The sequence below is a fragment of the Streptomyces sp. Ru72 genome, assembly GCF_002920635.1.
Taxonomy (GTDB): domain Bacteria; phylum Actinomycetota; class Actinomycetes; order Streptomycetales; family Streptomycetaceae; genus Streptomyces.
The window spans coordinates 1-57,037 of the sequence record NZ_PQSR01000031.1; the positions used below are offsets into that span (position 1 = coordinate 1).

Below are 57,037 nucleotides of genomic sequence, written 5' to 3' on the forward strand. Positions count from 1 at the left end.
ACTGCCCGACTGCCCGACTGCCCGACTGCCCGACTGCCCGACTGCCCGACTGCCCGGGCGCGGCGGCGACCGGCCGCCCTGCGGCGCCGCGTGTCCGTCGTGCCGGGCTCGGAGCCGCCGCACGGCGCCACGTGCGCGCAGGACCCGGTCGTCGCCGCGAAGGGGGAGAATGCGCTTGCCCCACACGCACTTTGACGTCCTGTTACCCGCACCCTGGCTGGTCGGCGCCCGATCGCGTCGCCCCGGGGTGCCTCGTGTCACCCGTCACGGCAACAGGTGCTGCGACCTCCCTCCACCGGGGCACGGGGACGGCTAGGCTCGATGTCCGTACGTCGTTTGGGCGACCTGGGGAGGTACCGGGATGACGGAGGCACGGCCCGGCGCGGCCGCCTCGGCTTCCCTGTGGGAACGCGACGCGGAGCTCACCGTCATCACCGAGGCGGTCGACGCGCTCAGCGACGACGCGTCGCCCTCGGAGTCGGGGAGTCTGCTGGTGTTCAGCGGGGAGGCCGGCATCGGCAAGACCGCACTCCTCGCCGAGACACGCCGCATCGCGGAGGAGCGCGGCTGCGCGGTCTGGTGGGCGCGCGGCGGCGAGGCCGTCACCTCCGTGCCCTTCAACGTCGTAAGGCAACTGCTCCAGCCCGTACTCCTGTCCCTGATGCCCGAGGAGGCGCGGGAGTACCTGGGCGACTGGTACGAGGTCACGGGCCCCGCCCTCGGTATAGCGGACCCCGGAGAGCGGCAGGCCGACCCGCAGGGTGTGTGCGACGGCCTGGTCGAGGTCGTCTCCCGGCTCGCCCGGCGGGAGTGGCCGCTGGTCCTCATCGTCGACGACGCCCACTGGGCCGACCAGGAGACCCTGCACTGGCTGGCCGCCTGCTGCGAACGCCTCGCCGAACTGCGTGTGCTCCTCGTCGTGGCCCTCCGCCCCGGCGAGGTCTCCGGCGAGGGCGCCCGCCATCTCGACGCGATCACCGCGGCCGCCCGCCGCCCGGTCAGCACCCTGAGCGCGCTCACCCCCGAGGCGACCGCCGGACTCACCCGGGCAACGGTCGGCGCGCACGCCGACGCCCCGTTCTGCCGCGAGGTGTGGGCCGTGACCGGCGGCAACCCGTACGAGACCGTCGAGCTGCTCGCCAAGGTGCAGGACAGCCAGCTCGACCCGGTCGAGGCATCGTGCGCCGAGCTGCGCGACCTGAACCGCTCGGCCCGCGGCAACGGCCTCGTCGCCCGACTGGAGGGCCTCGGTATCGACGCGACCCGGTTCGCCTGGGCCGCGGCCATCCTCGGCACCGGTATCACCCTGGACCTGGTGGCCGAGCTCGCCACCATGAGCCCCGAGGAGGCCGCCCGCTGCGCCGAACTGCTCAGCGCGGCACGCATCCTGGCCGCACCGGATGCGGCGGGCCGCCGGACGGACGGCGCGGAGCTCGAGTTCGTCCACCCGCTGATCGCCAGCGCCGTCTACCGCTCGATCCCCGACGGCCTGCGCACCGCCATGCACGGCATCGCCGCGCGGGTCGTCACCGACTCCGGGCTCGGAGCGGCGGCCGCCTCCCGCCACCTCCTCGAAGTCCACCCGGACGACGACGAGGAACTGGTCGAGCAGATGCGTCAGGCCGCGCGCGAACACCTCGCCGTCGGCGCTCCCGAAGCGGCCCGCCGCTGCCTGGAGCGCGCCCTGGCCGAACCACCGACGCCCGCGGTCCACCCGTACGTGCTCTACGAACTGGGCTGCGCCACGCTGCTGACCTCACCGGCCACCACCATCGGCTACCTCCAGGCCGCCCTGGCCCTGCCGGGCCTGGAAGGCGACGACCGGGTGGACGCCGTCCACCGTCTGTCCCAGGCCCTGCTGCACAACGACCAGCTCGACGACGCCATCCGCACCGTCGACCAGGAGGCAGCCCGTCTCGAACCGGGCCCGTCCCGGATGCGCCTGCAGGCCGTCCACTACATGTGGGAGAGCATCCACGCGGCCGAGGAGGACTCCCCGGCACGCTCCCGTGAGCTGGCCGAGCTCGCCCGCACCTGCGCCGGCAGGGACAACGCCGAGCGCGCCCTGCTCATCCTGCGCGGCTTCGACGCGATGACCCACGGGGAGAACGCCGAAGAGGTCGTGGACGTGTGCGACCGCGCCCTCGTCAACGGCCGCCTCGCCCCGGGACTCGGCTGGACCGACACCGAGTGGGGCATCGAGCTTCTGCTCATGCTGGGCAGCGCCTACGCCTACAGCGACCGGCTCGACCGGGCCGAGAGCCTGTTCACGGAGGGCCTGCGCGCGTACGAGTCCGCCGGCTGGAGCGGTGGTCACCTCGCCCTGGCCCACGCCTACGTGGGACTCGCGCACCGCAGGCGCGGCCGACTGCGGGACGCGGAGACCTCCCTGCGCGAGTCGCTGCGCCTCGCCGAGCGCGTCGGGCGCGGGCTGCCCCTGTACTGGTCCGCGACCTGCGGCCTCGTCGACACGCTGCTCGCCCGCGGGCACGTCGAGGAGGCCTGGTCCCTCGCCGAGCGGTACGGCTTCGCACCCCCGTACCCGTCCACGATCGTGCTGCCCGACACCCGTTCCGTGCGCGGCCGGCTGCTTCTCGCCGTCGGGCGGACCGAGGAGGCCGTGGGCGAGCTGGAGGCCGCGGAGAAGGCGTGCGCGGGGCGCGGCCACAACCCTGTGCTGGCCCCCTGGGCCGGGGACCTCGCGCGGGCACTGGCCGCCGACGATCCGCGGCGTGCGGCGGATCTGGCCGCCCTTGCCCGCCGGCAGGCCGAGCTCCTGGGCACCGACACGGCCATCGGCGAGGCCCTTCGGGTGGCTGCGGCGCTGGAGACCGGGCAGCGTGCGGTGCGCCTGGCCGCGCAGGCCGTGGCGTACCTCGAGGCCTCCCCCTGCCAGTACGAACACGCCGCCGCGCTGGTCGAGTACGGGATCGCGACGAGGTCCGTGCCCGAACTCGAACGGGGGCTTTCGCTGGCGGAGTCCTGTGGGGCGGACGGGTTGGCCGTCCGGGCCCGGGACGCGCTGCAGGCTGTCGGAGCGCCGTGACCGAGCGCCCTTGCGGGGCGCGCGCCTACAGGGCCAGCAGTTGATCCGTGACCGATTCCAGGCGTTTGCGCACCTCCCGGTCGTACGCCCTCTCATGCGCCCGTGAAGGGCTGGTCCCGTCGAAGTAGCCGCCGCTGCCCACTTCCTGCGTCGCCGGCCCCAGCACCGCCGCCGCACCGTCCGCCACGGTGTTCCAGGGAGTGACCCCGGCCTCGCGGACCATCGCCGTGTCCATGTAGGTCGCGGGGTGCAGGACGTTCACCGACACACCCGTGCCCTGGAGCTCCTCCGCCAACGTGAACGTGTGCGCGGCCAGGGCGAACTTGCTGCGGCAGTACGCCGAGACGCCGCTGTAGCCGCGGGTCAGCTCCGGGTCGTCGAAGTCCACGGGCTCCTGGCCGGCCGAGCCCACGTTGACGATCCGGGCGGGGGTGTTCTGGCGCAGCACTGGCAGCAGGGCGCGGGTGAGGGCGACCGGCGCGAGGTAGTTGACGGCGAGCCGCAGTTCGTGTCCGTCGGCGCTGACCTCGCGCCCGGAGCCGCGCGCGCCGCTGCCCACCCCCGCGTTGTTGATCAGGACGTCCAGCCCGGGGTGCGCCGCGGCGACCTCGTCGCCGAGCCGTCGTACCTCGGCGAGCGAGGCGAGGTCGGCGACGAAGCCGTGCGCCTCGCCCTCGGTGCGCAACTCCGCGACGAGCCGGTCGGTGCGGCCCGCGTCGCGTCCGTGGGCGAGGACCACGTGTCCGGAGCGGACCAGTTCGAAGGCGACGTACCGGCCGAGTCCGGAGGTGGCACCGGTGATGAGAACAGTCGACATGCTTCCACCCTAGGCACGCGCGGGCGGGCCGTGAGGGGTGCTCCTGACGCTACGACCAGCAGGGTCACCCTCCGGCGGCCTCCTGCTCCGCGAGCACCCGCTGCGCCACCGCGAACGCCGAGTTCGCCGCCGGCACGCCGCAGTAGACGGCCGTCTGCAGCAGCACCGCGCCGATCTCCTCCGGCGTCAGACCGTTGCGCCGGGCCGCCCGGACATGCATGGCCAACTCCTCGTGGTGGCCGTGCGCGACCAGTGCCGTCAGCGTGATCATGCTGCGTTCGCGGCGGGAGAGCGTCGGGTCGGTCCAGACCTCGCCCCAGGCGTAGCGGGAGATGAAGTCCTGGAAGCGGGCGGTGAAGGGCGTCTGGCGCGCCTGCGCCCGGTCCACGTGGGCGTCGCCCAGGACCTGGCGTCGCACCTCCATGCCGCGCTCCGGCGCTCCGGTCAGGTGCGTGCGCAGCGCCGCGAGGACGGCCTTCGGGCACTGCGCGGGCGCAAGATGCGAGGCGCCCGGGATCTCGACCAGCGCGGAGCCCGCCACCGCGTCGGCGATCTCCCGCAGATGCGCGGGCGGTGTCGCCGGGTCCTGGCGGCCCGCGATCAGCAGCGTCCGTGCGGTGATGGACGCCAGCCCGTCACGGATGTCGAACGCGGCGAGCGCGTCGCAGCACGCGGCGTACGCGTCCGGGTCGGCCTCATGGTGGTCCTGGACGAGCCGCGGCACGGTGAACCCGGCCGTGAACCAGCGGGAGTCGGCCGTCGCGGCGACCGGCGCCAGCCCCTCGCGGCGCACCAGCGCGGCCCGCTCCTCCCACGGCTTGGAGCCGTTGAAGTGGGCGGAGGAGCAGATGACGGCCAGTGACGGGATCCGCTCGGGATGGTGCACGGCGAGGTGCAGCCCCACCGCGCCGCCGAGTGACACGCCGGCGTACGCGAACCGGTCGACGCCCAGCGAGTCCGCGAGCGCCAGGACCAGTTCGGCGAGATCGGCGACCGTCGCGCCCTGCCCGATGAGATCCGGGGCGGAACCTCCGTGGCCGGGCAGGTCCCAGCGGATCACCCGGTGCGTGACGGACAACTCAGGTGCCACCGGGTCCCACAGGGCGTACGAGGTGCCGAGCGAGGGGCCGAGGATCAGCGGGGGAGCGGTGGCGGGACCCTCGATGCGGTGGTGCAGCAGCTTGTCGGTCACGAGCGCTCCAGGGCACGGTCGGTGAGGGCTCCCGCGGAGCCGGTGTACTGGACCGGGTCGGTGAGGGAGTCGAGGTCGACGTCCTTCAACTCGGCGTGGTCGGCGAGGATTTCGGCGAGCGTGCGGCCCTCGGCGCGGGTGCGCCGGGCGGCCTCGGTGAGCAGTTCCTTGGCGCGGGCGCGGCCCAGCACGGGCGCCAACCGGGCCGCCAGCCGCTCGGAGACGATCAACCCGTGGGTGAGGCCGAGGTGTTCCCGCATGGCGTCGGCGTCCACCCGGAGGCATTCGGCGAGTTGTACCGCGTCGTGCGCGGCGCCGCCCACCAGCCGCAGCAGATCGCGAAGCGGCTCCCACTCGGCGTGCCAGGCTCCGGCCGGGCGTTCGTCCTCGGCGGCCAGTGACCCGTAGAGGGTGGCCGCGAGCTGCGGTGCGCGCTGGGCGGCCGCCGCGATCAGCGTCGCCCGTACCGGGTTCGCCTTGTGCGGCATCGCGGAGGAGCCGCCGCCCGCGCCCTCGGCGACCTCGGCGATCTCGGTGCGGGAGAGGGTGAGGACGTCCGTGGCCGTCTTGCCCAGCGCCCCGGCCGCGAAGGCGAGCGCCCCCGCGAGGTCGGCGATGGGGGTGCGCAGCGTGTGCCAGGGCAACTCGGGTGCACGGAGGCCGAGTTCCCGGGCGTACGCGGCCACGAGAGCCGTCGGATCCTCGGCACCGTACGCGGTGAACGCGGCCAGCGTGCCCACCGCACCGCCCAGTTGAGCGGGCAGTCCGTGGCGCACGGCCCTTAGCCGGTCCCGGGCGTCCAGCACCAGTGACCGCCAGCCGGCTGCTTTGAGCCCGAACGTCGTCGGCACGGCGTGCTGGGTGAGCGTCCGCCCGGGCAGGACGGTGTCCCGGTGGCGGGCGGCGAGCCGGGCCAGCGCCTCCTGCGTACGCTCCAGATCGGCCAGGAGCAGGTCCAGCGTGCGCGCGGCCACCAGCATCGTCGCGGTGTCCAGGATGTCCTGGCTGGTGGCGCCCCGGTGGACGTACGGCCCGTACTCCTGACCGGCAGCCTTCGTCAGGTCGGCGACGAGCGGGATCACGGGATTGCCGCCGTCCCGGGCCCGCAGTGCGATGTCCCGGACGTCGAAGCGACCGGACCGGGCCGCCGCGGTCACCGCTGTAGCCGCCTCCTCGGGGACCAGCCCCAGCCCGGCCTGCGCACGGGTCAGTGCGGCCTCCGCGTCGAGCAGCGCCCGCAGATAGGCGCTGTCGCTCGTCGCGGACGCGGCGGGGGAGCCGGCCCACCCGGGGGCGAGCAGGCCGGCGCCGGACTCTGCAGAGGTCACCGGAACTCCAGGAAGACCGTCTCGCCTTCGCCCTGAAGGCGGATGTCGAAACGGTACGTGCCGTTGCCCCCGTCCACCGCGATCAGCGTGTCGCGGCGCTCCGGCTCCACCTGGGTGAGCAGCGGGTCCGCGGCGAGCGCCACCTCGTCTCCGGGGAGGTAGATCCGAGTGAACAGGTGCATCAGCAGACCGCGCGCGAACACGCAGGCGCTGATGTAGGGGGCGCTGCGCCCTCGGGGGCCCGGCCGCAGCGTACGGGCGTACCAGTGGCCGTTGGCATCGGTCTGGACGCGGCCCCAGCCGGTGAACTCCACCCCGTTGCGGCCCAGGTAGCCGCCGGTCGCCGGATCGCGCCGGATGGAGCCGTCGGTCGTCGGGATGCCGCCCTGCGGGTCCGGTCCCCACAGCTCCACGAAGGCGTCCGGCAGCGGGTTTCCCTCGCCGTCGAGGACGTACCCCTGGAGGGTGATGGTGTCCGGGTGGCCGATCGGCGCGATGTCACCGCCGCCCGGGAACGGCAGCGCGTACCCGTAGAAGGGGCCGACCGTGTGCGACGGGGTGGGCAGCACGCTCTCCGGCCTGCTCGTGTCGATCCTCGTCATGGCAGGTCAGCGTCCTTCCTCGATCCAGGTGGCGTGCGGGCCGTCGAGCACGATGTCCCAGTGGTAGCCGAGCGAGAACTCCGGCACCGACAGGCTGTGGTCGTACGTCGCGACCAGTCGCTGCCGGGCGGCGTCGTCCGTCACGGACTGCAGGATCGGGTCGTAGGGGAACAGCGGGTCGTTCGGGAAGTACATCTGCGTCACGAGCCGCTGCGTGAACGCTGTACCGAAGAGCGAGAAGTGGATGTGGGCCGGGCGCCAGGCGTTGACGTGATTGCGCCACGGGTAGGGGCCCGGCTGGATGGTGGTGAACCGGTAGAAACCGTCGTCGTCCGTGAGGGTGCGGCCGACGCCCGTGAAGTTCGGGTCGAGCGGCGCGTCGTGCTGCTCGCGCTGGTGCGCGTAACGGCCGGCCGCGTTCGCCTGCCAGATCTCGACGAGCTGGCCGCGGATCGGACGTCCGTCGCGGTCGAGGAGGCGGCCCGAGACGGTGATCCGTTCCCCGACGGGCTCGCCCCGATGGTGCCGGGTGAGGTCGTTGTCGATCTCCGTGATGTCCCGTTCGCCGAAGGCCGGGGAGGACAGCTCCACCAGCTCCGGGTCCTTGCGCACGTCGATGGTGACCGGCGGCTGCTTGGGGTGCCGCAGCACCGAGGAGCGGTAGGGCGCGTAGTCGCGGCGCGGATGGTGCTCCACGGGGCCGCCGTCGGCGACCCGCTTCTCGTAGGCGGCGTGCTCGGCCGCGATCTCGAGGTCGATGTCCTGCTGAGTGAGAGCCATGGGGGTTCCTAACGCTTCCTTAGCGTTCGAGGACGAGGGCGAGGCCCTGGCCGACGCCGATGCAGAGGGTGGCGACGCCGGTGCCGGAGCCGCGGCGGGCGAGCTGGTGGGCGACGGTGCCGGCGAGGCGGGCGCCGGAGGCGCCGAGGGGGTGGCCGAGGGCGATGGCGCCGCCCTGGGGGTTGAGGATCGCCGGGTCGAGCTCGGGCCATTCGGCGACGCAGCCGAGGACCTGGGCGGCGAAGGCCTCGTTCAGTTCCAGCACGTCTAGATCGGCGAACGTCTTGCCTGCCTTGGCCAGGGCGCGGCGCACCGCCTCGACGGGGGCGAGGCCGAAGTACTGCGGGTCGATGGCCGACACGCCGGTCGCCGAGACCCGGGCGAGCGGCTCGCGACCGGTGGCCCGCAGGCCCTCCTCGTCGACCAGCAGCAGGGCTGCCGCGCCGTCGTTGAGCGGGGAGGCGTTGCCCGCGGTCACGGTGCCTCCCCCAGCCTCCGGCCGGGGGGACCCCCATCTCGCTTCGCTCGCGGTGCGGAAGGACGGCTTGAGCCTGGCCATCGCGGTCAGGGAGGCGTCCGGGCGGACGCACTCGTCGGTGGCGAAGAGAACCGGGTCGCCCTTGCGCTGCGGAATGGTGACGGGGGCGAGTTCGGCGTCGAACAGGCCGTCGGCCTGTGCCTTGGTTGCTTTTTGGTGGCTGTGCAGGGCGAACTCGTCCTGCTGCTCCCGGCTGATCTTGTGTTTGTCGGCGATCAGCTCCGCGCTCTCGCCGAGGGGGATGGTCCACTGCGGGTCCATCTTCGGGTTCACCATGCGCCAGCCCAGCGTGGTGGAGTACAGCTCCGTGTGGGCGGCCGGGAACGGCTTGTCGCTCTTGGGCAGCACGTAGGGGGCGCGGGTCATGGACTCGACGCCGCCCGCCAGCGCGATCGAGGCGTCCCCGACGGCGACGGCGCGGGCGGCCTGGATCACTGCCTCCAGGCCTGAGGCGCACAGCCGGTTGACGGTGACGCCGGGCACGGAGGTGGGCAGACCGGCCAGCAGGGCGGCCATGCGGCCGACGTTGCGGTTCTCCTCGCCCGCCCCGTTGGCGTTGCCGAAGTAGACGTCCTCGATCCGGGAGGGATCCAAGTCGGGCGTACGGGCCAGCAGTTCTCGGACGGTGTGGGCGGCCAGGTCGTCCGGGCGGACACCCGCGAGTCCACCGTTGTAGCGGCCGAACGGGGTGCGGACCGCGTCGACGATGTAGACGGTCTTCACTTGCGTTCCTCCGCGACGGTCAGCGCGGCGTCGGTCTTGGCGGTGATCTCCTCGACGCTCACGCCGGGTGCGGTCTCGACGAGGACCAGCCCCTCGTCGGTGACGTCGAGGACGCCGAGGTCGGTGATGATCCGGTCGACGCAGGCCTTGCCGGTCAGCGGCAGCGCGCACTCCTTGAGGATCTTCGGGCTCCCGTCCTTGGCGGTGTGGGTCATCACGACGATGACGGTGCGGGCGCCGTGCACCAGGTCCATCGCCCCGCCGATCCCCGTGATCAGCTTTCCGGGGATCGCCCAGTTCGCCAGGTCGCCCCGCTCGGAGACCTGCATGGCGCCGAGCACGGCGACGTCGATGTGGCCGCCGCGGATCATGGAGAAGGAGAGCGCCGAGTCGAAGAACGCGGCGCCGGGCAGGACCGTGACGGTCTCCTTGCCCGCGTTGATCAGGTCCGGGTCGACCTCGTCCTCGGTGGGGTAGGGGCCGGTGCCCAGGATGCCGTTCTCCGACTCCAGGATCACCTCCACACCCTCGGGGAGGTGGTTGGGAATCAGGGTGGGCAGCCCTATGCCGAGGTTGACGTACTGACCGTCCCTCAGCTCGCGCGCCGCGCGGGCCGCCATCTCCTCACGGGTCCACGCCATCACGCACTCACCGTTCCTCGTGCCTCGGGCGCGGAGATCGTGCGCCGCTCGATCTTCTTGTCCGCGGCCTGCTCGGGGGTGAGCGCGACGACCCGCTGCACGAAGATTCCCGGCAGATGCACGGCGTCCGGTTCGATCTCCCCCGGCTCCACCAACTCCTCCACCTCGGCGATCGTGACGTTGCCGGCCATGGCCGCCAGGGGGTTGAAGTTGCGGGAGGACTTGTTGAAGACGAGGTTCCCGTGCCGGTCGCCCTTGGCCGCCCGCACCAGCGCGAAGTCGGTGCGGATGCCGCGCTCCAGCACGTACTCGGTGCCGTCGAACTCCCGCACCTCCTTGGGCGGGGAGGCCAGAGCGACCCCGCCCTGCCCGTCGTAGCGCCACGGCAGCCCGCCCTCGGCGACCTGGGTCCCCACACCCGCCGGGGTGTAGAAGGCGGGGATGCCGGCTCCGCCCGCCCGCAGCCGCTCGGCCAGCGTGCCCTGCGGGATCATCTCGACCTCGATCTCACCGGCCAGGTACTGGCGGGCGAACTCCTTGTTCCCCCCGATGTAGGAGCCGGTCACCCGGGCGATCCGCCCGGCGGCCAGCAGGACCGCGAGACCGGATTCCATCGCCCCGCAGTTGTTGGAGACGACGCTCAGGCCGTTGACCCCGCGCTCGTGGAGCGCCTGGATCAACGCGTTCGGCACGCCGCTCAACCCGAACCCGCCCACCGCCAGCGACGCGCCGTCCGGCACGTCGGCCACCGCCTCCAGGGCCGTGGCGACCACCTTGTCCATCCGTCAAGCCCCATCCGTCTGCAAAACCACGAGGACCTCGAAAACCACGAGGACCATCGAATTACTCAGCGCACTGACTATTTCTTCGAGGTTTCACTCACGCTGCCACCCGGCGCTTGAATCGTCAAGAGCCCAGTCGAATCAGTGGATGAGCCCCATGGGGTGAGGTGGGGTGCAGGCGGTATTGTTCAGTGCACCAATGGAATGACCCAAGCATGACGCACAGACGCTGAGGAGCGCTCATGGCCGCGGTGGATCTCTCCGCCCACCCCGGGCACCTGGCCCGGCGGCTGCAGCAGGCGCACTACCTGCTGTGGAACACGATGGTCTCGGAGGAGATCACCTCGCCGCAGTTCGCGGTCCTGAACGCGCTCGTCGCGGAGCCGGGCCTGGACCAGCGCACGGTGGGGGAGCGGGTGGGCCTCGACCGGTCCACGATCGCCGAGGTGATCAGCCGGCTCAGCCGGCGCGGGCTCCTCGACAAGGTCCGCGACCCGCAGGACGGCCGCCGCTTCCTGCTGCGCCTGACGGAGGACGGTGTGCGGACGCACCGCAAGCTGACCGTGCGCACGGCCCGGATGAACCAGGTCTTCCTGGCCCCGCTCGCCCCGGAGGAGCAGACCCTCTTCCTGGACCTCATCCGGCGTGTCGCGGACGCCGCCGAGGGCCTGCGCAACCCGGCGGAACCCCTCGCGGCCAAGACCTGACCCCACGGTCCGGGAGCCGGAGGTCCGCGGAGAAACGTGACCGTCCGCCGCTCGAACGGGGGTCCGGAGGCGGCCCGGTGGTCCGTTCAGCGGACGGTGACCACCGGATTCCGGATCGGCGGACCTAGACTGGGGTGCCCCGCGGCACCCCAGACGCGTACACCGCGAAGGAAGGCGGCACCCCGTGGACCGGACCCTCGCCACCCGTTCCCCGCGCACCTCCGCGGACTGGTGGGTCACCGCCGACCAGGCACGGCACGCGGCCCAGAGCGGTCTCGCGGACGCCGCGACGGCACCCGACCTGCTGCGCACCCTCACCGAGCTGGACCGGGCCCGCCATGAGGCGCGCGTCGCCGTCGGTGCCGCGGTGGAGGCACTGCTCGCGGGCGGCGTCGCCTGGGAGGCGATCGCGGCCGCTTTGGGATTCGGCTCGCCCGACGAGGCCCGTCAGGCGCTCGCCCCCGACCGCCGGGACGCGGGAGCGGCGCTCGAACGCCGACTGGGGCGCAGGGCGTAGCCCCGGACAGCCACCACACCCGGGCGGGCGTGATCCGCGCCCGCCCCCGCTGGGCGGGCGTCACCCGGAATCGCCCCGCCGGGCGAGCGCCATCCGCAGCCGCCCCCGCCTGGCGAGCCATCCGCAGCCGCCTTCGTCGGAGGGCGTCGCCCGCGCATGCCCCCGGCCGGCGAGTGTCGTCCGCGCCCGCCGCCGGGCAGGTCCGCCGCCGTCCGCCGGAGGGCCCGACGTCCGCCGGAGTCAGTCCGTCCGCCGGAGTCAGTCCGGGACGCCGAGGATCTCCGCGAGGTCGTAGCGCACCGGCTCCTGCAGCTGCGCGTACGTACAGCTCTCGGGGGTGCGGTCCGGGCGCCAGCGGCGGAAGCGCGCGGTGTGCCGGAAGCGCTCGCCGTTCTCCATGTGGTCGTACGCCACCTCCGCCACCCGCTCCGGCCGCAGCGGCACCCACGACAGGTCCTTCTTCCCCGACCAGCGGCTCGGCGCCCCCGGCAGCCGGGCCGTCTCGTGCGCCTCCTCGTCCGACCAGGCCGCCCAGGGGTGCCCGGCGACATGGTCCATCCGCAGCGGCTCCAGCTCCTCCACCAGCCGCTCCCGCTGCTTCATCGGGAACGCGGCCGACACCCCCACGTGCTGGAGCGCGCCCCGGTCGTCGTACAGCCCGAGCAGCAGTGACCCCACGACCGGGCCGCTCTTGTGGAAGCGGTAGCCCGCCACCACGACGTCCGCCGTGCGCTCGTGCTTGACCTTGAACATCACGCGTTCGTCCGGACGGTAGGGGAGGGAGAGCGGCTTGGCGATCACCCCGTCCAGGCCCGCGCCCTCGTACTGCTCGAACCACTGCTCGGCCACCGCGCGGTCCGTCGTCGCCGGAGCCAGGTGGACGGGCGGCCGCACTCCGGACAGCGCCCGCTCCAACAGGGAGCGCCGCTGGCCCAGCGGAACGTCGAGCAGCGAGTCGTCGTCCAGCGCCAGCAGATCGAACGCCACGAACGACGCCGGGGTCTTCCGCGCCAGCATCCGCACCCGCGAGTCCGCCGGATGGATCCGCTCCGTCAGCGCGTCGAAGTCCAGGCGGCCCTCCCGTGCGATCACGATCTCCCCGTCCACCACGCACCGCTCGGGCAGCCGCTCCCGCAGCGCCTCCACCAGCTCGGGGAAATACCTGGTCAGTGGCTTCCCCGTACGGCTGCCCAGCTCGACCTCCGCGCCGTCGCGGAAGACGATGGCCCTGAAACCGTCCCACTTCGCCTCGTACTGCATGTCCGGTGGGATCGCCGCCACGGGCTTGGCGAGCATCGGCTTCACTGGGGGCATCACCGGCAGGTCCATGCCTTCGATTCTGCTGCCCGGCGAGGCGGTTCGCCCGGTGTGCGAGGAGGGGGGCGGGCGCCTACCGTGGCTCGCATGGGCGATGCGGTGGAGCTGGAGGTGGCGGGCAGGACGGTACGGCTGTCCAGCCCCGACAAGGTCTTCTTCCCGGAGCGTGGCTTCACCAAGCTCGACGTCGCGCAGTACTACATGGCCGTCGGGCCCGGCATCCTGCGCGCCCTGCGCGACCGGCCCACCACCCTGGAGCGCTACCCGGACGGGGTGACCGGCGAGTGGTTCTTCCAGAAGCGGGCGCCCAAGAGCATGCCGGACTGGATCCCCACCGCGCACATCACCTTCCCCAGCGGCCGCAGCGCCGACGAGATGTGCCCGACCGAGGCCGGCGCCGTCGTCTGGGCCGCGCAGTACGGCACACTCACCTTCCACCCGTGGCCGGTGCGCCGCACCGACGTCGACCGCCCCGACGAACTGCGCATCGACCTCGACCCCCAGCCCGGTACCGACTACGCCGACGCGGTGCGTGCCGCCCATGAACTGCGCGCCGTCCTCGACGAGTACGGCGGGCTGCGCGGCTGGCCCAAGACGTCCGGCGGCCGGGGCCTGCACGTCTTCGTGCCCGTCGAGCCCCGCTGGACCTTCACCCAGGTGCGCCGCGCCGCGATCGCCGTCGGGCGCGAGCTGGAGCGGCGGATGCCCGAGCACGTGACCATCGCCTGGTGGAAGGAGGAGCGGGGCGAGAAGATCTTCCTGGACTACAACCAGACCGCCCGCGACCGCACCGTCGCCTCCGCCTACTCGGTACGCCCGAGGCCCCACGCCCCCGTGTCGGCGCCGCTGCGCTGGGAGGAGCTCGACGACGCGGAACCCCGCGACTTCGACCTCGCGACCATGCCGCGCCGGTTCGCCGAACTGGGTGACGTCCACGCGGACATGGACGACCACGCCTTCTCCCTCGAGGAGCTCCTCGACCTCGCCCGCCGCGACGAACACGACCACGGGCTCGGCGACCTGCCCTATCCGCCCGAGTACCCGAAGATGCCGGGCGAGCCGAAGCGCGTGCAGCCGAGCCGGGCGCGGCGGGAGCGCAAGTCGGAGACCCCCGAGGGTCCGGCCGCCTCCTGACGTGTTCTGACGTCCCCCTGATCCGCGCGGACGTCGCCCGCCCCACGACACGTATATATCGGTATGTCGTCAATACGAAGAATGTCTCTTTTGTGCGGATAAGCTCGCGCTGTGCCGCTACCGGTCCGTTGTTCGCCCAGCGGCTCTTCTCCATGAATTGCGTACGAGGATGGGGAGTTCCGCATGGACAGACGCAGCTTCCACCGGAGGATGCTGATCGGCGGCGCCGCCGTGGCGACATCGTTGTCACTCGCTCCTGAGGCTTTCGCGGACGGTGGTGGGCCGCGGACGGCGCCCGCCGGCGGCAAGGAGAGGCACATCAAACTCTTCGCCGCGGAGCTCGGTAAAGGACGGATGGGCTACGGCATCGCAGGCAAGAAGGCGACCATCCCGGGGCCGGTGATCGAGCTGGTCGAGGGCGACACGCTGTACATCGAGTTCGAGAACCGGCTGGACGTCTCGACGGGCCTGCATGTGCACGGGGTGGACTACACGATCAGCAACGACGGAACGAAGCTCACCGAAAGCCTCGTCAAGCCTGGCCGCAAACGCACCTACGTGTGGAAGACACACGCCCCCGGCCGCCGCAAGGACGGCAGCTATCGGGAGGGCAGCGCGGGCTACTGGCACTACCACGACCATGCCATCGGCACCTCGCACGGCACCGGTGGCGTACGCGCGGGCCTGTTCGGCGGCTTGATCGTGCGCCGTCAGGGCGACATCCTCCCCGACACCACGCACACCCTCGTGTTCAACGAGACGTCGATCAACAACGGCAAGGGGCACTCCGGACCCACCTTCGAGGCCGTCGTGGGAGAGCGCGTCGAGTTCGTGATGATCACGCACGGGGACGACTTCCACACGTTCCACCTGCACGGTCACCGGTGGGCGGACAACCGCACGGGACTGCTCGCCGGTCCTGAGGACTCGAGCCCGCTCATCGACACCCGGGTCGTCGGTCCCGGTGTCTCCTTCGGCTTCCAGGTCATCGCGGGCGAGTCGGGCGGCGCGGGCGCGTGGATGTACCACTGCCACGTCCAAAGGCACTCCGACAAGGGGATGGCCGGGCTGTTCCTCGTGCGGGGAGAGGATGGAAAGATCCCTGAATACGACGATTCGTCGCACAAGCACTAGATCTGGGAGCGCTCTCAGCGGTGGCGCGGCCGGGGCTATCCTGATCGGCAACCGCCGAGGAGGAGCCCCACGTGACCGAGACCGCGCCGCGCCCCACGCTGGAGGCCGTGGCTGCCCGGGCCGGGGTCTCCCGGGCGACGGTGTCCCGCGTCGTCAACGGCGGAGACGGAGTGCGCGAGCCCCTCGTCGAGCGGGTGCGCCGCGCCGTGGAGGAACTCGGGTACGTGCCGAACCAGGCCGCGCGCAGCCTGGTCACCAAGCGGCACGACGCGGTCGCCGTCGTGATCGCCGAGCCGGAGACCCGGGTCTTCGCCGACCCCTTCTTCGCCCTGCAACTGCGCGGCATCAGCAGGGAACTGACGGCCCACGACTCCCAGCTCGTCCTGCTGCTGACGGAGGGCCGCGCCGACCACGCCCGGGTCGGCCGCTATCTGGCCGGCGGGCACGTCGACGGCGCGCTCGTCTTCTCGCTGCACCTCGAGGACCCGCTGCCCGAGCTGGTGCAGCGGGCCGGGGTGCCCACCGTGTTCGGCGGGCGGCCGGGCTGGGGCGACGGCACCCGCAGCGCCGTCTACGTCGACAGCGACAACCGCGGCGGTGCCCGAGAGGCCGTGCGCCATCTCGTGGGGCTCGGCCGTCGCCGCATCGCGCACATCACCGGCGCCCTCGACCAGACGTCCGCCGTGGACCGACTCGACGGGTTCCGCGACGTCATGGTCGACGCCGACCCGGGGCTCGTCGTGGCGGGGGACTTCACACCGGCGGGCGGCGAACGGGCGATGCGGGAGCTGCTGGGCCGCTGCCCGGACCTGGACGCCGTGTTCGCCGCCAACGACCTCAGCGCCTCGGGCGCCCTGCGGGTGCTGCGCGCAGAGGGCCGCCGGGTGCCCGACGACGTCGCCGTCGTCGGCTTCGACGACATGCTGCCGGTCGCCGAACAGACCGACCCGCCGCTGACGACGGTCCGCCAGGACATCGAGGAGATGGGCCGTTTGATGGCCCGGATGCTGCTGCGCGGCCTCGACCGGCGGGGTGGCGAGCCGGGAGCGGGCGGCGCGCCGTCGAGCGTGGTGCTGCCGACGACGCTGGTCCGGCGGGCGTCGGCGTGACGCCACGGTCATGGACCGACCGTCACGTCAACCGGCGCTGTCCCGTCGGCGTTCAAAGAGGTGACAGGCCGGGGACCGCTTTCGGGCGGATCTAAGGCAGGACGCGGCGCGTGCGGCCAGGAGCCCGGCACCGCGCCCGGAACCGACCCGGTGTCAGCTCTGCTGCGGCTGCGGCGGCGCGCTCTTGATCACCGCGAAGCGGGCTCCGTAAGGGTCGGCGAGCCGGGCGATACGGCCCACTCCTTCGATGTCCGTCGCGGGCATCCGGACGCTGCCGCCCAGCTCCTGCGCCTTGCTCACCATGGCGTCCGCGTCCGTGACCTCGAAGTACGGCAGGAAGTGCGCACCGGACTCCGCGTCCGTGGGGTCGTCGGCCAGCGGGACGAGGCCGCCGAACATGTCGTCCCGGCCGCCGCCCTCCGGGTTGATGCACGTGTACGTGCCGCCGGGGAAGGGGACGCCCTCGGTTTCCCAGCCGAGTACCTGGCGGTAGAACGCAGCTGCGCGGGCGATGTCCGGCGTGTACAGCTCGACCCAGCACAGCGAGCCCGGGTCGCCGGCCACCTCGATGCCCTTGGTGCGCCCCGGTTGCCAGATGCCGAACGGCACGTCGGCCGCATCGGCGAGGACGGCCATGTGGCCCTCACCCATCACGTCCATGGGCCGCATGAGCACACTGCCACCGGACTGCTCGGCCGCCTTGGCGGTGGCCTCCGCGTCGGCACTCTGGAAGTAGACGGTCCAGGACGGCGGCCCCTGCTCCTGGGTGGTCTGCATGCCGCCGGCCGCGATCCTGCCGGACAGTTGGAAGAAGCCGTAGCCGCCGGCGTCGGGGCCCGCCGACTGGAACTGCCAGCCGAAGAGACCGCCGTAGAAGGAGCCGGCGCCGTCGATGTCCGGGGTGCCGATGTCGAGCCAGTTCGGAGCGCCGTTGACGAAACGGGTGGTGAGCATCTCTGCCCTCCTTCGAGGGTTCCCGGTGCCTGCTCTGCCGAGTCTTCCATCCCCCAATGACAAGCGCCGCCGGAATGACGCGGCGGGTTGCTGTCACGCTGTGGGATCGGCAGCGTGCGCTCTCGTCACGGATTTCTCGGCGCGCCGCCGTGCGCGGCGCCATGAGGCGAGGACATCATCGTGAGCCCTACGACGTCGTGAGCCCTGTGACCTAGTGCCGCACCACGTCGAGCCTGAGAGGTCGTGGGGCGTCGTCCCCGGTCGCGGCGGGCCCGGGGACGGCCGGCCCGTCGTTGATCACGTGTTGATCGAACGTTTTTCGCCGCGCGGCACGATCTCGGCCATGCACATCGAAGCGATCATCGCGTCCGACATCCCCTGGCAGGACCAGGCGCTCTGTGCGCAGACGGGGGGCGATTTCTTCTTCCCCGAGCCGGGCAGTTCGGTGCGGGAGGCGAAGCGTATCTGCGGGCTCTGCCAGAGCCGTGCCGCGTGCCTCGAATACGCGCTCACCCACGACGAACGGTTCGGCGTCTGGGGCGGGCTGTCCGAGAAGGAGCGGCTGCAGCTGAGGCGGACGCCGGACAGCAGGTGAGGGGTCTCACCCGTCCGGATGCGCGGCCGGACGCCCGGGACGATGCTGGAGACATGTCCGGACGGGCTCCTGTCATCGTTCATCCGCCGTCGGGCACCGGTGGCCGACGGGTGACCGCGCGCGGGGAGAGCCTGGGGGTGGCGTTCTCCGACGAGGACGTGATCGAGTTCCTCGGCCGGGCCGGGCTGCCCGACGCCGAGGACCTGCTGGACGACCCGGCGTGGGTGAAGTGGCGCGGCGCGGACGCCCACCACTACGAGGCCGCCTAGGACGAGGCCGCCCAGGACCTGTGGGAGCCCTGCGACGGAGGGGGGCGGCCCGGGGTCAGTCCTCGCTGACGGTTGCCAGTACGGCGAGCGTCTCGCCCGCCTCGCGCAGCGCCCGCCGCAGGACGACCGGGGAATGCAGCAGCCCGCTCCCGTCGGGCGGGACGATCCACTCCAGGGAACCGGCGGGCCGGTACGGCGGAGGCACGGCGACCCAGGTACCCCTGCTCGCATGGCGGACCCCGGCGCCGGCCCAGTGACCGGGCGGATCCGGCGGCAGGAAGAAACCCACCCTGAGCGCCGCGGAGTCCACCAGCGTCGGTCCGGGTGTCCGCAGCGGGTCGTCCCACAGAATGTCCAGGGCGAGCAGCCCCAGCCGACGCGGAACGCTCACCACGTCCCAGTGGCGTCCGGCCTCCAGCAGCACCGTGCCCTCACCCCGCTCCCACTGCTGTGCGCAGGCGAGCGGGTCCGGGGCGGCGGCCAGCCACTGGACGCCTCGCATCCACATCGCATTCGTCATGACCCGCTCCAGGGGCGTCACCCGGCCCGACCGGCCCGACCAGGCGTACGACAGGGACAGACCGGGCGGGTCGGCCCGCGCGGACGTCCACCCGGCATATGCATGCTGAGGGATGCTTCGGTGCGGCGAACAGGGTGGCGCGAGGTGGCGTTTGCTGCGGATCCGGAGGCGGATACGAACTCGGATACGGGTACCCGACGCGGTTACGCCTAGGCCCGGGCCGCCATGCGCGCCTTGCGGGCGGCCAGCTTCTCGTCGAACCGCGTGGCCTCGCTGTTGAGGCCGTCCATGAACAGGCCGAGTTCCTCCTGAGCCCGGAGGCCTTCGGGGCCGAGGCCGTCGATCTGCAGGACCTTCAGGAAGCGGAGCACCGGCTGGAGTACGTCGTCGTGGTGGATGCGCAGGTTGTAGACCTCGCCGATCGCCATCTGCGCGGCGGCTCGCTCGAAGCCGGGGATGCCGTGGCCGGGCATGCGAAAGCCCACCACGACGTCCCGCACCGCCTGCATGGTCGGGTCGGGCGCGATCTCGAACGCGGCCTTCAGCAGGTTCCGGTAGAACACCATGTGCAGGTTCTCGTCGGTCGCGATGCGGGCCAGCATCCGGTCGCAGACCGGGTCGCCGGACTGGTGGCCGGTGTTGCGGTGCGAGATGCGGGTGGCCAGCTCCTGGAAGGCGACGTAGGCGACGGAGTGCAGCATCGAGTGCCGGTTGTCCGACTCGAAGCCCTCGCTCATGTGCGCCATGCGGAAACGTTCCAGCTGGTCGGGGTCGACCGCGCGGGAGGCGAGCAGGTAGTCCCGCATCACGATGCCGTGCCTGCCCTCTTCCGCCGTCCAGCGGTGCACCCAGGTGCCCCAGGCGCCGTCGCGGCCGAACAGCGTGGCGATCTCGTGGTGGTAGCTGGGGAGGTTGTCCTCCGTCAGGAGATTGACGACCAGCGCGATCCGGCCGATGTCGGTGACCTTCGACTGCTCCTTCTCCCAGGCCACGCCGTCCTCGAAGAAGCCCGGGAAGTTGCGGCCGTCGCCCCAGGGGACGTACTCGTGCGGCATCCAGTCCTTGGCGACCTGCAGATGGCGGTTCAGCTCGTTCTCGACCACTTCCTCCAGGGCGTACAGCAGCCGTGCGTCGGTCCAGACGGAGGGGCTGCCGAGGTGGGGAGAGGTGATCGTCACAGGAACTCCAGAAAGGCGGGGAGGGACAGCGGTGCGGCCGGCGAGCGGTGCCGGAACTTACGGGATCGTAGGCTACGAATCCGTAGGTTACGAATCCGTAGGTTAAGCACGCTGTAAAAGCCCAGCCCATATGCCTGAAAGACCCCAAGGGGGAGACTCCGTCCGGGTATACGGAAGTCACCGCCGACGTGAGGTCGACGGGGACGAACGGGTGGCCGCCTCACCTGGTCAGTCGTACAACTCCCGCAGCCGCACCGACAGGCACGTCACACATCCCTCGAGCTTCTCGAACTCGCTGATGTCGACGAGGACCGGTTCATGACCGAGGTCGGCCAGCAGGTCCGCAGTGTTCGGCGCGCTGGCCGCCATGAGCAGCCTGTCGCCGCCGAGCAGCACGACGTGCGCTCCGGACTCCTCCGGAACCGGCAGGAAGCGCGGGAACAGCGACGGCTTGTCCACCAGCGGCACATGGCCGATGACCGTGCCGTCGGGCAGCGCGGTGACCGCCGACTTCAGGTGCAGCACCTTGGTGACGGGCACCGGGACCACCCGGGCGCCCAGTGGTTCGAACACCGCGCGCATCTGCTGGACGGCGGCCGCGTTGGTGCGTCCGCTGCGGCCGACGTAGATCGTGTCGTCGATCTTCAGGACATCGCCCCCGTCGAGAGTGCCCGGCTCCCAGATCCAGTTCACCGAACAGCCCAGCCGGGCCACGGCCTCCTCGACTCCCGCCGTCTCCTCGCGCCGTGACTCGGCGCCCGGTCGTGTGATCAGTGCGACGTTCTTGTACATCACGACCGCGTCCTCGACGAACACCGAGTCCGGGCAGTCGTCGGCCGGTTCCACCTCGATCGTCTCCCAGCCGTGCTCGCGCAGCGTCCCCGCGTACGCCTCCCACTGCTCGAGCGCGCGATCGACGTCGACCTTCTCCCGCTCGATGTGGGTCACCAGCCCCTCGGCAAGGCGCGGGCTGGGTCGGCGGATGAGGGCCTTGTTGCTGGGCACGTGCGGAACTCCGTCTCGGCTGATGATGTCGCCCGCCATCATGCAGGGCCGGAACCCGGGGACAAAGCCCCGGGTTCCGCGACCGTGCGAACCGGCGCCGCCCCGTTCAGGGCCGGTCGGCCTCCCCGACGGCCTCCGGCGTGGTCTCCTTCAGCTCTCCGTCGAGCAGCAGCCAGCGTGTGATGCCGATCGACTCCAGGAACGGCAGGTCGTGGCTCGCCACGACCAACGCGCCCTCGTACGACTCCAGGGCCGTGGTGAGCTGCCGCACGCTCGCCATGTCGAGGTTGTTGGTCGGCTCGTCCAGCATCAGCAGCTGCGGCGCCGGCTCGGCGAGCATCAGCGCGGCCAGGGCGGCGCGGAAGCGCTCGCCGCCCGACAGGGTCCCGGCCGGCTGGTCGGCCCGGCTGCCGCGGAACAGGAAGCGGGCCAGGCGGGCCCGGATCCGGTTGTTGGTGGCGGTGGGTGCGAACCGGGCCACGTTCTGCGCGACCGTCAGCCCGTCGTCGAGGACGTCGAGCCGCTGCGGCAGGAAACGCAGCGGCACGTGCGCCGTCGCCTCGCCCGCCACCGGGTCCAACTCGCCCGCGATGGTGCGCAGCAGCGTGGTCTTGCCCGCGCCGTTGCGCCCGATCAGCGCGACCCGCTCGGGGCCGCGCAGTTCCAGGCCGCCGTGCACACGGGCGCCGTACGCCGGCTCCAGGTCCCGCAGCGTCAGGACGGCCCGCCCGGGCGGTACCGCCGTGTGCGGCAGGTCGACGCGGATCTCGTCGTCGTCCCGGACCGCCTCCACCGCCTCGTCCAGTCTTTCCCTGGCCTCGGCGAGCCGCTCCTCGTGCAGGAGACGGTGCTTGCCGGCAGACTCCTGTGCGGCCCGCTTGCGCGCTCCCATGACGATCTTCGGTTCGCGCTTGTTGTCCCACATCTTCTGCCCGTACCGCTTGCGGCGTGCCAACTTCACCTGCGCGTCGACCAGTTCACGCTTCTGCTTGCGCAGGTCGGCCTCGGCGACGCGCACCATCCGTTCGGCCGCCTCCTGTTCGACGGCCAGTGCCTCCTCGTACGCGGAGAAGGTGCCGCCGAACCAGGTGATCTCCCCGCCGTGCAGATCGGCGATCTGGTCGACACGGTCGAGGAGTTCCCGGTCGTGGCTGACCACGATCATGACCCCCGGCCACGCCTCGACCGCCGAGTACAGCCGTCTGCGCGCGTACAGGTCGAGGTTGTTGGTGGGTTCGTCGAGCAGCAGCACGTCCGGGCGGCGCAGCAGCAGCGCGGCCAGCCGCAGCAGGACGGACTCGCCGCCGGAGACCTCGCCGATGGTGCGGTCCAACCCGATGTGACCGAGGCCGAGTTCGCCGAGCGTCACCTGGGCGCGCTCCTCCACGTCCCAGTCGTCGCCGACGGTCGCGAAGTGCTCCTCCGCCACGTCGCCCGCCTCGATGGCGTGCAGCGCGGCGCGCTGGGCGGCGATGCCGAGGGCCTCGTCGACCCGCAGGGCGGTGTCGAGCGTCACGTTCTGCGGCAGATGACCGACCGCTCCCGCGACGCGCACGGTGCCCGAAGCCGGGGTGAGTTCACCGGCGATCAGCTTCAACAGGGTGGACTTCCCGGATCCGTTGGTTCCGACGAGTCCGGTCCTGCCGGCGCCGAAGGCGACCTGGAGGTCGTCGAAGACGGAGGTGCCGTCGGGCCAGCAGAAGGACAGGGACGTACAGGTGATGGAAGGTGCCATACGGGCCTCGCGGTTGCTCAAGGGGGCGGGTGTCGGGCAACGCGTGTGAGACACCGCTTGAGGCGACGGTCCGCGAACGGAGGGAAGAGGAAGCTCCGCACCGAAAGGACGGCTCGCACACCGAGGTCGCACGCGACGCACACAGACACGGGCAGTGCCGTGTGACGCGGTGTCTCAAGACCTCAGACGAGCAACGTCCTTCTCCTCCCGGCGGCAACAGAAGCGTTGAACACCGTACGAGGGGCTCGTGGGAGCGTCAACGCGTTTATCGGCGCCGAGTACAAGCCCGGTCCCTCGCCCTTGTCGCCCCTACCCGCATGTCGGATTTCCGCCAGCCACCGGCCGCCGCCCGCTGGTTGACTCGTCCGCATGACGAACAACACCTCGCCGCGTGAGCAGGCCCTCGCCTTCCGTTCCCTGCATGTGCCCGGTCGTCCGCTCGTGCTGCCCAACGTCTGGGACGTCGCCAGCGCGAGGCTCGTCGAGGACTCGGGGGCCGCGGCCGTCGCCACCACGAGCGCCGGACTCGCCTGGGAGCTGGGCGCCGCCGACGGGGACCGGCTCTCCGGCGGCGACGCCGTCGCGGCCCTGACCCGGATCGCGGATGCGGTGACCGTCCCGGTGAGCGCGGACATCGAGACCGGGTACGCCGATGACGCCGCGGGCGTCGGTGACACGATCAGGGCGGTGCTGGCGGCGGGCGCCGTCGGCGTCAACATCGAGGACGGCCTGTACGGCGGCGGCGACGCGCTGCGCCCGGTCGCCGAGCAGGCCGCGCGCATCGCAGCCGCGCGCGAGGCCGCCGAGGCGGCCGGGGTGCCGCTGTTCGTCAACGCGCGCGTGGACACGTATCTGCGCGGTGCCGGAGGCCTGGAGGAGACCCTGGAGCGGGCCGCCGCGTTCCTCGCCGCCGGGGCGGACGGCGTCTTCGTCCCCGGGGCCGTCGAACCGGTGACCGTGAAGGCGCTCGCCGAGGGCATCGAGGGCCCGCTGAACGTGATGGCCGGCCCAGGCGCGCCCACGGTCGCCGAACTGGCCGCCCTCGGCGTCGCCCGGGTCAGTGTCGGCTCGGGCATCGCCCAGGCCGCCCACGCCCTGGTCCACCGCGCCGCACGGGAGCTGCTCGACGCGGGAACGTACGACGCACTGGCCGTCGGCCTCGACTACGCGGAGCTCAACGGGCTGCTGGGCGGGGACCGTCAGTAGTGCCGAAGGGTGCGGGGTCGTGACGGTGTCCGGGCTCCGCCGAGCGGGTGCGACCGGCCACGGACGGCCCGCACGCGCCGTCGAATCCGCCGACCGGGAGCGGGCGCACCGGGGAGCTCAGCACGCGTCCCGCATCAGCTCCGCGAGGTCGTGGTCCAGGTCCACCTGAAGATGCTCCAGACCCACCGGCACCAGCTCGGTGGTCCGCTGCAGGAAGCGCTCGATCTCGTCCGAGTGGACGTGCACCACGGCGGTGCCCTCCGGGGCGTGGAACTCCAGGACGGTGCGTTCGTAGCCGTACGGCCGCACCCGGACGTCGCCGTGGCCCTCCGGGCCCTCCAGACCGGCGCTGAGGAGTTCGCGGGCGAAGGTCCAGCACACCTCCACACCCTCCAGGGTGGCCGGGGCGGGGAAGGTCATGCGGACGGCGAACGGGTCGCTCCGGTCGTAGCGGAGCACGGCCGGAATGCTCTGCATACGCGGCGCGGCAGCGACGAGGCGGGCCTCCACGGGCTGCTCGATGACGGTGGACAACGCCTTGCTCCCTTGTGACGGCTGGACGGGCTTCTGTGACGGCTGGGCGGACTTCGGGCGGATGAGGCCAGGCACTTGAAGAGACGATGGAATCGGCCGATCCGTGCACATGAAATACGAGTGACCTCTGTCACCGAGTCCATGCCACCGGACGGTGCACGGTGAGGGCGATCACTCCGGTGTCCCGCGCTCTGCGAGACACCGGAGAGGACACCGCGCACACGCGTAGGGTTCCCGGGCGGACGTCGACGGTGAACCGCGGCGAAGGGGGGTACTCGTCGGGCACCCGGATCCGGAGAGGAAGTGACGGTCATGCCACGCGGCTCGAGCCCCAAGCGGGAACGTCAGTACGAGCACATAAAGGAAAGCGCGCGCGACCGCGGGGAGAGCGAGGGACGCGCCAAGGTGATCGCGGCGCGGACCGTGAACAAGGAGCGCGCCCGTTCCGGTGAGTCCAAGACCGCGAGCCGCACGTCCACCCAGGACAAGTCGTCCGCAAAGCGCGGTGGACAGCGCGCGGGCAAGGGCTCCCAGGGGCAGACGTACGACCAGCTGTACGAGGAGGCCAAGCGGCGCAACATCCGCGGCCGCTCGGACATGAACAAGAGCGAGCTGCAGCGCGCGCTGGGTAAGTGACGGCGGGCCGCGGGGTCGTACGCTCGTCACCACCATGACCACCGTACGCACCCCCGCGGGCTGGCCCGCGACCGAAGAAGAGGCTCGTGCCGTGCAGGACGAGCTGCGCGGCCGGGTGATCCTCGACGAACCGGGGCCGCCGCCCGGGGCCGGCCCCGTGACGGGGGTCGACGTCGCCTACGACGACGAGCGCGGCGTGGTCGCGGCGGCGGCCGTCGTCCTGGACGCGGCCACTCACACCCCTCTCGCCGAGGCCACGGCCGTCGGTGAGGTCTCCTTCCCGTACGTTCCCGGTCTGCTCGCCTTCCGTGAGATCCCCACCGTCCTGGCCGCGTTGGAGGCACTGGACCGCGAACCCGGGCTCGTCGTCTGCGACGGCTACGGCCTCGCCCACCCGCGCCGTTTCGGTCTGGCGAGCCACCTCGGCGTCCTGACCGGACTGCCCACGATCGGCGTCGCCAAGAACCCGTTCACCTTCACCTACGAGGACCCCGGGACCGAACGCGGCAGCAGGAGCCCGCTTCTCGCGGGCACCGAAGAGGTCGGCAGCGCTCTGCGCACACAGGCGGGCGTCAAGCCGGTGTTCGTCTCCGTGGGGCACCGCGTCGGCCTCGGCGCCGCCTGTGCGCACACTCTCGCGCTCGCCCCCGCGTACCGCATCCCCGAGTCCACCCGGCGCGCCGACAGGCTGTGTCGGCGCGCCCTCCAGGAGGCGGTCGGGTCCGCGACCTGAGTACGTCGCCTGAGTACGCGTACGGATGTGACCGCCCCGCCGTGATCGGCAGGGTGGGGCGCATGACGACACACCGTGCGCCCAAGACCGTGAGTCACCCCGTCCACCCCGCCCAGCCCGTCGAGCGTGCCGTGACGGCCGCTCTGCTGCTCGCCGTTCTCGCAGGGCTCGCCTGGATCGTCGGAATGGTCGTCACGGTCCTCGAGTGGGGGGCCTGACGCCGGGCCGGTGACGGCCCGCCCTCGCGCCGTTGTCGGTGGTTGCGGCTACCGTGAGACGAGAATGCGTATACGGAGAGTACACGCTCGGGCCCCCCGCTTGACTAAGCGCTTGCTCGATCGGATAGTGCCCGTACTGGAACACGTTCTCAACATCACCGATGTCGCATCGGGTGTGTCACGGAGCTGGGGGCCGGATGGCAGTGGCAAGGACGCCGGGGCGGGGCCCCCTCGCCGGCGTGCGCGTCGTCGAGCTGGCCGGCATCGGACCCGGTCCGTTCGCCGGCATGCTGCTCGCCGACCTCGGCGCCGACGTCGTCCGCGTGGACCGGCCGAACGGCTCCGGGCTCGCCATCGACCCGGCGTACGACGTCACCAACCGCAACAAACGCTCGGTGATCGTCGACCTGAAGACAGGCGAGGGCCCGGCCCGCGTCCTGGCCCTGGCCGAGCGCGCCGACATCCTCATCGAGGGCTACCGTCCGGGTGTCGCGGAACGCCTCGGCGTCGGTCCGGAGACCTGCCACGCCCGCAACCCCCGGCTCGTCTACGGCCGGATGACCGGCTGGGGCCAGGAGGGTCCCCTCGCCCCGCGCGCCGGACACGACATCGCCTACATCGCGCTCACCGGCACGCTCGGCATGATCGGCACCCCGGACGCGCCGCCCGCGATCCCCGCGAACCTCGTCGGCGACTACGCGGGAGGTGCGCTCTACCTCGTCGTCGGCGTTCTCGCCGCCCTCCACCACGCCCGCGCGACCGGAACCGGCCAGGTGGTGGACGCGGCCATCGTCGACGGCACCGCACACCTGTCCTCGATGATCCACGGCATGCTCGCCGCCGGGGGCTGGCAGGACCGGCGCGGGGTCAACCTTCTCGACGGAGGCTGCCCGTTCTACGGCATCTACGAGACGGCCGACGGCCGGTACATGGCGGTGGGCGCCCTCGAGCAGCAGTTCTACACAGAGTTCGTGGAGCTGCTGGGCATCGCGGACCGGGCCCCGGCCCGCAAGGACGTCGCCCGTTGGGGTGAACTCCGGGAGATGGTCGCGGCCCGCTTCAAGACCCGCACGCGCGACGAGTGGACCGCCGTCTTCGAAGGCTCCGACGCGTGCGTGGCGCCGGTCCTGTCGCTTAGGGAGGCGCCGGCACACCCCCACCTCGCCGCCCGCGGCACCTTCACCGACCACGGAGGCATCACCCAGCCGGCGCCCGCCCCCCGTTTCTCGGTCACCCATACGGCGGTGCACGGCGGGCCCGCCCAGCCCGGCGCCGACACCGGGGACGTCGCCCGCGACTGGGACGTGCCGCGACTCCTCGGAGCGGCGACCGACGAAGCTTTCGACCCTCCTGAGCCGCGCCTGCCCGGCCGACCCTCCTCGAAAGGCTGACAGTTGAGCACCGAAGCGTACGTCTACGACGCGATCCGCACCCCGCGCGGGCGCGGCAAGGCCAACGGCGCCCTGCACGGCACCAAGCCCATCGACCTGGTGGTCGGGCTCATCCACGAGACCCGGCGGCGTTTTCCCGATCTCGACCCCGCCGCGATCGACGACATCGTGCTCGGTGTGGTGAGCCCGGTCGGCGACCAGGGCTCCGACATCGCCCGGATCGCCGCGATCGCCGCCGGACTGCCCGACACGGTGGCCGGCGTCCAGGAGAACCGCTTCTGTGCGTCCGGTCTCGAAGCGGTCAACCTGGCCGCCGCGAAGGTCCGCTCGGGGTGGGAGGACCTGGTGCTCGCGGGCGGCGTCGAGTCCATGTCCCGCGTCCCGATGGCCTCGGACGGCGGCGCCTGGTTCGCCGACCCGATGACCAACATGACCGTCAACTTCGTGCCGCAGGGCATCGGCGCCGACCTCATCGCCACCATCGAGGGCTTCTCCCGCAGGGACGTCGACGAGTACGCGGCGCTCTCCCAGGAGCGGGCGGCGGCGGCCTGGAAGGACGGCCGCTTCGACCGCTCCGTGGTCCCGGTGAAGGACCGCAGCGGACTCGTCGTCCTCGACCACGACGAGCACATGCGGCCCGGCACGACCGCCGACTCGCTCGCGGGGCTCAAGCCGTCCTTCGCGGACATCGGCGAACTGGGCGGCTTCGACGCGGTGGCATTGCAGAAGTACCACTGGATCGAGCAGATCGACCATGTCCACCACGCGGGCAACTCCTCCGGCATCGTCGACGGCGCGGCCCTCGTCGCCGTCGGGTCGAAGGAGGCCGGCGAGCGGTACGGGATGCGGCCCCGGGCCAGGATCGTGTCCGCGGCGGTCTCCGGCTCCGAGCCGACGATCATGCTCACCGGTCCCGCGCCCGCCACCCGCAAGGCCCTCGCCAAGGCCGGGCTGACGGTCGACGACATCGACCTCGTCGAGATCAACGAGGCGTTCGCCGCGGTCGTGCTGCGTTTCGTCAAGGACATGGGGCTGTCCCTGGACAAGGTCAACGTCAACGGCGGCGCCATCGCGCTCGGTCACCCGCTCGGGGCGACCGGCGCGATGATCCTCGGCACGCTGGTGGACGAGCTGGAGCGGCAGGACAAGCGGTTCGGGCTGGCCACGCTGTGCGTGGGCGGCGGCATGGGCATCGCGACGATCGTCGAGCGCGTCTGACCTTCCCAACGGATCGAACGGATCGAACGGATCCCCACGGATCCGACGGACCTTACGGAGCACCCCGATGAGCACAGAGTCCACCACCATCCGCTGGGAGCAGGACGACACCGGCGTCGTCACCCTCGTCCTCGACGACCCGAACCAGTCCGCGAACACCATGAACCGGGCGTTCAAGGAGTCGATCGCGGCGATCGCCGAGCGGGCCGAGGCCGAGAAGGAGTCCATCCGCGGCATCATCTACACCTCCGCGAAGAAGACCTTCTTCGCGGGCGGCGACCTCAAGGACATGATCAAGGCCGGCCCGGAGGACGCCCGGCAGGCGTTCGAGACCGGTGTGGCGATCAAGAACTCCCTGCGCCGTATCGAGACCCTCGGCAGGCCGGTCGTCGCCGCCCTCAACGGCGCCGCCCTCGGCGGCGGTTACGAGATCGCGCTCGCCTCCCACCACCGCATCGCCCTCGACGCCCCCGGCTCCAAGATCGGCCTTCCCGAGGTCACCCTGGGTCTGCTCCCGGCGGGCGGCGGTGTCACCCGCACCGTGCGCCTGATGGGCATCGCGGACGCCCTGCTGAAGGTGCTGCTCCAGGGCACCCAGTACTCGCCCCGGCGCGCGCTGGAGAACGGTCTGGTCCACGAGGTGGCGGCCACCCCCGAGGAGATGATGGCCAGGGCCCGCGCCTTCATCGACGCCAACCCCGAGTCCCACCAGCCGTGGGACAAGCCCGGCTACAAGATCCCGGGCGGTACGCCGTCCAACCCGAAGTTCGCCGCCAATCTGCCCGCCTTCCCGGCCAACCTGAAGAAGCAGCTGAACGGCGCCCCCTACCCGGCTCCGCGGAACATCCTGGCGGCGGCCGTCGAGGGCTCCCAGGTCGACTTCGAGACCGCCCTGACGATCGAGGCGCGCTACTTCACCGAACTCGTCACCGGGCAGACCGCGAAGAACATGATCCAGGCGTTCTTCTTCGACCTCCAGGCCGTCAACTCGGGCGCCAACCGCCCGGGGGGCATCGAACCGCGCCAGGTCCGCAAGGTGGCCGTCCTCGGCGCCGGCATGATGGGGGCGGGCATCGCCTACGCGTGCGCCCGCGCGGGCATCGAGGTCGTCCTGAAGGACGTCTCCCTGGAGGCGGCCGTCAAGGGCAAGGGCTACTCCGAGAAGCTGTGCGCCAAGGCGGTCGCCAAGGGGCGCACGGCCCAGGAGAAGGCGGACGCGCTGCTCGCCCGCATCACGCCCACCGCCGAGGCCGCCGACCTCGCGGGCTGCGATGCCGTCATCGAGGCCGTGTTCGAGGACCCGGCGCTCAAGCACAAGGTGTTCCAGGAGATCGAGAACGTCGTCGAGCCCGACGCGCTGCTGTGCTCCAACACCTCCACCCTGCCGATCACGGCGCTCGCCGAGGGTGTGGAGCGGCAGTCCGACTTCGTCGGACTGCACTTCTTCTCGCCGGTGGACAAGATGCCGCTCGTCGAGATCATCAAGGGGAAGCGGACCGGCGAGGAGGCGCTGGCGCGCGCCTTCGACCTGGTGCGGCAGATCAACAAGACGCCGATCGTGGTCAACGACTCGCGCGGCTTCTTCACCTCCCGGGTCATCGGCCACTTCATCAACGAGGGCGTCGCGATGGTCGGCGAGGGCGTCGAGCCCGCGTCCGTCGAGCAGGCGGCGGCCCAGGCGGGCTACCCGGCGAAGGTGCTGTCCCTGATGGACGAGCTGACGCTGACGCTGCCCCGGAAGATCCGCAACGAGACGAAGCGGGCCGTGGAGGAGGCGGGCGGCACCTGGACAGCGCACCCGGCGGAGGCCGTCATCGACCGCATGGTCGACGAGTTCGGCCGCACCGGGCGCAGCGGCGGCGCCGGGTTCTACGAGTACGGCGAGGACGGCAGGCGCGGCCGGCTGTGGCCGGGCCTGCGGGAGCACTTCACCAGGCCCGGGTACCGGATCCCGTTCCGGGACATGCAGGAGCGCATGCTGTTCTCGGAGGCGCTGGACACCGTCCGGCTCCTCGAGGAGGGCGTGCTGACGTCGGTGGCCGACGCCAACATCGGGTCGATCTTCGGAATCGGCTTCCCCGGCTGGACCGGCGGCGTCCTGCAGTACATCAACGGCTACGAGGGAGGCCTGCCCGGCTTCGTGGCCCGCGCCCGGGAGCTGGCCGAGCGGTACGGCGAGCGGTTCACGCCGCCCGCGCTGCTCGTGGAGAAGGCGGAGAAGGGGGAGCGGTTCACCGACGCTCACTGAGACGGTGAACGACGGCCGCTGAGACGGCGGGGGACGGGGCCAGGAGTCCCGCAGCGGTTCCCCGCCGTGCCTTTATGACCACTCTGGGGCGCCCATGTGGTGAACATGTGAGAAGTCCCGCTCTGTGACGTGGGCCATCGCATGGAAATCTGCCTCTGCGAGAAGGTGAGCCCTTGGTCTGTGCCGCGTCAGGGGTGGCCGGACCGAGCCCCATCCGGAAACCCGCGCACCACCCCAGCGCCGGGCGTACCAGAGAGTAGATCCACTCGTGAGCAAGGACGCCGTGAACACGGCCGCGGTCGCATCCCGCACCGATGCCACCCGGGCGCCCGCGGACGCGGGCGACGCCGGTTACAGCAAGGACCTCAAAGCCCGCCACATCAACATGATCGCGATCGGCGGCGCGATCGGCACCGGACTCTTCCTCGGTGCCGGAGGACGGCTGCACAACGCGGGTCCTGCCCTCGCGCTGGCGTACCTGGTCTGCGGCGTCTTCGCCTTCTTCGTCGTGCGCGCCCTCGGCGAGCTGGTCCTGTACCGGCCGTCGTCCGGGTCGTTCGTCTCGTACGCGCGAGAGTTCCTCGGTGAGAAGGGCGCGTACGTCGCCGGCTGGATGTACTTCCTGAACTGGTCGACGACCGGTATCGCCGACATCACCGCCATCGCGCTCTACACCCACTACTGGAGCTTCTTCACCTCCGTCCCGCAGTGGGTGCTCGCCCTGATCGCCCTCGCGGTCGTGCTGGCGGTGAACCTGATCTCGGTGAAGATCTTCGGCGAGATGGAGTTCTGGTTCGCGATCATCAAGGTCGCCACCCTGGTGGCCTTCATGTTCGTCGGCATCTTCCTGCTGGCCACGCGGCACGAGGTGGACGGGCGTACCCCCGGTCTCGGCGTGATCACCGACCACGGCGGGATCTTCCCGCACGGGCTCATGCCCGTCGTCCTGGTGATGCAGGGCGTGATCTTCGCCTACGCGGCCCTGGAGCTGGTGGGCGTCGCCGCGGGTGAGACCGCGGAGCCCGAGAAGGTCGTGCCGCGCGCGGTGAACTCGATCATGTGGCGTGTGGGTCTGTTCTACGTCGGCTCGGTGGTCCTGCTCGCACTGCTGCTGCCGGGTTCGGTGTACTCCGGGGACGAGAGCCCCTTCGTCACCGTGCTGTCGAAGATCGGCGTCCAGGGCGCGGGTGACGTGATGAACCTGGTCGTCCTCACCGCCGCGATGTCCTCGCTGAACTCCGGCCTCTACTCCACCGGCCGCATCCTGCGCTCCATGGCGATGGCCGGCTCGGCGCCGAAGTTCACGGCGAGGATGAACCGCAGCCAGGTGCCCTACGGCGGCATCCTGCTGACCTGCGCGGTCTGCGTGATCGGCGTCGGCCTGAACTACTTCGTGCCCAGCCAGGCCTTCGAGATCGTGCTGAACGTGGCCTCTCTCGGGATCGTCAGCACCTGGGTGATCATCATGATCTGCCACCTGGTCTTCGTCCGCCGCGCCCGGGCGGGCCACGTCACCCGGCCGTCCTTCCGGCTGCCCGGCAGCCCGGTCACGGAGATCGCGACGATCGTCTTCCTGCTGGTCTGCCTCGGCCTGATGTGGAACGACCCCGAGGTCGGCCGCAAGACCCTGCTGCTCATCCCTGTCATCGCGGCCCTGCTCGTCGGCGGCTGGTTCGCGCTGCGCCGACGGATCGAGGAGGCCACGAACCGGGAGCTGACCGACCTCACGAAGTAGCAGGCCCCGCGGCCGGCACCTGGTCCCGTGGGGAACCCGCGGCGCGCCGGTCCGCGGCTGGTCGACGAACGGCTCGTGCGGCGGGGGATGCCGGTGACGGTGTACGGCCACGGGGACCGAGGGCTGGGGAGCGAGCGATGACTTTCGGTCAACCTCGGCGCAGACCTGCGTTGGTTCGCGCGTATGCGCGGGTAAGTCCCGGACATGGATCTCATCCCGTATCCGATAGGTCCCCTCAACCCCGGACTCCAGGACGTCCTCGCCGCCGCTCTGCTGTTCGCCGTCGTCTTTCTCGTGGTCACCCGGCTGCTGCGACGCATCGACCGGGTCCTTCAGGCCCGTGAGGACGCGATCACAGGCACCGCCGCCCGCGCCGACGACATCCGCGCCCGCGCCGAGGCCGAACGCGAGGCGGCCCGGGCGCTGCTCGCCGAGGCGGGTCACGACGCCGCCCGCATCCGGCAGCAGGCTCACGAGGAGGGCGTCGCCCTGATGACGAGGACCCGCGCCGAAGCGGAGCGGGAGCGGGACGCCCTGATCGCCCGGGGGCGCGCCCGGATCGAGTCCGACCGTGCCATGGCCGAGGCCGAACTGCGCGTCTACGTCTCCGAGCTGGCCTCGGATCTGGCGAGCCGGATCGTGGGCGAACCGGTCGCGGCCCCGGTGGAGCAGGGCTGAGCTGCCCCACTCCACCGGGGCGGGGCGCTCACCCGGAGTGCACGGCGTTCGTCGCCGCGATCTTCTTCCAGGACTTCGGCTGTGCCACGTCGGCCGAAGCCGGTGCGACGGACGCGGCGCGCGCCGCCGGTGCCGCCGGCTTGGACGGCTGGAACAGCCAGGTGTCGAAGAGCGCCCCCAGCGGCTTCCCGGACACCTTCTCCGCGTACGCCTGGAAGTCGGCGACCGAGGCGTTGCCGTACGCGTGCTCCTTCGGCCAGCCCTTCAGGACGGCGAAGAACGCGTCGTCCCCGATCTCGTTCCGCAGCGCCTGGACGGCCAGCGCACCCCGGTCGTAGACCGCGATGTCGAACTGGTTGTCCGGCCCCGGGTCACCCGGCTTCACCGTCCAGAAGGTGTCGTCGGCAGGGTGTGTGGCGTACACGTAGTCCGCCAGCTCCTGCGTCGTGCCCTCGCCCTCGTGCTCCGACCAGAGCCACTGCGCGTACCGCGCGAAGCCCTCGTTGATCCAGATGTCCTTCCAGCCCTTCAGCGACACGTCGTCGCCGTACCACTGGTGCGCCAGCTCGTGCACCACGACGGAGGTGTTGGAGCCGTTCGCGAACTGCTTGGGGCTGTAGTACACCCGGGTCTGTGTCTCCAGCGCGTACCCGGTGGTCGTGTTCGGCACGTAGCCGCCCGCCGAGCTGAACGGATACGGCCCGAAGTAGCCGCTGAGCCAGTCGACGATCTCCCCGGTGCGCTCCACGCTCGCCCGCGCGGCCCCGTCGTTGTCGCCGAGGTCCTTGCTGTAGGCGTTGACGACCGGGACACCGCCGTCCGAGGTGCCCGTCGTGATGTCGAACCTGCCGATCGCGAGGGTGGCGAGATACGTGGCCTGAGGCTTGTTCTCCCGCCAGTTGTAGCGGGTCCAGCCCAGTCTGGAACTCGTCGACTGCAGCGTGCCGTTGGAGATCGCCTGCGTGCCGTCCGGCACGGCCACCGACACGTCGTACGTCGCCTTGTCACTCGGGTGGTCGTTGCTCGGGAACCACCACCACGCCGACTCGGGTTCGTCCGCGGCGACCGCGCCGTCCGGGGTGCGGTGCCAGGTGGTGAAGCCGTACGCGCTCTTGGCGGACGGCACGCCGCTGTAGCGGACCACGACGGTGATCGGCGTGCCCTTCGGCAGCGGGGCAGCGGGCGTGACCACCAGCTCGTGCTGGCCCGAGGGGGTGAAGGACGCCTTCGCCCCGTTCACCCGTACCTCGCTCACATCCAGCAGGAAGTCCAGGTCGAACCGGGACAGATCCTGTGTCGTCCGGGCCAGGATCGTCGCCGTGCCCTGCAACTCGTCCGTCTTCGGCTGGTACGTCAGCCGCAGGTCGTAGTGGGAGACGTCGTATCCGCCGTTGCCGTAGTACGGGTAGTAGGGATCGCCGATACCCGGGGCACCGGCCTGGTAGGAGGCCGCCGATGCCGGGATCGCCAGCAACAGGGAAGCCGCCGCGAGTGCGCCCGGGGCGATGAGTCTGCGGTGCACGAGAACTCCAAGTCGTAGGGGCACGAGGTCTGTTGTGTCCGGACCCTATTCAGACCCCGCATGCCCCGGCATGTCCATGGCACCCTCTGTCACACGATCGCCATCCGGCCGACATGAGCCACCCACGTCCACCCGGCCCCACCGGCCTCGCCGGGGTCCGACTGTCCCTCAGATGCCCTCTTCTGCACGCGAGTTGATGCAGGTACCGTCCCGCGCATGCGGATCACCACCCCCCTCAGAGCCTTCAGGCCGCTCGCGGCAGCGGCCGCCGCCGCGCTCCTGGCGGTCTTCCTCACCCCGTCGGCCGCCCACAGCGCGCCCCGGGAGAGCCGGCCCGTCTACTCCTACGAGAACGCCATCCGGGAGTCCGTCTGGGTGGACACCGGCCTGGACGGCGACGGCGACGGGAAGTCCGACCGTGTCGCCGCCGACATCGTCCGGCCCCGCGAACCCGCGGCCCAGGGCCGCAAGGTCCCCGTCATCATGGACGCCAGCCCCTACTACTCCTGCTGCGGGCGCGGCAACGAGAGCCAGAAGAAGACCTACGACGCCGGCGGACACGTCGTCCAGATGCCGCTCTTCTACGACAACTACTTCGTCCCGCGCGGCTACGCCTTCGTCGGCGTCGACCTGGCCGGAACCGATCGCTCCGACGGCTGCGTGGACGTCGGCGGCCGCTCCGACATCCAGTCCGCCAAGGCCGTGATCGACTGGCTCAACGGCCGGGCCAGGGCCTACACCACCCGCACCGGCACCAGGCCCGCCACGGCCACCTGGACCAACGGCGCCACCGGCATGATCGGCAAGAGCTGGGACGGCACCATCGCCAACGGAGTCGCCGCCACCGGCGTCAAGGGCCTGAAGACCATCGTGCCCATCAGCGCCGTCTCCTCCTGGTACGACTACTACTTCGCCAAGGGCGCTCCCCTGTACGACTCCGGCCCCGACTGGCTGTCCGACTACGTCGAGAGCCCCGACGCCCGCGCCAAGTGCGCCGCCGTACAGCGCAAACTCGTCGACGGCGCGCCCCGCAACGGTGACTGGACACCGCTGTGGACCGAACGCGACTACGTCAAGGACGCGGGCAAGGTCCGCGCGAGCGTCTTTCTCGTGCACGGCATGCAGGACCTCAACGTGCGCACCAAGCACCTCGGCCAGTGGTGGAACGCCCTCGCCCAGCACGGCGTCAAGCGCAAGATCTGGCTCTCGCAGACCGGGCACGTGGACCCCTTCGACTACCGGCGCGCCCAGTGGGTGGACACCCTGCACCGCTGGTTCGACCACGAACTCCTCGGCTACCGCAACGGCGTCGACCGCGAGCCCATGGCCGACATCGAACGCCACCCCGACCAGTGGGTCACCTCCACCGCCTGGCCGCCCCGCGACACGGCCACGACCACGCTGCGGCCCGGCCACGGCGACCGGGCCGGCGTCGGCACGCTCGGACTGGGCTCCGGCACCGGCACCGGCACCGAGACCTTCACCGACGACCCGCGGCTCAGCGAGACCGACTGGGCCGCGCACATCGACCGGTCCACCCCGGACAAGGCCGGGTTCGTCACCCCGCCGCTGTCGAAGGACCTGCGTATCTCCGGCTCCTCCACGGTGACCGTCACCGTCACGCCCACCACCTCCTCGGCCCACCTGTCCGCCGTGCTCGTCGACCTTGGCCCCGACACGATCCGCGACTACGCCGACTCCGCGGAGGGCATCACCACGCTCACCGACCGCACCTGCTGGGGCGCGAGCACGGCCGGCGACAGCGCCTGCTTCAAGGTCACCCAGGCCAAGAAGACGGACGTCACCTCCACGGTCTTCAGCCGAGGCTGGGCGGACCTCGGCCACTACGCCTCGGACGCCAAGGGCGTCCCGCTGACGCCCGGCAAGCCCTACACGATCACGCTCGACCTGGCCGCGACCGACCACGTCGTCCCGAAGGGCCATCGGCTGGCCCTGATCGTCGCCGGCACCGACAAGGACCTCATCGACCCTCCGTCCACCACGCCCACCCTGACCGTCGACCTGTCCCGCACGGCGGCCCGGGTGCCGCTCGTCGGAGGGGCCGCGGCGTTCGCGGGCGCCACCTCCGGGGCGACGCCGGCCACTGCCGCGCCCACCACGCCGTACGGCCTGCGGAGCCCGCACAGGGTCCACCGCATCCCTGACGGCAGCTGACGGCGGCGCACGGCATCCGACACCACCTCCGGCGGCCGGGCCCACGGCCCGGCCGCCCCCGCCCGCCGGGTGCGCCGACGAATCCGTCCTGCCGTGCTCACATCACTCGCCGGGTGGGGATACTCACGGCATGTCTGCCGAATACGCGACCTTCGGCCTGGCGCCGGCGATGCGGGCCGGTGCCGTCCTCACCGGTGGTGACTACGCAACGCACCGGGACTTCGTGGACTTCCTCGTCGACGGACGCCCGCTGCTGCACCGGCTCTCCGACCTGGACGCCGTCTCCCCGCTGGCCTCCGACATACCGCCCGCGATCTTCACCGCGCAGGTGCGGGGGCTGCTGCTGGAGACCGGGGCGCCGCTGCCGGGCGGCCGGTACGTCCTCTACGGCTGCCCCGAGTGCGAGGACCTGGCGTGCGGAGCGGTCACCGCGGTCATCGAACGCGACGGCGACGACTACATCTGGCGGGACTTAGGCTGGCAGACCGGCGACACCGCCGATCTGGAACTCAACGGCTACCACGGCATCGGCCCCTTCCGCTTCCACGGCTCCCAGTACCGTGCCGCGCTCGGTGCGCTGCTGGACGGCGGCGCACCAGCGCCCCGACGCCGCGTGCTGCTGATCGGCGCCCGTGTCGCCGTGCTCGCCAAGCTCGCCGCCGCCCTGCGCACCATCGGCATCGGTGCGGACATCACCCGCGACGCGACCGGCGTCCCCGCCGAGGAACTTCGCCAGTACGGTGCGGTCGCCTTCGGCCGGGCGGTCACGGCGGACGAACGGGCCGCCGTACGCCGCTCCTTCGAGGACGCCGGGCTGGACGTGGCCCACGTCGACGGACTCGCCCCGATCGTCCCGCTTCTCGTCGCCCAGATCGAACAGGCGCTGGACCGCGCCCCGGTGCGGCAGCGCCGACTGACGGGCCTGGCCGCCACCGACGGCGCGGCTTACGTGGAGGTCGCCTCCGCCTGCCGCGTCCGTCTCACCGCCCACCGACTCGACCGCCTCTACCGCACCCACACCAGCGAGGTCTTCGACGGCACCCTGGAGCCGGGCCGTCACCGTATCGCCCTCGACCCCAAGGTGGTGAAGGGCGAGGCGTTCCTCGTGGCGCGGACCTCGGGAAATGTCCTGGTGGCGCCCGTGGCGCGGTGAGAATTCTGGCGCGGGCGGCACCGGGCGGCCGTTAGGATCGGCGGTCTGATGACTGCCACCCTCGTCGCCAAGAACCTCGCCGCCGGGCACGGCGACCGCTCGCTCTTCACCGGGCTCGACCTGGTCGTCGCGCCCGGAGACGTGATCGGGCTCGTCGGTGCCAACGGCGCCGGCAAGTCCACCCTGCTGCGCATGCTCGCCGGGCTGCTCACCCCCGAGCAGGGCGAGCTGCGGCTGTCCCCGCCCACCGCGACGGTCGGGCACCTGCCGCAGGAGCCGGAGCGCCGGCCGGGGGAGACCGTACGGGAGTTCCTGGCCCGCCGCACGGGCGTCGCCGACGCCCAGCGCGCGATGGACGAGGCCACGCAGGGGCTCGTCGACGCGGCGCCCGGCGCGGACGACGCCTACGCGGCGAGCCTGGAGCGCTGGCTCGCCCTCGGTGGTGCGGACCTCGACGAACGCGCCGAGGAGGTCGCCGACTCCCTGGGCCTGGGTGTCGGCCTGGACCAGCAGATGACGTCCCTGTCCGGCGGGCAGGCGGCCCGCGCCGGCCTCGCCTCGCTGCTGCTGTCCCGCTACGACGTCTTCCTGCTCGACGAGCCCACCAACGACCTCGACCTCGACGGCCTGGAGCGGCTGGAGCGGTTCGTCAGCGGGCTCCGCGCCGGGACGGTGGTCGTCAGCCACGACCGGGAGTTCCTCACCCGCACGGTCACCAAGGTCCTGGAACTCGACCTCGCGCAGCGGCAGATCAACCTCTACGGCGGTGGATACGAGGGATACCTCGAGGAGCGCGAGCGGGCCCGCAGGCACGCCCGCGAGGAGTACGAGGAGTACGCGGAGAAGAAGTCCGCCCTCCAGGACCGCGCCCAGATGCAGCGCGCCTGGATGGAGAAGGGCGTCAAGAACGCACGCCGCAAGGCGAGCGACAACGACAAGATCGGCCGCAAGTTCCGCAGTGAGGCCAGCGAGAAGCAGGCCGCGAAGGCCCGGCAGACCCAGCGCATGATCGAGCGCATGGAGGTCGTCGAGGAGCCCCGCAAGGAATGGGAGCTGCGGATGGAGATCGCGTCGGCCCCCCGCTCGGGCGCGGTCGTCGCCACGCTGCGGGACGCGGAGGTACGGCGCGGCGACTTCACCTTCGGCCCGGTGTCCCTCCAGATCGACTGGGCGGACCGGGTGGCGGTGACGGGCGCCAACGGCGCGGGCAAGTCCACGCTGCTCGGCGCGCTCCTCGGCCGTGTCCCGCTGGACGCGGGTCACGCCTCCCTCGGCTCGGGCGTCCTGGTCGGCGAGGTCGACCAGGCCCGCAAGCTGTTCCACGGCCCGGAGTCCCTGCTGGACGCGTTCCGCGCCGCGGTCCCCGACACCGAGCCGGTCGAGGTCCGCACCCTGCTCGCCAAGTTCGGCCTGAAGACGGACCACATCCTGCGCCCGGCGGCGACCCTCTCCCCGGGCGAACGCACGCGTGCCGCGCTGGCGCTGCTCCAGGGCAGGGGGGTCAACCTGCTGGTCCTGGACGAGCCGACGAACCACCTGGACCTGCCGGCCATCGAACAGCTGGAGTCGGCCCTGGACTCCTACGAGGGCACCCTGCTCCTCGTCACGCACGACCGCCGGATGCTGGACGCGGTACGGGTGACACGCCGCCTGGAGGTGGCGGACGGCAAGGTGACGGAACACCGGTGACCGCGTCGGGTGATCGGCTCGTTTCCCGACGCGTACCACACCTTCACCGGCATGGCCGACCGGATGGTCGCCGGGATGCTCACCACGCCGGCGGAGATCCGCGAGGCGATCACCGCCCTCACCGACCTCGGCGCCGACGAGGTGATGCTCCACTGCTACGCCTCGACCCGGCCCGGGTGGACCGCCTGGCCGACACCCTGTGACGATCTGGTCCCGCTCGGCCCGGCCGGAGTGGAACACGGGCCCGGTCCCTGCGGTGCAGCAGGGCCGGGCCCGGCACCTCAGCGGCGGCCCGGCTTCTGGTCGAGCAGGCCTGCCCGGCGCAGGGCGTCCGCCATCGCGCTGTTGGCCGGCGGGGGCGTCTGACGGGCGCCCGTGCCCTGGCGACTCTGGCGCTGCTGCGGGGGACGCCCGCCGCGCTGCCGGGCGCCGCCGGAGGGCTGTCCCTGCGAAGCCGCCTCGTCGTCCAGCCGCAGCGTCAGCGAGATCCGCTTGCGCGGGATGTCGACGTCCAGGACCTTCACCTTGACGATGTCACCCGGCTTCACCACGTCCCGCGGGTCCTTGACGAACGTCTTGGACATCGCGGAGACGTGCACCAGACCGTCCTGGTGGACGCCGACGTCGACGAAGGCGCCGAACGCGGCGACGTTCGTGACCACGCCCTCCAGGACCATCCCGGACGACAGGTCGGAGATCTTCTCCACACCCTCCTTGAAGCTGGCCGTCTTGAACGCGGGCCGCGGGTCGCGCCCCGGCTTCTCCAGCTCCTTGAGGATGTCGGTCACCGTCGGCAGACCGAACGTCTCGTCCACGAAGTCCGACGCCCTCAGCGAGCGCAGCACCGCCGTGTTCCCGATCAGCGACGCCACCTCCTGCCCCGTCGTCTTCACCATGCGCCGGACCACCGGGTACGCCTCGGGGTGCACGCTGGAGGCGTCCAGCGGGTCGTCGCCGCCCCGGATCCGCAGGAACCCCGCGCACTGCTCGTACGCCTTGGGCCCGAGCCGCGCCACGTTCTTCAGCTGGGCGCGGGACGTGAACGGGCCGTTGGCGTCCCGGTGCGCCACGATGTTCTCCGCGAGCCCCGAGGAGATGCCGGAGACCCGGGCGAGCAGCGGAGCCGACGCCGTGTTGACGTCCACGCCCACGCCGTTCACACAGTCCTCCACCACCGCGTCCAGCGAGCGGGACAGCTTCACCTCGGACAGGTCGTGCTGGTACTGGCCGACGCCGATCGACTTCGGGTCGATCTTCACCAGTTCGGCGAGCGGGTCCTGCAGACGGCGGGCGATGGAGACCGCGCCACGCAGCGACACGTCCATGTCCGGCAGCTCCTGCGAGGCGAAGGCGGAGGCGGAGTACACCGATGCGCCCGCCTCGGACACCATCACCTTCGTCAGCTTCAACTCGGGGTGCCTGGTGATGAGTTCACCGGCGAGCTTGTCCGTCTCGCGGGACGCCGTGCCGTTGCCGATCGCGATCAGCTCGACCGCGTGCTCCTTGGCCAGCCGGGCCAGCTTGGCGATCGCCTCGTCCCACTTGTTGGCAGGGACGTGCGGGTGGATGACGTCCGTGGCGACCACCTTGCCGGTCGCGTCCACCACGGCCACCTTCACGCCCGTACGGAAACCGGGGTCCAGGCCCAGCGTCGCGCGCGTGCCGGCCGGGGCGGCGAGCAGCAGGTCGCGCAGGTTGGCCGCGAAGACCTTGACGGCCTCGTCCTCGGCCGCCGTGCGCAGCCTGAGCCGCAGGTCGATGCCGAGGTGCACCAGGATGCGGGTGCGCCAGGCCCAGCGGACCGTGTCCAGCAGCCACTTGTCGGCGGGGCGGCCGCGGTCGGCGATCCCGAAGCGGTGCGCCACGATCCCCTCGTACGACGACGGGCCGTCCGTCGGCTCCTCCGGTTCCAGGACGAGGTCGAGGACCTCCTCCTTCTCGCCGCGCAGCAGGGCGAGGACCCGGTGCGAGGGCAGCTCGGTGAAGGGCTCGGCGAAGTCGAAGTAGTCGGCGAACTTGGCGCCCGCCTCCTCCTTGCCCTCCCGCACCTTGGACGCCAGGCGCCCACGCACCCACATCCGCTCGCGCAACTCGCCGATCAGGTCGGCGTCCTCCGAGAACCGCTCGGTGAGGATCGCCCGCGCGCCGTCCAGCGCGGCCTGCGCGTCCGGCACCCCCTTGTCGGCGTCGACGAACGCGGCCGCGGCGGCCAGAGGCTCCACCGTCGGGTCGCCGAGCAGGCCCTCGGCAAGCGGCTCGAGTCCCGCCTCGCGCGCGATCTGCGCCTTGGTGCGCCGCTTCGGCTTGTAGGGGAGGTAGATGTCCTCCAGGCGTGCCTTGGTCTCCGCGCCCCGGATCCGCGCCTCGAGCTCCTCGGTGAGCTTGCCCTGCTCGCGCACCGACTCGAGGATCGCCGTGCGCCGCTCCTCGAGCTCACGCAGATAGCGCAGCCGCTCCTCGATCGTGCGCAGTTGCGCGTCGTCGAGCATCTCGGTCGCTTCCTTGCGGTAGCGGGCGATGAAGGGCACCGTCGAGCCGCCGTCCAGCAGCTCGACCGCGGCCTTCACCTGCCGCTCCCGTACGCCGAGCTCCTCGGCGATCCTGCCTTCGATGGACCCTGCTCCGAGGGACCCGGGTGTCGTCACGATCCCGTACCGCCTTCTCCACTGAGGTTGCGCGGCAATTGTGGCAGGTCGCACCGACAACGGGGGCGCAAGGGCACGAGCACGGGGCGGCGCCGTCCGCGCCGCCCCGTGGGCTGGGAGTCCTCGGGCCGGTTCAGGCCCGGCGGGCGGAGCCCGAGGCCCCGCCGAACAGCCGGGCCAGTGCCCGGAACGGCAGGGTCACGACGGTCGCGACGGCGCCGCCGATCTGGCGAAGTACGTCTGCGATCGCACGGAACACAAGCTTCCCCTTTCGTCTCCCGGTGTGGATCACCGGGTGACGAACCGGGTACCTCATCCCTTGCCGATCATGCCCTCCGGGAAGGCCCCGGCCGCAAGAGCCCTGGTCAGCATGGTGCCCGCGAGATCCGTCAGCCGTTCGACGCCCGCGGCGCCGAGGTGTTCGTAGGGTGCCCGGTCAAGGCGGTCGGTCTCCGCCTCGATCTCCCCGCGCAGCGCGGTGCCCGCCTCGGTCAACTGGCCGTCCGCACCGAGCAGTCCACGCTCACGCAGCCGCCCGCACGCCGCGTCCCAGTCCTCGCGGCTCCAGCCGCGCGTGCCGAGCGCCCACTTGGGGGACATCCCCTTGCCGGTCGCGGTGTGCGTCACCAGCGCCTCGACCGGATCGAGGTCCGCGGCCAGCAGCACCGCGAGATGGCCGTCACCGCGGTGCTCCCGCAGCAGTGTGGCCGCGTGCCAGAACGCCAGATGCGGTTCGTCGGGCACCGGCAGATCGGCGTGCGCGGCGTACAGCGGGCGCGCGTGCCGGGTGCACGCCTCGGTCGCGCGCAGCGCGAGTTCCGCCGCCTCGGCCATCTCCTTGGCGGCGACGGTCTCCTCGCCCAGCAGCCGCCGCAGCGTCGCGTCGACGGCACGCGCGCGTGCCGCGAGCACCACCCGGGGGGACGCCGTCTCCCACACGGCGGGCACATGCCGTGCCACCAGCCCGGGGTGGAAGTTGAAGAACGCGGCCGTCACCACCCCCGCGCCCACGGCCCCCATCGCGGCGGCCCGCACTGCGAAGTAGGCGGCCCTGCTGTCGGACACGCCCACGGCGGTCAGTTCCCGGTTCAGATCCGGCGAGAAGTAGTGCGTCGAGTGCAGCGGATTGATCACATTGTGGCAGCGCCGCCCGGCGCGCTCCGGCAGGGAAGAGGTCATGACCGGCAGGTTACCGACTGGTCGGTACGTCGAGAAGCGCAAGGCCGGGTATGGCAGGAAAGGTGGGATCCTCGTCGTTGCGGCCATGTCGCCCACCGCCAAGAATCGACGGCATGCGCACCCTCCTGGTCGTCCTCTTCGACGGCGTGCAGAGCCTTGACGTCACCGGCCCGGTGGAGGTCTTCGCGGGCGCCGAGCTGCGCCACCCCGGGGCCTACCGCCTCGCCACCGCCTCCCTGGACGGCGGCCCGGTCCGCACCTCCAGCGGCCTCACGCTGGCCGCCGACCACGCCCTCTCCGACGCGCCCGCACCGCACACTCTGATCGTTCCCGGCGGCCAGGGCAGTCGGCACCCCGATGAGCGCCTGCTCGACTGGCTGCGGGAACACGGCCCCCGCGCCGACCGCCTGGTCTCCGTCTGCACCGGTGCCATCCTGCTCGCCCGCGCGGGCCTCCTCGACGGGCGCCGAGCCACCACCCACTGGGCCTACTGCGACACGCTGGCCCGCCACCATCCGGAGATCGAGGTCGACCCCGACCCGATCTACGTGCGCGACGGACACGTCGCCACCTCCGCCGGCGTCACCTCCGGCATCGACCTCGCCCTGGCTCTCGTCGAGGAGGACCTCGGCCGTGGCACCGCTCTCGCCATCGCCCGCCACCTGGTCGTCTTCCTGCGCCGCCCCGGCGGCCAGGCCCAGTTCAGCGCCCAGCTCGCCGCCCAGACCGCGCAGCGCGAGCCCCTGCGCGAGGTCCAGCAGTGGATCAGCGAGCATCCGGACGGCGACCTCACCGTGGAGGCGCTCGCCGCCCGCGCCCGGCTGTCGCCCCGCCACTTCGCCCGGGCCTTCCAGGCCGAGACGGGGGTCCCTCCGGGCCGCTATGTCGACCGCGTCCGCCTCGAACACGCCCGCCGTCTGCTGGAGGACACCGGCGACGGCGTGGAGGAGATCGCCCGCGCCAGCGGCTACGGCACCCCGGAAGCCATGCGGCGCGCCTTCGTCAAGGCCCTCGGGGCCTCCCCGGCGGAGTACCGCCGCCGGTTCCGCCCCGCCACCACCCTCTGAAAGGGACCTTCGTGCAGATCGCCATGGTCGTCTACGACCGCTTCACCGCCCTCGACGTCGTCGGGCCCTACGAGATCCTCAGCCGCCTGCCGGACGCGCGCGTCGACTTCGTCGCCGAGCGGCCGGGCGCCGTCCGCACCGACACGGGATTCCTCGCCCTCACCGCCGACAAGGCCCTGCGGGAGGTGCCCCGCCCCGACGTCGTCGTGGTGGCGGGCGGCCCCGGCACGCTCGCGCAACTGGAGAACGAGGCCCTGGCGGAGTGGCTGCGCGCGGCCGACGCGACCAGCGCCTGGACGACCTCCGTGTGCTCCGGGTCGCTGCTGCTGGCGGCCGCCGGCCTGCTGCGCGGACGGCGGGCGACCAGTCACTGGGTCGCGCTCGACTCGTTGCGCCAGTACGGCGCCGAGCCCACCGGGCAGAGGGTGGTCTTCGACGGCAAGTACGTCACCGCAGCCGGGGTCTCCTCGGGCATCGACATGGCGCTCGCCCTGGTCGGCAGGATCGCCGGCGACGAGCACGCCCAGGCCGTGCAGCTGCTGACCGAGTACGACCCGCAGCCGCCCTACGACGCCGGATCGCCCGGGAAGGCGCCCGCGCATCTCGTCGAGGAGTTCCGCGCCTCCAGCCGGTTCAGCCTGACGTAGTCCAGGTGAAGCGCGGTGTGCGGCGCTCCAGGAACGCGGCGACGCCCTCCGCGGTGTCGCCGCTGCCGCGCGCCTGCTCCGTCCAGTACGCCTCGCGGTCCGTGCGGCCGTTCGCGAACTCCTTGGCCGCGGCCTGCGTCAGCTGCGAGCGGGCGGCCAGGACGCGGTTGAACTCGGCGATCCGCTTGTCCAGTTCGCCCTCGGGCAGCAGCTCGTCGACGAGACCGGTGCGCAGCGCCCGCCCGGCGTCGATCAACTCGCCCGAGAACAGCAGGTACTTGGTGGTCGCCGGGCCGACCAGCGCGGCCAGCCGGCGGGTGGCGGAGGCCGGGTAGACGATCCCCAGCTTCGCGGGCGTCACCCCGAACAGCGCACCTTCCTCGGCGAACCGCAGATCGCAGGCGGCCGCCAGCTGGGCGCCGCCGCCCACACAGTGCCCGCGCACCGCGGCCAGCGTCGGCGCGGGGAAGGCGGCCAGCGCCTCCTCCGCGAGCACGGCCAGGCGCTGCGCCTCCTCGGGGGAGTCCTGGAGAGTGGAGATGTCGGCGCCCGCGCAGAACGTCGCGCCCTGCCCGGTCAGCACCAGTACCCGGACCGTGGGGTCGGCGGCCAGGGCGTCGAGCAGCGGCGGCAGCGCCTCCCACATGCCGGCCGTCATGGCGTTCCGCTTGGCCGGATGGTGGATGACGACGGTCGCGACCCCGTCGGCGACGCGGTGCAGCAGCTGGGGCTCCATACGCCGGATGCTATCCGCAGCCGCCGAAGGCTCGGCGAACGCCTACAACCCGAAGAGTTCGCAAGGTGGCGCGGCAAGGAGCAGGAGCGGTCACACAACTGACCGTGTCATACGCCAATGGTCAGATGTCGTCGATACCTGCTGACTTGTGTTCAGTCTTTCGGGACGGACCGGCGCATTCCCAACACTCGACGTGTGGTGACAATCGAGCGCAAGGGTGGCGACCGGACGATGGAGAGAGAAGGGCGAGGGTCCGGCCCACGCCCTGAAGGCGGCGGAAGGGCGCCGGAAGGCGTGAGGCCGGTGGGCCCGCTGCCGTACGAGGGGGTGTGGCGGTTCACCGCCGCCGCCGTGGACGCCTCGGTGCCGCAGGCGCGGCACGCCGTGCGGGACCTGCTCGTCCGCCAGGGCGTGCCCGTCTCGGACGACACCGTGCAGGCGCTGTTGCTGATCGTCTCCGAGCTGGTCACCAACGCGGTCCGGCACGCGGCGCTGCTGTCGCCGATGCTCGCCGTGGAGGTCGCCGTCGGTCCCGAGTGGGTGCGGGTGGCGGTGGAGGACGACCACCCGTACCGCCCGAGCGCGCTGGAGGCGGACCACGGCCGCACCGGGGGCCGGGGACTGCTCCTGGTGCGGGAGGTGACGAGGGAGGCCGGCGGGGTGTGCGACGTCGAGCACACGGCCGGCGGCGGCAAGGTGATCTGGGCCGCGCTTCCGCTCAAGCCCACGGGCGTCTTCTGAGGCGGCGAGGGCATCCGCTGAGCCGCTCCGGCATCCGCGGACCGTGCGGGTCCGTCCGGACGGTCCGGACGGACCCCCGCTTCACCAGCCCGCGGACGGCCCGGTCAGCTCCCTGATCGCGGGCCGCGCCGCGTCCAGGACCGTCATGAACCACGAGGAGAACCTGTCGTCGGCGTGCCGCTGAGTCAGCTCTTCCGCGGTCACGAACGCCGTCGCCCCGACCTCCTCCGGGTCCGGGTGCGGGGAGGACTGCACCAGACCGACGAAGAGGTGGTTGTACTCCTGCTCCACCAGGCCCGAGTCCGGATCCGGGTGGTTGTAGCGGACCGTGCCCGCCTCGGCGAGCAGCGACGGGGAGACGCCCAGCTCCTCGTACGTCCGGCGGGCCGCCGCCGCGAACGGCGCCTCACCCGGGTAGGGGTGGCCGCAGCAGGTGTTCGACCAGACACCGGGGGAGTGGTACTTGCCCAGCGCCCGCTGCTGGAGCAGCAGCCGGCCCCGCTCGTCGAAGAGGAACACCGAGAACGCCCGGTGCAGCCGGCCCGGCGGCTGATGGGCGGCGAGCTTCTCGGCCGTGCCGATCGTGGTGCCGTTCTCATCGACCAGCTCCAGCATGATGGCTTCGGCGGTGCCGTTCGACGAACTGTGCGTCGCGGTGGCAGGTGTGATCGGCATACCCATCCTTCGCATCGGTTGTCCAGCCCCAAGTCTGCCGTACGAATCCGGCACTCCCGGCACTTCGCTCCTCCCCGCATGTCCCGGCACGGACGCATCGAAAGCGGTCCGGGACCACACGGAGGGGACGCCGGAAGCGGTCGGATACCTGATCGTGCCCGTCACCGCCGAAGGGGAACCGCGCGGGGGCGCGCCCGCGCCAACCCGCGCCGGCGCTCGCGCCGCGCACCCGTGGCGCACCCTGCGAGCCGCTCGGCGGGGTACCCGTGGCGCAACGCCGTGTACCCCGCCGAACGGCTCGCATCGCGCTCAGTCGTGGCGTGCCTCCGGGTGGTGCAGCAGCCAGCCCTGCCAGGCCGACTCCACCATGTCGCGCACCCCGCGCCGGGCCCTCCAGCCCAGCTCCCGCTCGGCGAGCGCGGACGACGCGACCGCCCGCGGCGCGTCCCCGGGGCGGCGCGGCTCGACGACGGCGGGTGTGCTGTCACCGGTCACCTCGCCGATGAGCGTGACGAGCTCCCGTACCGAGACGCCCTCGCCGCGGCCGACGTTGACCGTCAGATCGCCCGTCGCGCCCCCGGCCAGCCGCCGGGCCGCCGCGAGGTGTGCCTCGGCGAGGTCGGCGACGTGGATGTAGTCGCGGACACAGGTGCCGTCCGGTGTCGGATAGTCGTCGCCGAAGATCCGCGGGGCCTCGCCACGGGTCAGCCGGTCGAAGACCATGGGCACGACGTTGAACACGCCCGTGTCGGCCAGCTCCGGCGCCGCCGCGCCCGCCACGTTGAAGTAGCGCAGACACACCGTCGCCATGCCGTGCGCCCGGCCCGCCGCCCGCACCAGCCACTCGCCCGCGAGCTTCGTCTCGCCGTACGGGCTCATCGGGGTGCAGGGTGTGTCCTCCGTGATGAGGTCCACATCCGGGTCGCCGTACACGGCCGCGGACGACGAGAACAGAAACCGTCTGATCCCGGCCTCCGCGACCGCGTCCAGCAGCGTGGCGAGACCGCCCACGTTCTCGCGGTAGTAGTGCGTCGGCCGCTCCACGGACTCGCCGACCTGCTTGCGCGCCGCGAGGTGCACCACACCGGTCACCTGGTGTTCGGCCAGGACACTCTTGAGCAGCTCGCCGTCCAGCGCGGAGCCCCGCACCAGCGCAATGCCCTCCGGAAGCCGCGAGGGAACGCCGGCCGAGAGGTCGTCCAGGACCAGGACGCGCTCACCCTCAGCGACCATCGCCCGCGCCACATGAGCTCCGATGTACCCGGCCCCGCCGGTGATCAGCCACGTCATGGAGCCTCACCCTATGCCCGCCCGGCGAACGCCGTCCGGCTCCGCCCGCTCGGGTGCCGGGAATGGGTGGATCCGCACCCGCGGTTTGTGGCCTGCCCGCCCCATCCCCGATGATGATCGCGGCGGTGGCCGCGCGAACCGGGTCGATCAGCCCATGAACGCCCGGTGAACACGGGATTCCAGGCATCCGATAGCCTCTGCCGACACGCCGCCCGGCCCCTGCCCGGGCGTACCGCATCGCACACATGACCGGCGCCCGTACGTGCGTCGGGCCTTCAGGGAGTGAGTTCGTCTGTCGACCGCCATCCTCACCGGACAGCCGGTCCCCGGATCGTCGCTCGAGGGCGATCTGCGGTCCCTCGGCTTCGACGTGCGGGTCGCCACCGGCACCGGTGACGCCGAGACCCTCCTCGCCGCCGTGCCGGCGGGCCAGCGGGTCGCGATCGTCGACGCCCGCTTCGTGGGGCATCTGCACGCGCTGCGCCTCGGTCTGACCGACCCCCGCTTCCCGGCCGCCGCCGTGCCCGGTGCCGTCACCGCCCAGCCCGCCGCACGACAGGCCCTGACCCGCGCTCTCGCCCGCGAGAACTCCGCGGCCGCCGGCGGGGCGGCCGTGGTCACCGACAACCTCGCCGAGCGCATCGCCGTGGCCCTGGACGCCGACGGCATCCCGGTCCACCGCCCGGATCTCGGCACGCTGGTCGCCGCCGTACCCACCGACCCGCAGTCCCGCAACGAGGCCCGGCAGGCCGTCGCCGCCGTCGACGACGAGGCCGTCCGGCTGCGCAGCGCCGTCAAGGCCCGCGACGGCTTCTTCACCACCCACTTCATCAGCCCGTACTCGCGCTACATCGCGCGCTGGTGCGCCCGCCGCGGTCTGACCCCCAACCAGGTCACCACCGCCTCGCTGATCACCGCCCTGATCGCGGCGGCCGCTGCGGCCACCGGCACCCGCGGCGGTTTCGTCGCGGCCGGCGTCCTTCTGATCCTGTCCTTCGTCCTGGACTGCACCGACGGCCAGCTCGCCCGCTACTCCCTGCAGTACTCGACGCTCGGCGCCTGGCTGGACGCCACCTTCGACCGGGTCAAGGAATACGCCTACTACGCGGGCCTCGCCCTCGGCGCCGCCCGCGGCGGCGACGACGTGTGGGCGCTCGCGCTCGGCGCGATGATCCTGCAGACCTGCCGGCACGTGGTCGACTTCGCGTTCAACGAGGCCAACCACGACGCGACCGCCAACACCAGCCCCACCGCGGCCCTCTCCGACCGCCTGGACAGCGTCGGCTGGACGGTGTGGGTGCGCCGGATGATCGTTCTGCCGATCGGGGAGCGCTGGGCCCTCATAGCCGTCCTGACGGCCGCCACGACCCCCCGTATCACCTTCGTCGTGCTGCTCGTCGGCTGCGCCTTCGCGGCGACGTACACCACTGCGGGCCGGGTGCTCCGGTCGGTGACGCGCAAGGCGCACCGGACCGACCGGGCCGCTCGGGCGCTGGCGGACCTCGCGGACAGCGGGCCGCTCGCCGAGCTGGCGGCCCGTGCCGTCCCGGGCGCACCCCGCAAGACCGCCGTCCTCAGCGCCGCTGCCGGCGCCCTTCTATTGGTGCTCGCTGCCTGGCTCTTCGGCCCCTCCTGGCAGCTCGTCCTGCTCGCCGGCCTCTACGCCCTGCTGTCGGCCGAAGCCGTCACCCACCCCCTCAAGGGCCCCCTCGACTGGCTCGTCCCCCCGTTCTTCCGGGCCGCCGAATACGGCACGGTCCTCGTGCTCGCCGCGAAGTCCGGGGTGAACGGAGTGCTGCCGGCGGCTTTCGGACTGGTGGCGGCCGTCGCCTACCATCACTACGACACGGTGTACCGCATCCGCGGCGACGCCGGCGCGCCGCCGCCCTGGCTGGTGCGCGCGATCGGGGGGCACGAGGGCCGGACGCTGCTCGTCACGGTCCTGGCCGCGACTCTCACCGCGGCACAGTTCAAGGTCGCGCTCACGGCCCTCGCCGGGTACGTGGCCCTCGTGGTGCTCGTCGAGAGCATCCGCTTCTGGGTGGCCGCACACAAGGGCGGCGCACCCGCCGTACACGATGAAGGAGAACCCGCATGATCGGCCTCGTGCTGGCGGCCGGCGCCGGACGGCGCCTGCGCCCCTACACCGACACCCTGCCCAAGGCTCTGGTGCCGGTGGGGCCCGAGGGCGCGGAGGACAGCCTCACGGTCCTGGACCTCACGCTCGGCAACTTCGCCGAGGTGGGCCTGACGGAGGTCGGTGTCATCGTCGGCTACCGCAAGGAGGCCGTGTACGAGCGCAAGGCGGCCCTGGAGCAGAAGTACGGCCTGAAGCTCACCCTGATCGACAACGACAAGGCCGAGGAGTGGAACAACGCCTACTCCCTGTGGTGCGGCCGTGACGCCCTCAAGGACGGCGTGATCCTCGCCAACGGCGACACCGTCCACCCGGTCTCGGTCGAGAGGACCCTGCTCGCCGCCCGCGGCGACGGCAAGAAGATCATCCTCGCCCTCGACACGGTGAAGAACCTCGCCGACGAGGAGATGAAGGTCGTCGTGGACCCCGACAAGGGTGTCCAGAAGATCACCAAGCTGATGGACCCCGCCGAGGCGACCGGCGAGTACATCGGCGTCACCCTCATCGAGGGAGAGGCCGCCGAGGAGCTGGCCGACGCGCTCAGGACCACCTTCGAGCGCGACCCGCAGCTGTACTACGAGGACGGCTACCAGGAGCTCGTGAACCGCGGCTTCAAGATCGACGTGGCGCCGATCGGCGACGTCCCGTGGGTCGAGATCGACAACCACGACGACCTGGCCCGGGGGCGGGAGATCGCGTGCCGGTACTGACGAGGCTCATCCCCTCGCCGGTCGTCGTCGACATCCGTGCGGGTGCCCTCGACGACCTGGCGGGCGTGCTCGCGGACGAGCGCATCTCCCACTCGGGCAAGCTCGCCGTCGCGGTCAGCGACGGCTCGGGCGCCCGGCTGCGGGAGCGGCTCTCCCCGAGCCTGCCCGGTGCCACCTGGTACGAGGTCGGGGGCGGGACCCTCGACGACGCGGTCCGGCTGGCCGGTGAGATGAAGTCCGGCCACTACGACGCGCTCGTGGGGCTGGGCGGCGGCAAGATCATCGACTGCGCCAAGTTCGCCGCGGCGCGCGTCGGCCTGCCCCTGGTCGCCGTGCCCACGAACCTCGCGCACGACGGCCTGTGCTCGCCGGTCGCGACCCTCGACAACGACGCGGGCCGCGGCTCGTACGGAGTGCCGAACCCGATCGCGGTCGTCATCGACCTCAACGTGATCCGAGAGGCACCCGTCCGATTCGTGCGCTCCGGTATCGGTGACGCCATCTCCAACATCTCCGCGGTCGCGGACTGGGAGCTGGCCAACCGCGTCAACGGCGAGAAGATCGACGGCCTCGCCGCGGCCATGGCCCGGCAGGCCGGCGAGGCCGTGCTGCGCCACCCCGGAGGCATCGGCGACAACGACTTCCTCCAGGTCCTCGCCGAGGCGCTGGTCCTCAGCGGCATCGCCATGTCCGTGTCGGGCGACTCCCGCCCCTCCTCCGGCGCCTGCCACGAGATCAACCACGGCTTCGACCTGCTGTTCCCCAAGCGCGCGGCCGCCCACGGCGAGCAGTGCGGCCTGGGTGCCGCCTTCGCGATGTACCTGCGCGGGGCGCACGAGGAGTCGGCGTTCATGGCCCAGGTGCTGCGCCGCCACGGGCTGCCCGTGCTGCCGCAGGAGATCGGCTTCACGGTGGACGAGTTCGTCCGGGTCGTGGAGTACGCCCCGCAGACCCGGCCCGGCCGCTACACGATCCTCGAACACCTCGACCTGAAGCCCGAACAGATCAAGGACACCTACGCCGACTATGTCAAGGCCATCGGTAGCTGAACTCCGGCCCGTCGTGCACCCCGCAGGGGTGAAGGACCGGCGCAGCGGTGAGCACTGGATGGGACGCCTCTACATGCGAGAGGTGTCCCTGCGGGTCGACCGCTACCTGGTGGGCACCAGGGTCACGCCCAACCAGCTCACGTACCTGATGACCGTCTTCGGCGTGCTCGCGGCCCCGGCACTGCTCGTGCCGGGGATCCCGGGCGCGGTGCTCGGCGTCGTGTGCGTCCAGCTGTACCTGCTGCTGGACTGCGTCGACGGCGAGGTCGCGCGCTGGAAGAAGCAGTACTCGCTGGGCGGGGTGTACCTGGACCGCGTCGGCGCCTACCTCACCGATGCCGCCGTGCTCGTCGGCTTTGGTCTGCGCGCCGCCGACCTGTGGGGGAGCGGCCGTATCGACTGGCTGTGGGCCTTCCTCGGGACGCTGGCCGCGCTGGGTGCCGTCCTGATCAAGGCCGAGACCGATCTGGTCGGCGTGGCCCGGCACCAGGCCGGGCTGCCGCCGGTGAAGGAGGCCGCCTCCGAGATGCGCTCCTCCGGCATGGCCCTGGCCCGCAAGGCCGCCGCCGCGCTCAAGTTCCACCGGCTGATCCTGGGCATCGAGGCGTCCCTGCTGATCCTGGTGCTGGCGATCGTGGACACGGTGCGGGGCGACCTGTTCTTCGAGCGGCTCGGCGTCGCCGTGCTGGCGGGCATCGCGCTCCTGCAGACGGTGCTCCACCTCGTGTCCGTCCTCGCCTCCAGCAGGCTGAAATGAGCGGCCCCGCACAGGCCGGCCTCGCACAGGGGGGCGCCATGAAGGTCGGCGCCGTCGTCATCACGATGGGCAACCGCCCGGCCGAGCTCCGCGCCCTCCTCGACTCGGTGGCCAAGCAGGACGGCGACCCCGTGGAGGTGGTCGTGGTCGGCAACGGCTCCCCGGTCCCGGACGTCCCCGAGGGCGTCCGCACCATCGAGCTGCCCGAGAACCTCGGCATCCCCGGCGGTCGCAACGTCGGCATCGAGGCCTTCGGCCCCGGCGGCACCGACGTCGACGTGCTGCTCTTCCTCGACGACGACGGCCTGCTCGCCCGCACCGACACCGCCGAGCTGTGCCGCGAGGCCTTCGCCGCCGACCCCCGCCTCGGCATCATCAGCTTCCGCATCGCCGACCCCGACACAGGCGAGACCCAGCGCCGCCACGTGCCCCGGCTGCGCGCCTCCGACCCGATGCGCTCCTCGCGGGTGACCACCTTCCTGGGCGGCGCCAACGCCGTCCGCACGAAGGTGTTCGCCGAGGTCGGCGGCCTGCCGGACGAGTTCTTCTACGCCCACGAGGAGACCGACCTGGCCTGGCGGGCCCTGGACGCGGGCTGGATGATCGACTACCGGTCGGACATGGTGCTGTACCACCCCGCGACCGCGCCCTCCCGGCACGCGGTCTACCACCGGATGGTCGCCCGCAACCGGGTGTGGCTCGCCCGCCGCAACCTGCCCGCCGTCCTCGTCCCGGTGTATCTGGGCGTCTGGATGCTCCTGACGCTGCTGCGCCGCCCCTCGAGGGCCGCCCTGAGGGCCTGGTTCGGCGGCTTCCGGGAGGGCTGGACGACCCCGTGCGGGCCCCGCCGGCCCATGCGGTGGCGTACGGTCTGGCGGCTTACCCGACTGGGCCGGCCCCCGGTGATCTGACAAGCTCGGTACTCGGAAGCCAGCGGACGAGGGCCCACATCGCGGCTCCCACCCGAGCGCGGGCCCACCGCGCATCCCGAAAACGGAGAGTTTGCCAACCTGTGAGTGAGACAACGCATGACGGGCGCGTCGCGGTGACCGCCGGCCCGTCCGCCGATGGCGGGCTGAGCCCGGCCGAGCTGGCCGCCAAGTACGGCCTCTCGGTGAGCGGTGCCCGGCCCGGACTCGTCCGCTACGTCGGCCAGCTGTGGGGACGGCGTCACTTCATCCTCGCCTTCTCGCAGGCGAAGCTCACCGCCCAGTACAGCCAGGCCAAGCTCGGCCAGCTGTGGCAGGTCGCCACCCCGCTGCTGAACGCGCTCGTGTACTACTTCATCTTCGGGCTGATCCTGAAGGCCAGCCGGGGCATGTCGCACGGGACGTACATCCCGTTCCTCGTGACCGGCGTGTTCGTGTTCACCTTCACCCAGAGCTCGATCATGGCGGGCGTCCGGGCGATCTCCGGCAACCTGGGCCTGGTACGGGCCCTGCACTTCCCGCGCGCGTCGCTGCCCATCTCCTTCGCGCTGCAGCAGCTCCAGCAGCTGCTCTTCTCGATGATCGTGCTGTTCGCCGTCGCCATCGGGTTCGGCAGCTACCCGCGGCTGTCCTGGCTGCTGATCGTCCCGGTCCTGGTGCTGCAGTTCCTCTTCAACACCGGCCTGTCCCTGATTGTGGCGCGGATGGGTGCCAAGACCCCGGACCTCGCCCAGCTGATGCCCTTCATCCTTCGCACCTGGATGTACGCCTCCGGTGTCATGTTCTCCATCCACACCATGCTCGCCGGCCGCCCGGATTGGGTCGTGCGCGCGCTGCAGGCGAATCCGGCCGCCGTCTACATGGACCTGATGCGCTTCGCGCTCATCAAGAACTACGGCGCCGCCAACCTCCCGCCGCACGTGTGGGCCATCGCGCTGTTCTGGGCCGTCGTCGTCTTCGCCGGCGGGTTCGTGTACTTCTGGAAGGCGGAGGAGCGGTACGGCCGTGGCTGAGCAGAACACCGGGGCCAGGGTGCCCACCGTCATCGCCGACGAGCTGCACATCGTCTACCGCGTCAACGGTGCCAGGACCGGCAAGGGCAGCGCGACCGCCGCTCTGAGCCGCATCCTCAAGCGGGGCTCCGACGACGCGGCGCGCGGTGTCCGCAGGGTGCACGCGGTCAGGGGAGTGTCGTTCGTCGCCTACCGCGGTGAGGCCATCGGCCTGATCGGCTCCAACGGATCCGGCAAGTCCACCCTGCTGCGCGCCATCGCCGGACTGCTGCCCCCGGAGAAGGGCAAGGTCTACACCGACGGCCAGCCCTCGCTGCTCGGCGTCAACGCGGCCCTGATGAACGACCTGACGGGCGAGCGCAACGTCATCCTGGGCGGTCTCGCGATGGGCATGTCCCGGGAGGAGATCAAGGACCGCTACCAGCAGATCGTCGACTTCTCCGGCATCAACGACAAGGGCGACTTCATCACCCTGCCGATGCGCACCTACTCCTCCGGCATGGCCGCCCGGCTGCGCTTCTCCATCGCCGCCGCCAAGGACCACGACGTCCTCATGATCGACGAGGCCCTGGCCACCGGCGACCGCGCCTTCCAGAAGCGGTCCGAGGACCGCATCCGGGAACTGCGCAAGGAGGCGGGCACGGTGTTTCTGGTCAGTCACAACAACAAATCCATCCGCGACACCTGCAACCGCGTCCTGTGGCTGGAACGCGGTGAACTCCGGATGGACGGCCCCACAGAAGAGGTCCTCAAGGAGTACGAGAAGTTCACGGGCAAGTGATGCACGCCGTCCAGGGCCCCGTCGCAACGGTTCGGCGGGGCCCCGCGTCTGCAAAGGAAACGTCAACTCGGTTTCGGCGCAGGAATCTTGACGCCAATCGGTGTGTTGTTGTGATGTGCAGGACACCCCGCCGAAGCTCGCTGCGTTGTACAACGTAAGCTGTAACGGTGCTGATTCGCGGCAAGTGGGGCGATAATGCCATACACCCCCACACCTGTCGTGCTGCGCGGACAGCCGGGCGGCGTGTCCGAAAGAGGATGTATTGGGTCGGCGGTGTAGAACGGGAGATGTGACGGCAATGGCTACGGAAGGTCTCCAGCTCCGCGGGGCATGTGCCGTCTCCGCGCCGGGTGGCGAGCGGTGACGCAAGCAGGGACGGCGCGCACCGGCGACCCGGGGCGCGGCACCCTCGACAAGGCCGCGGACGAGAACTTCCCCGTGGCGCCGTTCTTCCTGCCGAAGGCGTGGCGGGAAGACCTCATGGCCGTCTACGGCTTCGCCCGGCTGGTCGACGACATCGGTGACGGCGACCTCGCCCCCGGTGGGGCCGACGCCCGCCTGCTCGGCGTGTCGCCCGAGGAGGCCGAGGACCGCCTGATCCTCCTGGACGCCTTCGAGGCGGACCTGCGCCGGGTCTTCGACGCGACACCCCGTCACCCACTCCTGCGCCGGCTGCGGCCGACGGTCCGGCGCGCCGGCCTCACCCCCGAGCCGTTCCTCGGCCTGATCGCCGCCAACCGCCAGGACCAGCTCGTCAAGCGGTACGAGACGTACGACGACCTCCTCGCCTACTGCGAACTCTCCGCCAACCCGGTCGGCCGCCTCGTCCTCGCCGTGACCGGTACCTCCACCCCCGAGCGAGTCCGCCGCTCGGACGCGATCTGCACGGCGCTGCAGATCGTCGAGCACCTGCAGGACGTCG

54 protein-coding genes (1 of these 54 cut by a window edge) are annotated in these 57,037 nt (G+C 71.7%); 32 read left to right on the top strand and 22 right to left on the bottom strand.

Annotated elements, in window-relative coordinates; genetic code table 11:
* Nucleotides 1–361: 361 nt before the first annotated feature.
* Nucleotides 362–3,046: an AAA family ATPase gene (locus C3488_RS16885; RefSeq protein WP_103840266.1), complete on the top strand. Its 2,685-nt coding sequence runs from the start codon at nt 362–364 to the stop codon at nt 3,044–3,046.
* Between the two features lie 25 nt (nt 3,047–3,071).
* On the opposite strand, the gene C3488_RS16890 is transcribed toward C3488_RS16885, so the two are convergent.
* The 8 genes from C3488_RS16890 to C3488_RS16925 form a co-directional block, all read right to left on the bottom strand.
* Nucleotides 3,072–3,863 carry an SDR family NAD(P)-dependent oxidoreductase gene (locus C3488_RS16890; RefSeq protein ID WP_103840267.1) on the bottom strand — a complete coding sequence of 264 codons (792 nt, stop codon included), beginning with the start codon at nt 3,861–3,863 and terminating at the stop codon, nt 3,072–3,074.
* A 64-nt stretch (nt 3,864–3,927) separates the two neighbouring features.
* On the bottom strand, nt 3,928–5,055 hold the full coding sequence (pcaD, locus tag C3488_RS16895; RefSeq protein ID WP_103840268.1) for a 3-oxoadipate enol-lactonase: 1,128 nt from the start codon (nt 5,053–5,055) through the stop codon (nt 3,928–3,930).
* Nucleotides 5,052–6,383: a 3-carboxy-cis,cis-muconate cycloisomerase gene (pcaB, locus tag C3488_RS16900; RefSeq protein ID WP_103840269.1), complete on the bottom strand. Its 1,332-nt coding sequence runs from the start codon at nt 6,381–6,383 to the stop codon at nt 5,052–5,054. The genes pcaD and pcaB overlap by 4 nt, the downstream gene beginning before the upstream one ends.
* Complete coding sequence (pcaG, locus tag C3488_RS16905) at nt 6,380–6,985, bottom strand: protocatechuate 3,4-dioxygenase subunit alpha (RefSeq protein WP_103840270.1); 606 nt, start codon at nt 6,983–6,985, stop codon at nt 6,380–6,382. The genes pcaB and pcaG overlap by 4 nt, the downstream gene beginning before the upstream one ends.
* Nucleotides 6,986–6,991: 6 nt before the next feature.
* Nucleotides 6,992–7,765, bottom strand: coding sequence for a protocatechuate 3,4-dioxygenase subunit beta (gene pcaH, locus C3488_RS16910; protein ID WP_103840271.1), 774 nt, complete (start codon nt 7,763–7,765; stop codon nt 6,992–6,994).
* Nucleotides 7,766–7,784: 19 nt separating this feature from the next.
* Nucleotides 7,785–9,026, bottom strand: coding sequence for a thiolase family protein (locus C3488_RS16915; protein ID WP_103840272.1), 1,242 nt, complete (start codon nt 9,024–9,026; stop codon nt 7,785–7,787).
* Nucleotides 9,023–9,667: a CoA transferase subunit B gene (locus C3488_RS16920; RefSeq protein WP_103840273.1), complete on the bottom strand. Its 645-nt coding sequence runs from the start codon at nt 9,665–9,667 to the stop codon at nt 9,023–9,025. The genes C3488_RS16915 and C3488_RS16920 overlap by 4 nt, the downstream gene beginning before the upstream one ends.
* On the bottom strand, nt 9,667–10,449 hold the full coding sequence (locus C3488_RS16925) for a CoA transferase subunit A (RefSeq protein ID WP_103840274.1): 783 nt from the start codon (nt 10,447–10,449) through the stop codon (nt 9,667–9,669). Before C3488_RS16925 ends, C3488_RS16920 begins: the two co-directional genes overlap by 1 nt.
* A 242-nt stretch (nt 10,450–10,691) precedes the next feature.
* On the opposite strand from C3488_RS16925, the gene C3488_RS16930 reads away from it, so the two are divergent.
* A complete protein-coding gene (locus C3488_RS16930) occupies nt 10,692–11,156 on the top strand; it encodes a MarR family winged helix-turn-helix transcriptional regulator (protein WP_103840275.1) in 465 nt (154 codons plus the stop codon).
* Between the two features lie 184 nt (nt 11,157–11,340).
* On the top strand, nt 11,341–11,673 hold the full coding sequence (locus C3488_RS16935) for a hypothetical protein (RefSeq protein WP_103840276.1): 333 nt from the start codon (nt 11,341–11,343) through the stop codon (nt 11,671–11,673).
* 258 nt (nt 11,674–11,931) lie between these two features.
* Here the strand turns inward: C3488_RS16935 and C3488_RS16940 are convergent, their stop codons facing one another.
* Entirely contained in the window at nt 11,932–13,002 is a 1,071-nt protein-coding gene (locus C3488_RS16940; RefSeq protein ID WP_103840277.1) for an ATP-dependent DNA ligase, read from the bottom strand.
* A 75-nt stretch (nt 13,003–13,077) separates the two neighbouring features.
* Here C3488_RS16940 and ligD point away from each other — a divergent pair, with 75 nt between their 5' ends.
* The 3 genes from ligD to C3488_RS16955 all read left to right on the top strand — a co-directional run bounded on the left by ligD (nt 13,078) and on the right by C3488_RS16955 (nt 16,367).
* A complete protein-coding gene (gene ligD / locus C3488_RS16945) occupies nt 13,078–14,124 on the top strand; it encodes a non-homologous end-joining DNA ligase (RefSeq protein WP_103840278.1) in 1,047 nt (348 codons plus the stop codon).
* A gap of 183 nt (nt 14,125–14,307) precedes the next feature.
* Nucleotides 14,308–15,258: a multicopper oxidase domain-containing protein gene (locus tag C3488_RS16950; RefSeq protein ID WP_103840279.1), complete on the top strand. Its 951-nt coding sequence runs from the start codon at nt 14,308–14,310 to the stop codon at nt 15,256–15,258.
* Nucleotides 15,259–15,329: 71 nt separating this feature from the next.
* Entirely contained in the window at nt 15,330–16,367 is a 1,038-nt protein-coding gene (locus C3488_RS16955; protein WP_103840280.1) for a LacI family DNA-binding transcriptional regulator, read from the top strand.
* A 153-nt stretch (nt 16,368–16,520) separates the two neighbouring features.
* Here C3488_RS16955 and C3488_RS16960 read toward each other — a convergent pair whose 3' ends face one another.
* A complete protein-coding gene (locus tag C3488_RS16960) occupies nt 16,521–17,321 on the bottom strand; it encodes a VOC family protein (RefSeq protein WP_103840281.1) in 801 nt (266 codons plus the stop codon).
* A 343-nt stretch (nt 17,322–17,664) separates the two neighbouring features.
* On the opposite strand from C3488_RS16960, the gene C3488_RS16965 reads away from it, so the two are divergent.
* Together C3488_RS16965 and C3488_RS16970 are read left to right on the top strand one after the other, a co-directional pair.
* The gene (locus C3488_RS16965; protein WP_103840320.1) at nt 17,665–17,916 is read left to right on the top strand and encodes a WhiB family transcriptional regulator; all 252 of its coding nucleotides are present in this window, start codon (nt 17,665–17,667) and stop codon (nt 17,914–17,916) included.
* A 53-nt stretch (nt 17,917–17,969) separates the two neighbouring features.
* Nucleotides 17,970–18,185: a hypothetical protein gene (locus C3488_RS16970; protein ID WP_181139054.1), complete on the top strand. Its 216-nt coding sequence runs from the start codon at nt 17,970–17,972 to the stop codon at nt 18,183–18,185.
* 55 nt (nt 18,186–18,240) lie between these two features.
* Here C3488_RS16970 and C3488_RS16975 read toward each other — a convergent pair whose 3' ends face one another.
* The 4 genes from C3488_RS16975 to C3488_RS16990 all read right to left on the bottom strand — a co-directional run bounded on the left by C3488_RS16975 (nt 18,241) and on the right by C3488_RS16990 (nt 22,623).
* On the bottom strand, nt 18,241–18,705 hold the full coding sequence (locus tag C3488_RS16975) for a hypothetical protein (protein ID WP_103840282.1): 465 nt from the start codon (nt 18,703–18,705) through the stop codon (nt 18,241–18,243).
* Between the two features lie 209 nt (nt 18,706–18,914).
* A complete protein-coding gene (locus C3488_RS16980) occupies nt 18,915–19,883 on the bottom strand; it encodes an acyl-ACP desaturase (RefSeq protein WP_103840283.1) in 969 nt (322 codons plus the stop codon).
* Nucleotides 19,884–20,111: 228 nt separating this feature from the next.
* A complete protein-coding gene (gene ddaH, locus C3488_RS16985; RefSeq protein ID WP_103840322.1) occupies nt 20,112–20,888 on the bottom strand; it encodes a dimethylargininase in 777 nt (258 codons plus the stop codon).
* 106 nt (nt 20,889–20,994) lie between these two features.
* Nucleotides 20,995–22,623, bottom strand: a complete 1,629-nt coding sequence (locus C3488_RS16990; protein ID WP_103840284.1) for an ABC-F family ATP-binding cassette domain-containing protein — start codon at nt 22,621–22,623, stop codon at nt 20,995–20,997.
* 369 nt (nt 22,624–22,992) lie between these two features.
* Between C3488_RS16990 and C3488_RS16995 the strand changes: the two genes are divergently transcribed.
* Nucleotides 22,993–23,829: an isocitrate lyase/phosphoenolpyruvate mutase family protein gene (locus C3488_RS16995; protein WP_103840285.1), complete on the top strand. Its 837-nt coding sequence runs from the start codon at nt 22,993–22,995 to the stop codon at nt 23,827–23,829.
* 117 nt (nt 23,830–23,946) lie between these two features.
* Here the strand turns inward: C3488_RS16995 and C3488_RS17000 are convergent, their stop codons facing one another.
* Nucleotides 23,947–24,363: an SsgA family sporulation/cell division regulator gene (locus C3488_RS17000; RefSeq protein WP_103840286.1), complete on the bottom strand. Its 417-nt coding sequence runs from the start codon at nt 24,361–24,363 to the stop codon at nt 23,947–23,949.
* Between the two features lie 312 nt (nt 24,364–24,675).
* On the opposite strand from C3488_RS17000, the gene C3488_RS17005 reads away from it, so the two are divergent.
* The 8 genes from C3488_RS17005 (at nt 24,676) to C3488_RS17035 (ending at nt 33,220) form a co-directional block, all read left to right on the top strand.
* On the top strand, nt 24,676–24,999 hold the full coding sequence (locus tag C3488_RS17005) for a plasmid stabilization protein (protein ID WP_103840287.1): 324 nt from the start codon (nt 24,676–24,678) through the stop codon (nt 24,997–24,999).
* 34 nt (nt 25,000–25,033) lie between these two features.
* Entirely contained in the window at nt 25,034–25,732 is a 699-nt protein-coding gene (locus C3488_RS17010) for an endonuclease V (protein WP_103840288.1), read from the top strand.
* A gap of 62 nt (nt 25,733–25,794) precedes the next feature.
* Nucleotides 25,795–25,950, top strand: a complete 156-nt coding sequence (mmpA, locus tag C3488_RS40560) for a morphogenic membrane protein MmpA (protein WP_181139055.1) — start codon at nt 25,795–25,797, stop codon at nt 25,948–25,950.
* 197 nt (nt 25,951–26,147) lie between these two features.
* On the top strand, nt 26,148–27,341 hold the full coding sequence (locus C3488_RS17015; RefSeq protein ID WP_103840289.1) for a CaiB/BaiF CoA-transferase family protein: 1,194 nt from the start codon (nt 26,148–26,150) through the stop codon (nt 27,339–27,341).
* Nucleotides 27,342–27,344: 3 nt separating this feature from the next.
* Nucleotides 27,345–28,559: an acetyl-CoA C-acetyltransferase gene (locus C3488_RS17020; protein WP_103840290.1), complete on the top strand. Its 1,215-nt coding sequence runs from the start codon at nt 27,345–27,347 to the stop codon at nt 28,557–28,559.
* Between the two features lie 67 nt (nt 28,560–28,626).
* Complete coding sequence (locus tag C3488_RS17025) at nt 28,627–30,807, top strand: 3-hydroxyacyl-CoA dehydrogenase NAD-binding domain-containing protein (RefSeq protein WP_103840291.1); 2,181 nt, start codon at nt 28,627–28,629, stop codon at nt 30,805–30,807.
* Between the two features lie 268 nt (nt 30,808–31,075).
* Nucleotides 31,076–32,542: an amino acid permease gene (locus C3488_RS17030; protein ID WP_103840292.1), complete on the top strand. Its 1,467-nt coding sequence runs from the start codon at nt 31,076–31,078 to the stop codon at nt 32,540–32,542.
* A gap of 204 nt (nt 32,543–32,746) precedes the next feature.
* On the top strand, nt 32,747–33,220 hold the full coding sequence (locus C3488_RS17035; RefSeq protein ID WP_103840293.1) for a hypothetical protein: 474 nt from the start codon (nt 32,747–32,749) through the stop codon (nt 33,218–33,220).
* Between the two features lie 28 nt (nt 33,221–33,248).
* On the opposite strand, the gene C3488_RS17040 is transcribed toward C3488_RS17035, so the two are convergent.
* On the bottom strand, nt 33,249–34,742 hold the full coding sequence (locus tag C3488_RS17040) for a M1 family metallopeptidase (RefSeq protein ID WP_103840294.1): 1,494 nt from the start codon (nt 34,740–34,742) through the stop codon (nt 33,249–33,251).
* A 216-nt stretch (nt 34,743–34,958) separates the two neighbouring features.
* On the opposite strand from C3488_RS17040, the gene C3488_RS17045 reads away from it, so the two are divergent.
* The 4 genes from C3488_RS17045 (at nt 34,959) to C3488_RS41590 (ending at nt 40,125) form a co-directional block, all read left to right on the top strand.
* On the top strand, nt 34,959–36,917 hold the full coding sequence (locus C3488_RS17045) for a Xaa-Pro dipeptidyl-peptidase (RefSeq protein WP_103840295.1): 1,959 nt from the start codon (nt 34,959–34,961) through the stop codon (nt 36,915–36,917).
* Between the two features lie 130 nt (nt 36,918–37,047).
* Entirely contained in the window at nt 37,048–38,070 is a 1,023-nt protein-coding gene (locus tag C3488_RS17050; protein WP_103840296.1) for an oxidoreductase, read from the top strand.
* Nucleotides 38,071–38,118: 48 nt separating this feature from the next.
* Complete coding sequence (locus C3488_RS17055; protein WP_103840297.1) at nt 38,119–39,759, top strand: ABC-F family ATP-binding cassette domain-containing protein; 1,641 nt, start codon at nt 38,119–38,121, stop codon at nt 39,757–39,759.
* A 9-nt stretch (nt 39,760–39,768) separates the two neighbouring features.
* Entirely contained in the window at nt 39,769–40,125 is a 357-nt protein-coding gene (locus tag C3488_RS41590) for a hypothetical protein (protein ID WP_258053466.1), read from the top strand.
* Here C3488_RS41590 and C3488_RS17065 read toward each other — a convergent pair.
* The 3 genes from C3488_RS17065 to C3488_RS17070 all read right to left on the bottom strand — a co-directional run bounded on the left by C3488_RS17065 (nt 40,041) and on the right by C3488_RS17070 (nt 43,583).
* On the bottom strand, nt 40,041–42,404 hold the full coding sequence (locus tag C3488_RS17065) for a Tex family protein (protein ID WP_103840298.1): 2,364 nt from the start codon (nt 42,402–42,404) through the stop codon (nt 40,041–40,043). The two genes, C3488_RS41590 and C3488_RS17065, sit on opposite strands and share 85 nt — an antisense overlap.
* Before the next feature lie 133 nt (nt 42,405–42,537).
* Complete coding sequence (locus C3488_RS41595; protein ID WP_258053467.1) at nt 42,538–42,663, bottom strand: LPFR motif small protein; 126 nt, start codon at nt 42,661–42,663, stop codon at nt 42,538–42,540.
* A 53-nt stretch (nt 42,664–42,716) separates the two neighbouring features.
* The gene (locus C3488_RS17070) at nt 42,717–43,583 is read right to left on the bottom strand and encodes a hypothetical protein (RefSeq protein WP_103840299.1); all 867 of its coding nucleotides are present in this window, start codon (nt 43,581–43,583) and stop codon (nt 42,717–42,719) included.
* Between the two features lie 113 nt (nt 43,584–43,696).
* On the opposite strand from C3488_RS17070, the gene C3488_RS17075 reads away from it, so the two are divergent.
* Complete coding sequence (locus C3488_RS17075) at nt 43,697–44,650, top strand: GlxA family transcriptional regulator (protein ID WP_103840300.1); 954 nt, start codon at nt 43,697–43,699, stop codon at nt 44,648–44,650.
* An 11-nt stretch (nt 44,651–44,661) separates the two neighbouring features.
* On the top strand, nt 44,662–45,297 hold the full coding sequence (locus C3488_RS17080) for a DJ-1/PfpI family protein (protein ID WP_103840301.1): 636 nt from the start codon (nt 44,662–44,664) through the stop codon (nt 45,295–45,297).
* On the opposite strand, the gene C3488_RS17085 is transcribed toward C3488_RS17080, so the two are convergent.
* On the bottom strand, nt 45,284–46,033 hold the full coding sequence (locus C3488_RS17085) for an enoyl-CoA hydratase/isomerase family protein (RefSeq protein ID WP_103840302.1): 750 nt from the start codon (nt 46,031–46,033) through the stop codon (nt 45,284–45,286). The two genes, C3488_RS17080 and C3488_RS17085, sit on opposite strands and share 14 nt — an antisense overlap.
* A 231-nt stretch (nt 46,034–46,264) precedes the next feature.
* Here C3488_RS17085 and C3488_RS17090 point away from each other — a divergent pair, with 231 nt between their 5' ends.
* The gene (locus tag C3488_RS17090) at nt 46,265–46,774 is read left to right on the top strand and encodes an ATP-binding protein (RefSeq protein WP_103840323.1); all 510 of its coding nucleotides are present in this window, start codon (nt 46,265–46,267) and stop codon (nt 46,772–46,774) included.
* 81 nt (nt 46,775–46,855) lie between these two features.
* On the opposite strand, the gene idi is transcribed toward C3488_RS17090, so the two are convergent.
* Both idi and galE read right to left on the bottom strand, forming a co-directional pair.
* Complete coding sequence (gene idi / locus C3488_RS17095; RefSeq protein WP_103840303.1) at nt 46,856–47,449, bottom strand: isopentenyl-diphosphate Delta-isomerase; 594 nt, start codon at nt 47,447–47,449, stop codon at nt 46,856–46,858.
* Between the two features lie 309 nt (nt 47,450–47,758).
* Complete coding sequence (galE, locus tag C3488_RS17100) at nt 47,759–48,739, bottom strand: UDP-glucose 4-epimerase GalE (protein WP_103840304.1); 981 nt, start codon at nt 48,737–48,739, stop codon at nt 47,759–47,761.
* A gap of 292 nt (nt 48,740–49,031) precedes the next feature.
* Here galE and C3488_RS17105 point away from each other — a divergent pair, with 292 nt between their 5' ends.
* The 8 genes from C3488_RS17105 to hpnC form a co-directional block, all read left to right on the top strand.
* Nucleotides 49,032–50,837 (top strand): DUF5941 domain-containing protein, encoded by a 1,806-nt coding sequence (locus C3488_RS17105; protein WP_103840305.1) that lies wholly within the window; start codon nt 49,032–49,034, stop codon nt 50,835–50,837.
* On the top strand, nt 50,834–51,586 hold the full coding sequence (locus C3488_RS17110) for a sugar phosphate nucleotidyltransferase (protein WP_103840306.1): 753 nt from the start codon (nt 50,834–50,836) through the stop codon (nt 51,584–51,586). The genes C3488_RS17105 and C3488_RS17110 overlap by 4 nt, the downstream gene beginning before the upstream one ends.
* Nucleotides 51,574–52,635, top strand: coding sequence for an iron-containing alcohol dehydrogenase family protein (locus C3488_RS17115; protein ID WP_103840307.1), 1,062 nt, complete (start codon nt 51,574–51,576; stop codon nt 52,633–52,635). Before C3488_RS17110 ends, C3488_RS17115 begins: the two co-directional genes overlap by 13 nt.
* Nucleotides 52,613–53,392, top strand: a complete 780-nt coding sequence (locus C3488_RS17120) for a CDP-alcohol phosphatidyltransferase family protein (protein WP_103840324.1) — start codon at nt 52,613–52,615, stop codon at nt 53,390–53,392. The genes C3488_RS17115 and C3488_RS17120 overlap by 23 nt, the downstream gene beginning before the upstream one ends.
* A 38-nt stretch (nt 53,393–53,430) precedes the next feature.
* Nucleotides 53,431–54,303 (top strand): glycosyltransferase family 2 protein, encoded by an 873-nt coding sequence (locus C3488_RS17125; RefSeq protein ID WP_103840325.1) that lies wholly within the window; start codon nt 53,431–53,433, stop codon nt 54,301–54,303.
* A gap of 101 nt (nt 54,304–54,404) precedes the next feature.
* The gene (locus tag C3488_RS17130) at nt 54,405–55,334 is read left to right on the top strand and encodes an ABC transporter permease (RefSeq protein ID WP_103840308.1); all 930 of its coding nucleotides are present in this window, start codon (nt 54,405–54,407) and stop codon (nt 55,332–55,334) included.
* Nucleotides 55,327–56,115, top strand: a complete 789-nt coding sequence (locus C3488_RS17135; RefSeq protein ID WP_181139056.1) for an ABC transporter ATP-binding protein — start codon at nt 55,327–55,329, stop codon at nt 56,113–56,115. The genes C3488_RS17130 and C3488_RS17135 overlap by 8 nt, the downstream gene beginning before the upstream one ends.
* Before the next feature lie 360 nt (nt 56,116–56,475).
* On the top strand, nt 56,476–57,037 hold the 5' portion of the coding sequence (hpnC, locus tag C3488_RS17140) for a squalene synthase HpnC (RefSeq protein ID WP_103840327.1). It continues 341 nt past the right edge of the window; the window shows 562 of its 903 coding nt (coding positions 1–562); its start codon is at nt 56,476–56,478; its stop codon lies off the right edge, out of view.

Coding starts and splice junctions, on each gene's coding strand:
- C3488_RS17120 (WP_103840324.1), top strand. CDS start 52,613: ATGTCAAGGCCATCGGTAGCTGAACTCCGGCCCGTCGTGCACCCCGCA.
- pcaG (WP_103840270.1), bottom strand. CDS start 6,985: ATGACGAGGATCGACACGAGCAGGCCGGAGAGCGTGCTGCCCACCCCG.
- C3488_RS16995 (WP_103840285.1), top strand. CDS start 22,993: ATGACGAACAACACCTCGCCGCGTGAGCAGGCCCTCGCCTTCCGTTCC.
- C3488_RS16970 (WP_181139054.1), top strand. CDS start 17,970: ATGTCCGGACGGGCTCCTGTCATCGTTCATCCGCCGTCGGGCACCGGT.
- C3488_RS17015 (WP_103840289.1), top strand. CDS start 26,148: ATGGCAGTGGCAAGGACGCCGGGGCGGGGCCCCCTCGCCGGCGTGCGC.
- C3488_RS16930 (WP_103840275.1), top strand. CDS start 10,692: ATGGCCGCGGTGGATCTCTCCGCCCACCCCGGGCACCTGGCCCGGCGG.
- C3488_RS17035 (WP_103840293.1), top strand. CDS start 32,747: ATGGATCTCATCCCGTATCCGATAGGTCCCCTCAACCCCGGACTCCAG.
- galE (WP_103840304.1), bottom strand. CDS start 48,739: ATGACGTGGCTGATCACCGGCGGGGCCGGGTACATCGGAGCTCATGTG.
- C3488_RS17010 (WP_103840288.1), top strand. CDS start 25,034: ATGACCACCGTACGCACCCCCGCGGGCTGGCCCGCGACCGAAGAAGAG.
- C3488_RS17050 (WP_103840296.1), top strand. CDS start 37,048: ATGTCTGCCGAATACGCGACCTTCGGCCTGGCGCCGGCGATGCGGGCC.
- C3488_RS16890 (WP_103840267.1), bottom strand. CDS start 3,863: ATGTCGACTGTTCTCATCACCGGTGCCACCTCCGGACTCGGCCGGTAC.
- ligD (WP_103840278.1), top strand. CDS start 13,078: ATGGGCGATGCGGTGGAGCTGGAGGTGGCGGGCAGGACGGTACGGCTG.
- idi (WP_103840303.1), bottom strand. CDS start 47,449: ATGCCGATCACACCTGCCACCGCGACGCACAGTTCGTCGAACGGCACC.
- C3488_RS16960 (WP_103840281.1), bottom strand. CDS start 17,321: ATGCTCACCACCCGTTTCGTCAACGGCGCTCCGAACTGGCTCGACATC.
- C3488_RS17070 (WP_103840299.1), bottom strand. CDS start 43,583: ATGACCTCTTCCCTGCCGGAGCGCGCCGGGCGGCGCTGCCACAATGTG.
- C3488_RS17075 (WP_103840300.1), top strand. CDS start 43,697: ATGCGCACCCTCCTGGTCGTCCTCTTCGACGGCGTGCAGAGCCTTGAC.
- C3488_RS16885 (WP_103840266.1), top strand. CDS start 362: ATGACGGAGGCACGGCCCGGCGCGGCCGCCTCGGCTTCCCTGTGGGAA.
- pcaH (WP_103840271.1), bottom strand. CDS start 7,765: ATGGCTCTCACTCAGCAGGACATCGACCTCGAGATCGCGGCCGAGCAC.
- mmpA (WP_181139055.1), top strand. CDS start 25,795: ATGACGACACACCGTGCGCCCAAGACCGTGAGTCACCCCGTCCACCCC.
- C3488_RS17125 (WP_103840325.1), top strand. CDS start 53,431: ATGAAGGTCGGCGCCGTCGTCATCACGATGGGCAACCGCCCGGCCGAG.
- C3488_RS16920 (WP_103840273.1), bottom strand. CDS start 9,667: ATGGCGTGGACCCGTGAGGAGATGGCGGCCCGCGCGGCGCGCGAGCTG.
- C3488_RS16965 (WP_103840320.1), top strand. CDS start 17,665: ATGCACATCGAAGCGATCATCGCGTCCGACATCCCCTGGCAGGACCAG.
- C3488_RS16950 (WP_103840279.1), top strand. CDS start 14,308: ATGGACAGACGCAGCTTCCACCGGAGGATGCTGATCGGCGGCGCCGCC.
- C3488_RS16975 (WP_103840282.1), bottom strand. CDS start 18,705: ATGACGAATGCGATGTGGATGCGAGGCGTCCAGTGGCTGGCCGCCGCC.
- C3488_RS16925 (WP_103840274.1), bottom strand. CDS start 10,449: ATGGACAAGGTGGTCGCCACGGCCCTGGAGGCGGTGGCCGACGTGCCG.
- C3488_RS17005 (WP_103840287.1), top strand. CDS start 24,676: ATGCCACGCGGCTCGAGCCCCAAGCGGGAACGTCAGTACGAGCACATA.
- C3488_RS17090 (WP_103840323.1), top strand. CDS start 46,265: ATGGAGAGAGAAGGGCGAGGGTCCGGCCCACGCCCTGAAGGCGGCGGA.
- C3488_RS17085 (WP_103840302.1), bottom strand. CDS start 46,033: ATGGAGCCCCAGCTGCTGCACCGCGTCGCCGACGGGGTCGCGACCGTC.
- C3488_RS17025 (WP_103840291.1), top strand. CDS start 28,627: ATGAGCACAGAGTCCACCACCATCCGCTGGGAGCAGGACGACACCGGC.
- C3488_RS17110 (WP_103840306.1), top strand. CDS start 50,834: ATGATCGGCCTCGTGCTGGCGGCCGGCGCCGGACGGCGCCTGCGCCCC.
- C3488_RS17055 (WP_103840297.1), top strand. CDS start 38,119: ATGACTGCCACCCTCGTCGCCAAGAACCTCGCCGCCGGGCACGGCGAC.
- C3488_RS16990 (WP_103840284.1), bottom strand. CDS start 22,623: ATGGCACCTTCCATCACCTGTACGTCCCTGTCCTTCTGCTGGCCCGAC.
- C3488_RS16940 (WP_103840277.1), bottom strand. CDS start 13,002: ATGGACCTGCCGGTGATGCCCCCAGTGAAGCCGATGCTCGCCAAGCCC.
- C3488_RS17045 (WP_103840295.1), top strand. CDS start 34,959: ATGCGGATCACCACCCCCCTCAGAGCCTTCAGGCCGCTCGCGGCAGCG.